This is a genomic window from Thiovibrio frasassiensis (assembly GCF_029607905.1).
GTDB classification, from domain to species: domain Bacteria; phylum Desulfobacterota; class Desulfobulbia; order Desulfobulbales; family Desulfurivibrionaceae; genus Thiovibrio; species Thiovibrio frasassiensis.
Genome location: NZ_JAPHEH010000001.1, coordinates 2738560 through 2795484, shown reverse-complemented (window position 1 = coordinate 2795484; position 56925 = coordinate 2738560). Strand labels below are relative to the sequence as shown.

Below are 56925 nucleotides of genomic sequence, written 5' to 3'. Positions count from 1 at the left end.
GTATAGGTATAGGCCAGCGTCACCTCGAGTGCCGTCGACGGGCTGAAGCGGGCAAAGGATTCCACGCCCCGGGTAGTGCTTTCTCCCGTGGCTTGGCTATATTTCCAGGTGGTTGTGTCAAATTGGATCAGATTATCAAACCTTGCCTGAAAATAGGTGATGCCGACAGTCAGCCTTTCGCCAGGCAGTTCCTGCTCAACGCCCGCATCCCACCCCGTGCTTTTCTCCGCCTCCAGAGTTGAATCGCCATACCCCGGGGCATACAGCTCAAAAAGAGAGGGGGCGCGAAAACCGGTGCCATACGCACCCTTGAGCGTGGTGCCGGTTGCCGCAAACAGATAGGAGGGCGCAACCCGATAGGTCTCCGCGCTGCCAAAGCGGTCATGGTCGTCTATCCTTGCCCCCACCACGACATTCGCGCGCTCACCCAGGGAAATCTGGTCTTGCAGCCAGGAACTGGTCACAGTGGCCGTTTGCTTGTCGATAACGATAAAACCGCCGGAGGAATCCATCTCTTCGGCAAAATAGGAAAGGCCGAGCGTAACGGTGTTCGCCGTAACCGGCGTCACTGTGCCTTGCCACCCGACCTCGGAGCTGTCACCGTTATAGAGCGAGCGGCCAGAATCGTTGATGATGATCCGTTCTTTGCCGGTGTGCTGATAGTACAGGTTTGCGTCGAGCTCTCCATCCATGAACCGGTTATGGACATTGAACTTCGAGAGCAATTCCTTGCTGTCGATATACTTCTCCTGAGGGCTGCCGATCTTATTGTCCTGCAGATAACCGCTGACCGTGCTGTCGAGATCCACCCGCGAATTCATGGAGCGGGCGAGGGCGGAAATATCACAATCCGGCGTCAGCAGATAGCCTGCCTTGCCGGAAAAGGTGGTATTGCGCCAACCGTCTTTCTCCGAGGTGGTGCCATGTGCATGGGGAATACGGTCATTCTTGTCGTCGGCCGTGGAAAAACCCTGGGCTTCGGTGCGGGAGAGGGACAAGGCATAGTTGAATCGCTCCACCGCGCCGCTGCTTCCGGCGTAGCTTTTCCAGGTGCCATGGGAACCGGCTTCGCCTCCGAGATAATAGCCGGGCCGTCCTTTCCCTTTCTTGGTGATGATATTGATCACCCCGGCAGTGGCGTTGCTGCCGAACAGCACACTCATGGGGCCGCGGACAATCTCGATGCGTTCGATATTGTCCGTGGTGAGGTTTGCCAGGTTTGCCCCGCGATTCGCCTCGGAGGGATCGTTGAACATGATGCCGTCCACCAGCACCAGGGTGTTTTTCGCATCCGCGCCCCGGATGAAAACCGAGGTGTTGGTTCCCAGTCCGCCGTTGGCCACAACATTGAGGCCGGGTGCGCTTTTTAGAACCTCCTCAACCGTCAGTTGCTGTTTGGCTTCAATCTCCTGCGCGGTTATCACGGTTACCGAACTGCCGCCAACCTGGGCAACCGTCGCCGGGGTACGGGTCGCGGTTATTACCAACTCCTCCAAGCGGGTCGCCGTCTCCTCGGCTCTTGCCGCCATGGTCGCGCCCAGTACCAGCGCGGCTGTTATCACGTAGATCTTCTGCATGCTTTTCTCCTCGGTTCGGTTGTGTTCCCGGCCACGAGGATATCTCTCTGCCCGCGCAGGCAAAAAAAATCCCCGGACCAATACAATATTGATCCGGGGATCCCTGATTTTTCCCAAGATAGATACATGTCGCCCCATGTCCACGGAGGCAGTCTGTTATGTTTTTTTCAGGCAGGTCTTCTGACTCCCGGTTCATCCTCCTCCCGCGTCTTCCCATCCCGTTGAGGACAGTGACATGTTGCGGAATTCGTCCCCGGTTACAGCGGCGGGCCCGTCCCTGATTCGCACAGGGTTCCCTATTAAGCTCGGTTAAGAGCACCTGAAACAGGGGGGAATTTAATAGGGCGCAGCCGGAAGAGCAAGAGAAAAAATAGCACGGAAACTTCTTCCCTGAGTCGTTTGTGTTTTTTCTTGATATTTTTCTATTGTGAAAACAGTGAGTTAATTGGCGATCACGGTGTTACGTTTTTTATATTTGTAATATTTAGCTTGCAATCGGATTTCCTGCTCGTTACGGTGTTACCGAATTTTAATTGGTGTTACCGAAAAAGTGGGACAGGGCGACCCCGTTTGCACGTTGTGTCCTTGGCACAATCCCTGTTGGCAATTGGAGCAATCATGCGGTTTCTGCGCGAGATAATGACATCCGTCTCGGTTCTCTGCCCGCTTTCTCGGTGGTGGTCCGGTTATTTTCGCCGACCGGTTTACTTGGGGAACGAAACGGCATCCGCAAACAGGAGAAGTACCCGGCTGCTCTTCTTTTCTGTCTCCTCGCTGCTGCACGCCGCGGCCATTTTCTCGCTGGCCGCGACCCCCAGCCCGAAAAGGGCGAGCGCCATCGAGGTTACCCTATTCGGCCCGCCGTCTTCCGTCGAGTACGGAGAGGTCGCACTGCCGGGAGGGCAGGAGAAAAAGCCGCAAACTTCGGAACGAAAGGCTTCACCCCGGGCGCGCAAGGAGAGGGGGGAGGCCAAAGCGGCCGAAGCGGAATCGGCGGCACAGAGCACGGCGCACTCCCTTGCGCAAGCCTTGTCCCGGGAAATCCCGACGGTTGCGGCAATGGAGGGAGGCGGCGAGGGGCAATCCACAGAGGCAAGGAGTAACGGGCAGGTGGCTGCAGGAAACCCTCCTGGGGGGGGTGGGGCGGCAAAGCACGGCACTGACGATCATACCCTGTCACAGTATCTACGCCTCGTTCGGGAGAGGATCGGTCGATATAAAAAATACCCCTTCATCGCCAGAAAACGAGGGCTGGAAGGGAAGGTCGGGGTGCGCTTTCTCCTCACCGGTGCGGGAGAAGCGCAGCTCCTTACCATCAGCAGGAGTTCGGGGCAGGAGATCCTCGACCGGGCTGCGCTCAAGGCCGTGGAGGATGGCGCGCCCTTTCCGCAGCCGCCGGCGGATCTGCTTGCCGAGCCGATCACCATCGAACTGAATATTGTCTTTAATTTGTCGTAATTTTGGCTGGCATTGCAATCAGCAGAAGAGGAGGAAGGGAATGGGGAAAGAGGCAAGAGGAAGCATGCGCTTTGCCGTCCGCTGCGGGGCGATGCTGGGGGGTGTCGCCCTGGCGCTGCCCTGCGGGCAGGCCGTGGCAGGGGAGGAAGGGGGGGATTCGGCCACGCATATTCTGGATCAGATCGTGGTCACCGGCACCAAGACCCCGCACACCCTGCAGGACACGCCGGTGGAAACCCTGGTGCTCGGCCGGGAGGAGATCGACAGAACCAACGCCCAGAACATCGAGGGGATACTGAAAAGCATCCCAGGGGTCTCCGTCTCCGCCCATGACGATACCTTCGGCACCTATACCTGGAATGCCAAGATGCGGGGGCTCTCCATCAACGACGGCTATGCCCTGATCCTGGTGGACGGCCAGAGGGTGATGGGCTCGGGGCAGAGCGGCGGCATGGGGGAGTACGGCATCGGCCTCAATCAGATCCCGGTGGAAATGGTCGAGCGCATCGAGGTGGTGAAGGGGCCCGGCTCCGCCCTCTACGGCAGCGACGCCATGGCCGGGGTGATCAACATCATCACCCGGCGCACCCCCAAGGAGCCTGTGGTCGGGGCGGGAGCGGCCTATGGCTGGTACACCGTCAGGGAGCGGCTCAAAAACGGGGTGGTGGAGGAGCCGGCGGATAAAAATCGCCATCAGTCCCAGGCCTATGCATATTTCGGGGACCGCCCGCTGGAAAAGCTCGGCTATCTGCTGCAGTACAATCGGGAATCCGCCCAGGACAACGGCGCGTCCCGGATCGATTCGGAGCGCGATTCGGTGCTGCTCAAGGTGGATGTCGATCCCACCAAGCAGCTGCGCCTGTTCGCCAAGGGGGAGGCGAGCGATTATGACAAGGAGGCAGACCGCAAGGAGCAGAGTTACCGGTTGTCGGCCGGGGCGGATTGGCAGCCCGGTGCGGCCCACTTTCTCTCGCTCAAGGGCTACACCTACAACTGGGATTTCGACCACGGCTATCTCGATAACACTTACGGCCATAAATTCGGCGACATAGCCTATCGGCAGATGGAGGGGCAATATACCTGGACCGCCAACCAAACCCATGCCCTCACCTCCGGGGCGGAATTCCAGCGGCAGTCCATCGATTTTAGAATCGACAATGCGGACAACAGCACCATCAGGGTGGATCGGGAGATCGACATCGCCAGCTTTTACCTGCAGGATGAATTGACCTTGCCGGGCGGGAAAATGACCCTGGTGCCGGGAGTGCGCTACGACGACCATTCCGTTTTCGGGGAAGAGGTCAATCCCAAACTCAGCGCCATGTACCGCTTCTCCGCGGCCACCACCCTGCGCGCTTCGGTGGGCAGGGCCTTCAAGTCTCCCACCATCCGCCAGCTTTACTATGACGCCCCGTACGGGCATGGCTCCTATTACGTGCAAGCCAATCCGGATCTCAAGCCGGAAACCGCCCTCGGCTATTCGGCAGGAATCGAGCACTGGCTGCCGGAAAAAAATGCAATGCTCAGCGTCGGCTATTTTCGTAACGAGGTCAAGGAACTGGTGACCCGGGAAGATACCGGTACCCTGTACAACGGTCTGCCCCTCCAGATTTACCGGAACGTCGAGGAGGCCACCACCCAGGGGGTCGAGCTTATGGGCAGGATCTGGGCGATGGGGGGCGGTTCCCTGGCGTTCGCCTATACATACACCGACTCGGAAAACCGGGAAAACGGCAAGGCTCTGCCCTATACCCCGGTGCATCAGGTGAGCCTGACCCCGGCCTACGACTTGGCGGATTACGGGGTGGGAATGAGCGCCACCATCTCCCAGAGCTCGCGCCAGTACACCGACACCGCCAACACCGCGCAGATCGACACCCATACCGTGGTCGATGCCAAGATTTACAAGCAACTCCGTAAAAACGCCAAACTCTCCCTGGAGGCGGACAATGTGTTCGACTCCGACAAGGGGGATGAGGGGAATTTCCGTACCGGCCGAACCCTTATGCTCAAGTTCGATCTCACCCTGTAACCCGCATACCTGAAGGAGAAAAGCATGCATTCTCGTACCAATACCCCGTTCATCTCCCGTTGTTTCCTTGTTGCTTTCCTGGCCATGCTTCTGCTCTGCGCAGGCGAGGCCCGGGCGCATTATCCGTGGGTCGAAATGGCAGATTCCGCGCCTGGAGCCAAAAACGCACCGCGCATCCGTTTCGGTTGGGGCCATACCTTTCCCTCCGAAAATTTTCTGGGCGGCGATGATCTGGAGGAGTCCTTCCTCCTCTCGGCAACCGGTGCGAAAATCGCCCTGCAGCCGAGCACGGCGACGGAATTTGTCGCCCCAGGGGGGCTTGCGGGCGGCACCTATCTGGTTGCTGCGCAACGGAAGGCGAGTTTCTACACCAAGACCGTGGACGGCGGGAAAAGGCAGTGTAAAAATGGGCTCGACAACGTGGTCAAATGCTCCTGGTCCACCATGTCCATGAAAGGCGTTGTCTCGCTGGGGGCAGGGAAGGGCGCGGTTGACCAGGCGGTCGGCCATCCCCTGGAGATCATCCCCCTGGCCAACCCGGCCCGGCTCAAGGTCGGGGACATGCTTCCCGTTCGGGTCCTGTTCAGGGGCAAACCGTACAGTGGAGAAATAGCTGCGCTCTACCACACCCTTGCCGAGAAAAAGGAAACCCCGGCCGACCCATTTACCACCGATGCAAACGGGTGGGGCAGCCTTAGGATCGCATCGCCCGGGGTTTGGCTCCTTAAGGCCCAGCATGCGCTGCCCTTTGTCCGGCCCGAGGAGTGCGATGTGGAGTCCTACGTGGCAACCCTGAGCTTTACGATCCGATAACGCTAGAGAAGATTTCGCGGCGGCGGGTCGGGCCATCCTCCCTGCCGCCGCGAAATCATTGCCCCGGAGGGAAAAGCATGCGCTTCGCCTGTGCCCTTTTTGTCCTGTTCTTCTTCTCTGCCCCCGCGCCTCCGGCCCACGCCCATGCCGTCCATTACCGGGTGGAAAACCGCGGCATCAGCGCCCGGCTCTTCTATGGGGTGGACGATCCGGTCAGCTACGCCGCCTACGAGATCTTCGGGCCGGGAGACGCCATCCCGCACCAGAAGGGGAGGACCGACCGCAATGGCATCGTCTCCTTTCTCCCGGACCGGCCGGGTGCGTGGCGGATATCGGTGGTCGGCGAGGCGGAGCACGGCGCCCATGGCGCCGCCGTCACCGTCCGGGTCGCGGAAAGCCTCTATATGGCCTCCTTCGACAAACCTCTGGTGGCGCAATACACCAAGGGTTTTGTCGGTATGAGTATCCTGCTCTTTGCCTTCAGCCTTTGGGTGTTGCTCGGCAAGCGAAAGGAGAAGAGGGGGGGCGCATAGCATCGCAGCCAGCAGTTGTTTCCCGATCATTGGTAAAAAAACAAGGTGCCCGTAAAAAGAGCAGATCGAGGCCGCGGATTTGCTCCATCGAAAAACATGATCCAATGGCCGTTCCCTCGTCGAAACATTCGATTTGACTTTGCCCGCCCCGCCCGCTAATTTCTGCAATCCAGCCAATCGTGCCATCACCTGAGGAGAATTTTTGTGACCCGTATCGTGCAGCATACATGAGCAATACCCCGGCGTAAGCCGGCCGGCCCGGTTCGGGCTGGACGATATTGCGGCTCCTCCTGCCGGCTGCACGGTCCAAGGCGTCAACACGGGTAGTTCCCTCCGTGTTCGCTGGCGTTGTCCGTGGCCGGTTGCAGAGGGCCGCGGCATTTCCGGAATGTTTTTTCCGGCAACGTACAGTGAAGGAGGAACTATGCACGCATCCGAAGCCCATCCGTCTGGTCTGCAGACGGTCGGTTCGGTCATGGTGGTGGGCGGCGGGGTGGCCGGGGTACAGGCCGCCCTCGATCTCACCGAACTCGGCCTCAAGGTCTATCTTGTCGAGAAAAGCGGCGCCATCGGCGGGGTCATGGCCCGGCTGGACAAGACCTTTCCCACCAACGACTGCTCGCTCTGCATCCTGGCCCCCAAACTGGTGGAGGCGGGGCGGGACCCCAACATCGTCATCCTGACCCTGTCGGAACTCATCGCCCTTGAGGGAGAGTCCGGCCGTTTCACGGCCAAGATCCGCAAGCAGCCCCGCTATATCGACGAGGAGATCTGCACCGGCTGCGGCCAATGCACCCTCTATTGCCTCAAGCAGATCGGCGACGAATACAACGAGAATCTGGCCAGCACCAACGCGGCCCACATCGATTACGCCCAGGCCGTACCCACCAGCTACCACATCGACCCCAAATCCTGCCTCAAGCTCAATTACGAGACCTGCGGCCTCTGCGCCTCTGTCTGTCAGGCCGGGGCCATCCGTTTCGACCAACGGGAAGAGGTTCTGGAGATCCCGGTGGGCGCGGTGATTTTGGCCCCGGGCTTCGGGCGGGTGAGCGAGGAGGTGCTCGGCCGCTACGGCTGGGGGAGGTTTGCCGATGTGCTCACTGCCTTCGAGCACGAGCGGCTGATGTGCGCCTCCGGCCCCACCGGCGGCGAGATCGTCCGGCCCTCGGACGAAAAGCATCCCCGTAAGATCGCTTTCTTGCAGTGCATCGGCTCCCGCGATGAGATGTGCGGCAACAACTACTGCTCCTCGGTCTGCTGCATGTACGCGATCAAGCAGGCAACCCTGGCCCGCGAACACGATCCGCACTGCGAGATCACCCTCTTCTACATGGACGTCCGCACCCACGGCAAGGGGTTCGATGCGGCCAGGGAGCGGGCCATTGCCGAAGGCAACTTCCGGGTGATCTATGCGCGGCCGCCCAAGGTGGAGGATGTCTTCGACGGCGGCTTGCTGCTCAACTGGTCCACCGAGGACGGCAAGCATCATGGCGAAAAATTCGATCTGGTCGTCCTCTCCCAGGGGCTGGAGGCGCCGGACGATGCCGAGCAGCTCGGGCGGGCGGCCGGCATCGACCTGAACCGCTATCACTTCGCGCAAACCGGCACCTACACGCCTCTGGCCACCAGCCGTCCCGGTGTCCAGGTGATCGGCGCCTTCCAGGGACCCAAGGATATCCCCGATTCGGTGACCCAGGCGGGCGGGGCCGCAGCGCTGTGTTCCGGGCAATTGGCTTTGGCACGCGGCAGCGAGATGACCAGGGCCGAGTTTCCGCCGGAGCGCGATATCGCAGGCGAGGAACCCCGCATCGGGGTCTTTGTCTGCCATTGCGGGATCAATATCGCCGGGGTCGTGGATGTCCGGGCGGTGCGCGATTACGCCAGGGAGCTGCCCGGGGTGGTCTATGCCACCGACAACCTCTATTCCTGTTCCCAGGATACCCAGCAGCATCTGGTGGAGATCATCAAAAAACATAACCTCAACCGGATCGTGGTCTCCGCCTGCACCCCCCGGACCCACGAGCCGCTTTTTCAGGCGACCCTGCGGGATGCGGGTTTGAACCGGGCCCTGTTCGAGATGGCCAATATCCGGGATCAATGCTCCTGGGTGCACATGCACGAACCGCAACAGGCCACGGACAAGGCCAAGGATCTGGTCCGCATGGCCGTCGCCAAGGCGGCCCACCTTACCGCCCTGCCGGAACAGCGGCTGCCGGTCACCCCGGCGGCCCTGGTGATCGGGGGCGGTTTGGCCGGGCTGACTGCGGCGCTCGCCATCGGCGAGCAGGGTTTCGCCACCACCCTGGTCGAGGAGGCTGCGACCTTGGGCGGTCGGGCGCTGCTGCTCAGCGCGGATCGCTTTGGCGATGATCCCCGGAAAGCCATGCAAACCTTGCTCAACAGGGTGCAGGCGCATCCGCGCATCACCGTGCGCACCAAGAGCAGGGTGGCCAGCATCTCCGGCTATGTGGGCAACTTCACCACCACCATCGCCGGGGAGACCGGCAGCGAGGTGTTGCATCACGGGGTGGCGGTGATCGCCACCGGCGGCAGAGCGTATGCACCCCAGCAATACCTGCACGGGGTTTCCGAGCGGGTGATGACCCAGCTGGCCTTGGAAAAAAAGCTCGCTTCGGGCCGACCGCTTGCCGCCAAGACCAAGCAGGTGGCGATGATCCAGTGCGTGGGCTCCCGGGGCGAGGATCTTGCCTATTGCAGCCGGGTCTGCTGCGGCCAGGCCCTGAAGAACAGCCTGCGCCTCAAGGCGCTTGATCCGGCTTTGAGTATCACCATTTTCTACCGGGACATGCGGGCCTACGGTTTTCTCGAAGACGAGTATCGCAAGGCCCGGGAGCTTGGCGTGCTCTTCACCCGCTACAACCCGGACAACCCGCCCCGGGTCCGGGCCGGGCGCGGCAAGAGCAGCCCGCTCATCGTAGAGGTCTTCGACCCGATTCTCGGGCAGGAGGTGGCCCGGGAGGTGGATCTCGTCGTTCTCTCGGTGGGCATCGTGCCGGAGGACCCGTCCGAGCTGGCCCGGATGCTCAAGGTGCCGGTGACCGCGGACAAGTTTTATCTGGAGGCGCACGTCAAACTGCGCCCCGTGGATCTGGCGGTGGACGGGGTCTATGTCTGCGGCCTGGCCCATGGCCCCAAGACCATGGACGAGACCATCGCCCAGGCCCAGGCCGCTGCGGGCCGGGCCTGTCAGCCCCTGGCCAAGGGGGCCATCTCCCCGGAGCCCATTGTCTCCCAGGTCGATCCGGATCTCTGCATCGGCTGCGGAGCCTGCGAAACATTTTGCCCCTACAAGGCGATCAAGATCGACAAGGAGGTCAAGCCCCGCAAGGCGCAGATCCTGACCGCCTCCTGCAAGGGGTGCGGGGTGTGCGCGGCCCGCTGCCCCACCATGGCCATCGACATGGGGCGCTTCACCCTGGAGGGGATCCGGGCCCAGATTCACGCCTTTGCAAAGGAGCATGACCATGAGTGATGTTTACCAACCGAAGATTTTAGGTTTTCTCTGCAACTGGTGCTGCTACACCGCCGCCGATTCGGCCGGGGTCGGGCGCTATCAGTATCCTCCCAACCTGCGGGTCATCCGGATCATGTGTTCCGGCAGGCTCGATCCCTCCTTTCCCCTGGAAGGATTGGCCGGCGGCGCCGACGCCATCTTCGTCGGCGGCTGCCATCCCGGCGAGTGCCATTATCAGGACGGCAACTACCACGCCCTGGTCTCCGGGGCTCTGGTGCATGAGGCGTTGGCCCGGCTGGGAGTGAGCCGGGAGCGCTTGCTCATCGAATGGGCTTCGGCGGCCGAGGGGCCGAACTTCGTCAAGATCATCACCCGCTTCACCGAACAGGCGGCGAAACTCGGGCCTCTCGGCAGCAGCGAGGGGCTTGATCCCCTCATCCTGCGGGGCAAGCTCACTCTGGCGGCGGAAGCGGCCAGGGATCGTAAGCTGAGGACCGGCCTGCTCAACGCCTCCCGCGAGATGATGAAAACGGGCGATTTCGGGCGCGAGGCCATTGCCGGGCTGGTGGCGGAAAAATGCGATAAGGCTCTCAACGAGCTGTTTGTCTGAAACCTCTATTGTCAGTCAACCCACACAAGGAGCAAGACCATGCTTGAAGTAACCCAATCGGCGATCACCAATCTCAAGGAACATCTGGCAAAAAACAATCTCGACTCGGCCATCCGGGTGGTCATGCAGAGCGGCTGCGCCGGGGTAAGCCTGGGTCTTGGCCTGGATGAAAAAAAGGACTCCGACCGGGTGTTTGAGGAAGGCGGCATCACCTTTCTCGTGGATGGCGGGATGTTTGCCGCCACCGGCGCCATCAAGGTCGATTTCGTCAAAGCCTCCTCGGGTTGCGGCTGCGGCGGCGGGGGCGGTTTCGCGGTGAGTTCGGAGAAGAAACTGGACGGTGGCGGCTGCGGCGGGGGCTCCTGCTCCAGCGGTTCCTGCGCTTGCTGAAAACTGGTCTTCGAAGCCCCCGGCCCATGGCTGGCGGGCTTCGGTTTGCTGTGCTGAACCCCCCCGAGGATTGGCGGACGCGAGGCTGCGGCTGCCGGAGATGAGCATGGAGATTGTCTGTCTGGAGATCCATCAAACCCGCAAGTTTGCCAAACGGCTGGTGGCCATGGCCAAGGCCGGCAAGAACGAGCGGATCGTGGCGGCCCGGGCCGAACGGATCATCGCCGATCTGCAGCGCGATCCCCTGCACGAGGAGGCGGAATGCAAGCGCACCCGGCACGGGGAGCTGCGCCTCAACGACTGCCGCAAGTACGATCTTTCCTGCGGCTTTAGGCTCATCGGCTTAAAAAGGGAGCGGCGGCTGATCTTCACCTATATCGGCAGCCACGACGACTGTCAGCGCTGGATAGAAAACAACCGCGACTATCAGGATGAGATCGACTCCGAGCCCGTCCCCCTGCGAGCGGCGGAAACCCCAGGGCCAGAGGCGGCCTTGAGCACTTCGGAAGTGGAGCGGGATGAATACGAAGAAGAGCTGCTGGCCAGGCTGGATGAGCGGCTGCTGCGCGAGATCTTTGCCGGGCTCTGCAAAAACGATTCCGCCCGGCAGGAGTGAGGGGTAAGGGTGTTACGGGGGGTGAATCCCCCGCGATAAAGGGTCGTCTTTTTGGTGCAAACCGTATAGAATAGCGCTCCATCAACCAAGCAAGGAGCGCGCGATGCACGAAATCATCAACTGGCTTGTGGCCACGGTCGGGGCCATGGGCTATCCGGGAATCTTTATCCTGATGGCCATGGAGAGTTCGGTGATTCCCATCCCCAGCGAGCTGGTCATGCCGCCGGCCGGCTATCTCGTGCAGGCGGGGAAGATGGAGATGTGGGCCGTTATTCTCTGCGGCACCTTCGGCAGCCTCTTTGGCGCCTACCTCAATTATTTCGCCTCCCAGTATCTGGGCAGGCCGCTGCTGATCAAGTACGGCAAGTATGTCTGGATCACCGAGGAGAAGTTTGCCAAGGTGGAGACCTTTTTCCTGCGGCACGGGGAAATCTCGACCTTCATCGGCCGCCTCCTGCCGGTGGTGCGCCACCTCATTTCTCTGCCCGCCGGACTCTCCGGCATGAACCACCTGAAGTTTTCCCTCTACACCCTGTTGGGCGCCGGGATCTGGGTGACGGTGCTTTCCTGGCTCGGCTATTTCATCGGCAGCAACCAGGATCTGATTTTCGCCTACTCCCACCAGATCCTCTACGGGGTGCTCGGGCTTTCCGCCCTGATTATCATCGTTTACATCAAGCTACAGCCCAAAAAAGAAGACGAACGTGGGTAAAAAAAAGAGGGCAGTCCACTGGGATGCCCTCTTTCTTTATTCTTTCAGTTGTAAAAATCCCATTGGCCCGCCGCCGAGCACCGGAAAAACTGCCGAAAAGGGATTTGCACTGTCTGAGCGAAGCGAGTTTGCAAAGCCCCGGCAGTTTTGAGGAGCACAGGGTATCCCGCCTTTGGCGGGACAAGAGACACAGGGTGCCCTTTCTTTGGTTCGTTTCTTTGGGCACGCAAAGAAATGAACAGAAGAACGAGACTCAGCAGCACCACTTATGCTTTCTGTACTCCAGCTTTCGTCAGGTCCACCTGTCAGCTCTTAACGCCCGGTAACAAACATCTCCTTATAAGGCCAGTCCGCAATTCCCCCCTCTAATATCTGAAGCCGCTTCTCATCCACCCCCTTGCTCTGCAGGTAGTCGTAGCTGTTTTTCGCCCCGCTCTTGCCCCTGGGGCAGAGCACCGTCACCGGCGCCTTGCTGGCGTTGATGGTGGGCAGGGTCTTGTCCAGACGCGCTTTTTCCTCGTCGCTTTTCGCGGGGAAGGCGTTGGTTTCGATGGAGCCCGGCAGATGGTGTTTCTCGAACTGGTCCGCAGGCTGGATATCCACCAGGATCACCTCCTGCTTTTCGTCCAGCATCTTCTTGAGGTTTGCCGGGGTGATGTAGTTGGTCGCCAGGGCGGGTGCGGCAGCCACCAGGGTAAAGGCCAGGGATAATGCGATTCTTTTGAACATGGTATTCCTCCGTTTGGGTGAAAGTTGAGGATAACTATGTACCAGCAGGGAGGAGGGGAAGGCCAATAGGTAATAACGAAATAAGTGGTTGGGATTTATCGGGAAAAAGAATGAGGTAGAGAGGGGCGATTTTCGGCGGAGGGTGTCGTGATGAATTGAGATATTTATTGCCGCCCCGTACTTAGCCCCGTATTTTTTCGGTGTTGTGTTTGTTGCTAGGGGTTGATAGGGTGATTTGTTTTACTGCATCGGCAGGTCACGGTGGGAAATTTCTGAAACTATGGATTGGCTCCGAGATTAAACCTGAAGGTGAAAGAAACTGGGAAGTGCCCTCGTTTCTTTCTAGTTTTTTCAGAAAAGCACACAGGAGAGGGGGATGATGGCGACTATACCAAAAAGGGCTGAGGACCGAATTAAGGCGGGCATCAAAGCTTTTGCAAAGGTCATCGAGGGAGCCAAGGCGCGAGACGTAAACGAGTCAGACACCGTGACTATCGTGGTGGATATGCTTTCCACTATCTGCGGATATGACAAGTACACCGAGATCACCAGCGAGTATGTGATCCGTGGCACATATTGCGACTTGGCTATCAAGACAGGGGATGACAAGCCTACTTTTTTGATAGAGGTTAAGGCTATCAATATTCCGCTTAAGGAAGCGCATCTGCGCCAGGCCATCGGCTACGCGGCCAGCGAGGGTATAGAGTGGGTCATGCTTACCAATGGCGACCACTGGCAGGCCCATCGGGTGATCTTCGGAAAGCCGATAAAAACCGAAGTAGCTTTTGATTTCAGTTTTTCAGATACGACCAAACTGCCAATGCTCACCGACTTCTTTTTTCTGATCAGCAAGGAGGGAGTGAGCAAATCAGCCATAGCCACATTCCATGAGGAATGCCAGTTGACCAGCAAGCACATGGTTGCGGCAACGCTCATGACCGAGCCAGTAGTGGCTGCCATCCGCCGTCAACTGATGGGTATCGGCAAGGGCGTGAAGATAACCGAAGAGCAGATTTTGGCATCTTTGCAGAACTTGGTGCTCAAACGCGACGTTTTGGAGGGTGAGGAAGCAGGTAAAGCCAAACGGCGGTTGGCGACGGCGAATCGGCAGAAGAAAAAGCTTGGCAGCGAAGTGGCGGCTCCGGTGAAACAAGCGGCTGAAGCAGCAATGTGAGTGTCGAACCTAATGCAAAATAGGGGATGGAGCCTGATATTTTGTACTCCGGAAAATCGGGCTCCGTCCCCTTTTTTTGCTTTTGAAATCCTGTTGAGAAAATTATGGATATAAAGGACGCTGCGGGTCTTTCAGAACCCCTCAGAAAATTGATCGAGGTGTGCGCCGAAGGAATTGGCGCAATAGCTCGTCCTTGGCTGATCCGGCGCGATGCAAAAGCCTTGGTAGATGCCCAAGCGACACTTGAAAAAGCCAATCTGTTGGTGGCCTCCGCCGACCTTGCCACAACCGGATCTCAAATCGCGGTAAGAGTTGAGTATAGAGAAGCAAAGCGACACCGAAATTTGTGTGCAGTTGTCTCTGAAGCAAAAAAAACAATGCCAAATGAAGTATCAGAGCAATCTGTTGATTCAGACTGGATCGCTCGATTTTTTAGTTATGCAGAAGACGTATCGAATGAAGAAATGCAGCGTTTATGGGGGCGGCTGCTGAGCGGGGAGGTGTCGCGCCCAGGTTCATTTTCAATGAGAGCACTAGAACTGACAAGAAGTTTGTCTAGCGAGGAAGCGTCGATATTTCACGTGTTGTGTAACTATTCGCTAGGGGGGGATTGTGTGTTTAGCATGGACGAGCCTCTTGTGAATTTCAAGAGAAAATCGACTGAATTTGCCATTGGTTCAAAAGAAGATGAATGGGAGGATTTTTACGTTGGTGCGGGAATAACCAGACCCCAGTTCACGTTGCTGGAGGAAATCGGGTTATTGAGCTCTGCGTGGGGAACCGTCCGAACTTGGAAGAGCGGACCCGACCCGGCTGCCACTGTACTTGTATGGAGGAGAGGGGATCAATGTCTTGGAATACGAAACGAATCGCCAACGGAAGATGGCTGGTCATTTACAGTCCCTACAATAGAGCTTACGCACATTGCTCGCCAGCTCAATAGTGTATTTGATCGGAGTCCGTTTCATGATTCGCATCTACGTCAGCTGGTCAAGTCCTTCGAGCGCCACGGCCTTAAATGCCAATTAGGAACGTTTAGGCTCAATCCGGATGCCGGCGAGAAACAGTGGTTGATGACAGATATAGACGCAAACGCAAAATAAGTGCTAACTCGAAATTCGAGAGGGAGGCTCGCAACCGCACGCCCATCAAACTCAATGTTCAATAAAATTAGCATAGATAGGATTTCACATGTTAAGAAATGGATTAACCTATGCCTGACTTATTGGAAAATTTAACCAAATGGTTTTCTGAACGTCCTCAATGGCTTCAGGTCGCTGCAACTTTACTCCTTGGAAAAAATGAACTTACAGCCAAGGATGTATCTGACCTCGCAATACTTTGCCAACAGGAAGCAGCCGGGAAGATACCTAAAAAGAGTTGTTCTTTTTCTGCCTCCGCGTTTTCCAAGGGTGCATCGGGAACACTGCGACTATGTTCTATCAGTGATGTAGAAGGGGTAAACGCCCTTGCGCCCAAAAAACCACTAGAATTTGGTAAAGGAAATATAACCGTAGTCTACGGCTACAACGGATCTGGAAAGTCTGGTTATGTCAGGCTCCTCAAGCACGTTTGCGGCGCACGTGCTCTTGGAGAACTCCATCCCAATATTTATAAGTCTGTTTCCACCGAACAAAAAGCCAGTATTACATTTGAACTAAATGGCACCAAAAAGTGTCATCACTGGTCAGGGAAAGGCATCTGTGATGACCTCAGTAGCGTTGATATTTTTGACACCTCCTTTGGGCGGGTCTTTGTAAGCAGTGAAGATGAAGCAAGTTACGAACCACCGGTATTATCTTTTTTTAGTTCGCTTATTGAAGTGTGCGAGAGGGTTGCAAGTGCCCTGGAGGCCGAGTCAAATCAACATCAGTCCAAAAAACCAAATATCCCCGCCGATAAAAAGATCACCGCTGAAGGTATTTGGTATGAGAGCATAAGCGCCAAAACCAAGCAACAAGACGTCGATAAATACTGCATTTTTGAAAGCAAGGACGAAACCGAGATACAGACTCTTCAGCAGCGACTCGCTGAGCAAGACCCAACAGAAAAGGCAAAACACTTAAAAAAACAGAAACAGCATATAGATATTCTTGTCCAGGATGCTCAAAAATATCTGGATCAACTATCTGATGAAAATTGTCGTCGAATCATTGGGGCCAAAAAGAAGTCGATCATTAAAAAGAAAGCAGCAGATACTGCTGCGGAAAAAGTATTTTCCGGTAGTCAATTAGAAGGTATTGGCTCCGATGTTTGGAAAGAACTTTGGGAGGCAGCGAGGAAATACTCCACGTCGACGGCCTATAAAGAACTCGAATATCCCTTCGTGTCTGATGGCTCACGTTGTGTCCTTTGTCACCAAACCCTCTCCCTGGAATCAAAGGATCGACTAACCTCTTTCGAAAATTTTATAAAAGGTGAGATGCAACAAGCCGCAATAGACGCGGCAAAGGAATATGAGACCGCTACCAAAACCGTAGGGGATATACCCAATCCTGAGTCTTTGAAAACAAGAATAGATGCAGCAGGCATTCAGCAAGATGAAATCTCTAGCCAGGTAACAAAATTCTTTTCTCAATTACAAAGCAGAAAAGATCAACTGCCTGGAATTGATTCCGAGGAGGCTATTCCTACCGCTCCACAAAAACCAAAATGGATTGAAGAAATAAATACCCATTCGAAAAATCTGGGAGATCTTGCCGCGAAATACGAAGAAGATGCAAAAAATGACAATCGTGATCAAATCAAAAAGAAACGGGACAGTCTATTGGCTAAAAAGTGGTTGTCCGAACATCGTGCATCCATTGAGGAAGAAATCAGCCGACTAAAGGTCCTGAGCCAGATCCAGGTGGCGAAGAAGTCTACCAACACAAAATCTCTGTCGCAGAAGAAGGGCGAGCTGGCGGAAGCATTGATCACTGACGCCTTTGTAAAAAGATTCAACACCGAACTAAAAAACCTCGGAGCGTCACACGTCAAGGTCGAGCTTGTAAAGACAAAGGTTTCAAAAGGCCGCGTTCTTCATAAACTTCAGCTTCGAGGTGCCGCTCAGAATGCGCTCGCGGATGTTCTTAGTGAAGGGGAAAGTCGTATAGTTTCAATTGGGGCGTTCTTAGCTGACGTGACTGGCAAGAGCAGCCAAGCCCCATTCATTTTTGATGATCCAATATCCTCGTTGGATCAAAGTTATGAAGAGGCTGTGGTTAAAAGATTGATAGAACTGTCCCATAATAAGCAGATCATCATTTTTACTCACCGCCTCTCCTTGCTTGGAACTATAAAACATTTTGCCGAGAAGAAATCCATAAAGCCCGATGTCGTAAGCATTCGTTCTGCTGACTGGGGAACCGGGGAACCAGCGCCAATTCCTTTGTCGCAGAGTGACATTAAATCTGCCTTGAACGCTCTTATGAGCCAGCGGTATCAGGGGGCAAAGAAAGCAAACGACAATGGAGAGTTTGAACATGTTGAAATTTTGCTAAAGTCCATGTGCAGCGATTTTAGAATAATATTGGAAAGATCTATTGAGAATGATTTGTTGTGTGGGGTTGTGCAAAGATTTCAGCGACCTGTCCATACCCTCAAACTAAAGGATCTGCCAAAGCTTGGAGAAACAGATTGTAATTTTATAGATTCACTGATGACTAAATATTCAGGATTTGAACATTCCCAACCAGCAGAAGCGCCTGTAGAACTGCCGAATCCAGACGAGTTATTGGCCGACATGACTGCACTGAAAGATTGGCGGGAAGAATACTCTAAGAGAACCGTTTAAGACGAACCCGTGCAAAATAGGACGGTAAAAATAAAGAAATTAGAGGAAACTAGGGACACTCCCCAATTTTTCCTTGCCGCAGATCTTCAAGCCTAAAATCTAAGGGCCGACCACTCTTCTCCAGCAGCTCCGGATATATCCGGGGACATAATACTTATTCCTCCCAAGCGTAAGCCGTAATTAGTATTATGTCCCCGGAATAACCTTCGAAACCCAACGGTTTTGGTCGGCAAACAGATCATGATGGTGTTTTGGTCAATATTCGTAAATGTTGGGTTTCGTTCCTCTACCCAACCTACCAAAGCTTCCCCTATTTTTTCATTGCCGCAGGTCCTCAAGCTGAAAAGGTAAGGGGGTAGCGGTCTTGTCCAGAAGCTCACGGCAGTATGAGCAGGCGCGGCAGTTTTTGTCGCAACTACTTAGTCTGGTCAAAAAATCCGCAGGCAATTCCTCATTGACCACAGAAGAAACTAGGAAACTAGGGACACTCCCCAATTTTTCCTTGCCGCAGATCATCAATCCTAAAGGCTAACGGCCTACCTCTCTTCTCCAGCAGCTCCCGGCAGTACAAACAGACCTGGCAGTTCTTGTCGCAACCCGTAAGCCTGCTCCAAAAATCCCCAGGCAACTCCTCATTGGCCACATAGAGCCGCTTGGCCAGCCACTCCATGGTATCCATCAGATCCAGCAGATTTCCCGCATAGCTCCGCTCCGCATACCCCCGCACCACCCGTTGCAGAAAACCGGGCCCCAGGGTTCTGCCGCAGAGCTTGATCACCTCCACCATCCCCTCATAACGATGCAGATCCTCGGGCCGGATAAAGGGCGACTTGAACAGCTCCGCCGGCTGGGCGGTGAGTTCCCGGATGCAGCCGAGTTCCCGGTTGAGGCTGTGGGTTTGGTTGTGCATCGTCACGGTATTGGCAAAGGCGATCTGGGCGTCGTGGCTCAGCTTGAAGGGGCAGCGGTCCAGGCATCCCTCGTTGGCCAGCAGGGTCAGCTTGACCTGCGGGTAGTGTTGGCGGCAGGCTTGGGAGATTGACTTGAGCGCGGCGGGGTCCCGGTTGAGGCTGCGGTCGAGATTGAGTTTGGTGGGCGGCTTGAAGCCGGTGTTGCCGATGGCGTTGAGGGTGGCCTGAATCTTTGCAAAGGAATCCAGCATGCAGTTGACCCCCGGCACCGCTTCGAGCTGGGCGCAGACCTGGGGGCTGGCATCGGAAAGGGCTTGCAGCAGGTAGAAATCGACAATGGTGATGCCGTGGAGGGTGCCGGCGGTAAGCAGGGTGTCCAGCCCGGTGATGATCCGGTGCAGGCCCTCCTTGTCGCTGTAGAGGGAGGGGTGGTGGAAGCGGCTGTTCAGGAGCGCGTATTTTTTTGGGGCTGGCAGTTGGGCCAGGGCCTCGGCCAGTTCGGCAATGGTCGGTTGGAGTCCGGTGCGGTGGCGGCCGTCGGGGATGTCGTCTAAATATAGGCTGAAATGGACGGAGTGGAGCGAAGCCTGGAACTCACCAAGGAATTGCACATAGCGCGGGTCGGGCAGAAAGGGAACATCGAGCAGGAGCATCTGGGTTCCTCGGCTGGGCACGGTTTGGGCAAGGAGGAATTACTGCATTTATTGTACACCATTGTTCCGCCAGAGGGTAGGGGCGGGTGGTTACCAGTTTTTGTGCGTGCCCTACAATACCCTGGATTTTTTGCCCCCATTCCGGTTAAGCTGTAGCAGAGGCTGGGTGTTCGGGCCTCTATCTTTTTGCGCATCGGAGGGGTAATGCAGGCTGATAAATGGGAAGAGGCGTATCTGGCGCAGAGTCAGGATGCCGCGGTGGGGCGGATGTTCCGCGGGATTATCCATAACCTCGGCGGGATCATCCAGGTTTTTTCCCTGCACACGGATCTTTCCGCCATGATGCTCGATAAGGCCATGGCGGTGCTGGCGCAGATGCGCCAGGCCGGGGCAAGCCCGGAGCTGGACAGCCTGCACGATCTCCTCACCCGCAGGGCGGATGCCCTGAGCCAGATGCAGGAGAAGGTGGTGCAGAGCCAGCAGATCCTGCAGCGGACCCAGATCCTCCCTGATTTCCTGCCGCTGCCCGGCGGTGTTGCCTATACGGTGAATTCGGTTATCGCAACCGAGGTGGAGTTTATGTCTGCCGATTCGGTTTTTAAGCATAAGGTGCGCAAGACTTTGAACCTGGCTGAACCGCTCCCTGCATTAGCGCGGTTTCAGCTGGAGTTGCACCAGATCATCCATATTCTCCTCAGTAATGCTCTGGAAGCGGTGCAGGGGCAGGAGGATGCGGAGATCGTGGTTGAGTCATTTCTCGAAGGCGAGGGAGTCGGGATTCGGGTTACGGACAACGGTCCGGGGCTGGGCAGCGAGGCGGCGGCGCATTGCTACGAGCCGTTTTTTTCCACCAAGGAAGGCCATCTCGGTCTTGGCTTGTATCTGGCGAAAAAGCTCATCAGCCGCTGCGGCGGCGAACTTTCCCACAAGTCCAGTCCCGGGAGCACCGGTTTTTCTCTCCTTGTCCCGGTGGAGGCCATGCAGGTATGAAGCAGGTCAAAGGAAAAGAACCCCAAGCCAAGGCGGCGAGCCCAAGCAAAGGCGGCACCCTGTTTGTGGTGGCCACCCCCATCGGCAACCTGGAGGATATTACCCTCCGCGCCCTGCGCATCCTCAAAGAGGTGGATCTGATCGCCGCCGAGGACACCCGGCACACCAGAAAGCTCCTCACCCATTTCGATATCCATACCCCGCTGCTCAGCTACTACAAGGAAAACGAGGCGAGCCGCTCCCAGGAGATTGTGGCCCGTTTGCTTTCCGGGGCGCAGGTGGCCCTGGTTTCCGATGCCGGCACCCCAGGGATCTCCGATCCGGGTGGGATCCTGGTGAAGAGCGCCCACGAGCAGGGGGTGAGTGTGGTGCCGATTCCCGGGGTTTCGGCCCTGGCGACCATCCTCAGCGTGGCCGGTCTGACCGAGCCGTCGCATCTCTTTCTCGCCTTTCTGCCCTCCAAGGGGAGTGAGCGGCGCAAACTCCTGCGGGGGCTCAAAAATGAAGTGCACCCCATAGTTTTTTACGAGTCGCCCCGGCGGATCACCGCCTCGCTGGGTGATTGCCTGGGGGAGCTGGGCGAACGGCGGGCGCTGATCGGCCGGGAGCTCACCAAGATACATGAAGAGATTGTCTCGGCACCCCTGAGCGATCTTTTGGCCGACTTCAAGGGACGGGAGTCCATCAAGGGGGAATTCGTGGTGCTCATCGAAGGGCTGCGCGCCACCGGGACGCAACGGCCGGACAACCTGGACGATCTGCTGCGCTGGTATCGGGCGCAGGACGGGGTGAGCCTGAAAGACGCGGTGGCCAATATTGCCAAGGATCTGGATCTCTCCCGCTCCGAGGTCTATCAAAAGGCGTTGGCGGTGTGGAAGGAGCAGGGCTGATGTGGCAAAAATTGTTTTTTCTCGCCGTGGCCGGAGCCTGCGGCACCCTGGCCCGCTACGGGCTTTCCGGCCTGGTGCAGCGGGTGGCGGGCACAGGTTTCCCCTGGGGCACGGTTTCGGTAAACGCTCTGGGCTGCCTGCTCTTCGGCCTGGTCTGGACCCTGACCAGCGAGCGGTTCCCCGGCACCGGCGAGCTGCGGATCGTGCTGCTCACCGGCTTCCTGGGCGCTTTCACCACCTTTTCCACCTATATGGCCGAGACCGGCAACCTACTGGCGGACGGCGAGCAGATGTACGCCATAGGCAATATCCTGCTGCAGAACGGAGTGGGGGTGGTGTTGTTTTTTGTGGGGATGGCTTTGGGCAGGCTTATATAGAAATCTGCCTGCCAAGCAAGCTCAGCCAGGTCTTTTGTTCTTATGGCCATTAAAATCCCATTGGCACGCAGCCTAGCACCGGAGAGGCTGCCGAAAAGGGATTTGCACTGTTTGAGCGAAGCGAGTTTGCAAAGCCCCGGCAGCATCGAGGAGCACAGGGCATCCCGCCGCAGGCGGGACAAGAGACACGGGTGCCTTTTCTTTGGTTCGTTTCTTTGGGCAAGCAAAGAAATGAACAGAGGATGAAAACGTATTACTCTGGTTTTTGAGGCTGTTTGTTAACTAGCAAGAAGGAGACATGGTCATGGAACTCCCCTCGGAAGCGGAACTGCTCCGCATCTTCATCGGCGAAACCACCAAGCTCGGTCAGCGGCCGCTCTATGAAATCATTGTCGAGGAGGCGCGCAAGCGCGGCCTGGCCGGGGCCACGGTCACCCGGGGGATCATGGGCTTCGGCAAGAACAGCCGTATCCACACCGCCAAGATCCTGCGCCTCTCCGAGGATCTGCCCCTGATTGTCGAGATCGTTGACAAACCGGAGCGCATCGCCGCCTTTCTCCCGGAGCTCGACAAGATGCTCGATAAGGGCATGGTTACCCTGGAAAAGATCCGGGTGATCGCCTACCGGAACAAGGAAACCGCGTAAGTTCTTTGGCTTAGCCGCAACGGAGGGAGGCAATGGCTCGTCAGGTTGATCATGGTGCCCTCAGGGATTTCGTGGCCAAGCGGCGCAAGGAGAGTGGCGGCTATGGCGCGACGCCGAGGCTGCCCGCCACCATCCAGGACACCTTTCAGGCGGTCGCCCTGACCATGGTGCTGGGGGATGCGGTGCCCACCCCCCAAGCGGAACCTGCCCTGGCCGACTATCTTGCCCGGATGCTGGCGGTGCCCTGGCTGGGAATCGACACCACCTTCCGTCTTCTCACCACCTGCCATATCTGCGGCGTTGCCATCGATGGAGCGCGGGTCCGCGCCCATCTTGCCGCCTGCCTGAGCTCTGACACCTCGCTGGCCACCCGCTATTATGTGCGCCGCATCGCCAGGGAGATCCTGGCAGAGGAGCTGGACCTTCCCGGCTTGCAACGGTCGTTGTTCTTGCCTGCGCCCTGCGCGGTGCAGGATGTGGCCCGGTTTCTCTTTTTAAAAAAGATGGATGGTCAGTCGATTGGGGGGGCGGGTGAGCTCTCCGGCTGGCTTAAGCGCACGCAGAACGGTGACGGCGGCTTCGGCTTTTTCCCGGGCACTACTTCTTTTCTTGAGAATTGCCATGCCGGGCTTGCGGCTTTGAGCCTTTTGGGCGCAAGACCCGATGATCCGGCCAACCTCAGGGCCTTTATCGTCAGCTGTCAGACCGGAAGAGGCGGCTTTGGCCGGAGCCCGCGGGCGGCCCCTTTTCTTGACGCCTCCTGGCATGGGATCGCCGGTCTGCGGTTGCTGGCGGAGCTGGAAGCAGGTTCCGTTGGAGGGGTGGGGGATATTGCAGGCCGGCAAAACAGCCTGACCCTTTCCGTTTAAAAGAGGAATCCCCAGATATACTTTCCTGCCGTACTGAGCAGGCAGACGACCAGTATCCATTTGATGAATTTTGCCGGCACGAACCGTTGCAGCCGTGCCCCGCAGTACATGCCCGCAAATCCTCCCACCCCGAAAAGCAGTCCCAGCAGCCAGTCCGGAGCGATGACCATGCCCGGGTAGTGGGGGGCAAGGAGCTGGTAAAAGAGGACCCCAGCCACCGAGGTGACAAAGGTGCCCATCAGCGAGGCGCCGGCCACGGTATAGATGGGCAGTCCGAAGAAGCTGACCAAAAACGGGGCAATGATCGCGCCGCCCCCGATGCCGTACACCCCTCCCACCATGCCGACCACCAGGCTCAAGGCCATGAGGCCCACTCCGTTGACGGTGAAGGTTTCCCCGTAAAACTCGAAGACGATCCGGGTGGGGGTCCATTGGCGGACCGTGACCCGGTTTGCCGGCAAGTCTGTCGCGCTTCCTGTTGTTTGGGCGCTGTTTTTGCGTTCCTGGTGGAACCGCTCCTCCACCGTGGGCGCATCCGGGTTTCTTTTTTTCCCCAGCAGGTCCTGCAGCAGCCGGCCGCCCATGTAGAGGAGGACCGCGCCGGCAAAGAGCTTGAAGTTTTTCGGGTCGGGCAGGTATTTGATCCGGAGGATGGCCCCGACCAGCACCCCGGGCAGGGTGCCGATGATCACCACCCAGGTCAGGGGCCAGAGCATCCGCCCCTCTTTGAGGTAGCGGTAGACGCCGCTGGGAATGGCGACGATGTTGAACAACTGGTTGGTCGAGCTCACCGCCGGGCTGGTGAAGCCCAAAACGCTGACCTGGAAGGGCAGGAGCAGGAAGGCGCCGCTCACCCCGCCCATGGAGGTGAACAGGGAGATCCCGAAGGCGACCAGCGGCGGCACTAGCGGGTTGACCTCGATATTGGCAATGGGGAAATACATCAGCATTGCTCCTCGGAGCCACGTTCCTTCAGGGCTGCGTCCACCACCTGGCGGACCTCGGCCAGGCATCAGCGCCCGGCTGGGTTTGTCTCCGCGCAGCGGCACTGGCCGTCTTTCTTTTCCGAGGCAATGCGTTCCAGAATCAGTGACCGGCCGTGTTTCAGGATATCCTGGCGCAGGTCCTCTTCGGTGTAACCAAAACAGTAACAGATCAGGCGTGTCATGTTAGCCCTCGCGCGAGATGATGCAAGCTTTGGCGGCAGGCGCCTGTCCTCGGGGTGAGGATGTTTTTTCCCTATACCTCTCGGCGGAGCATTTGTCCAGCCACGAGCGGATCGATATCTCTAAAAAAGGAGCATGGCCAACATGGCGCCTGCAAAAACCACCCAGAGCAGATCGATTTTCATGAGCAGGGCTCCGAAGGCCGCAGCGGCGAGAAGCCGGTGAGGCCAGTCCCAGTGGACGTGCAGGGCAAGGCGGATGGTAACGGTGCAGAGCAGGCCGACAAAGGAGCAGAGAACGCCGTCAACGGCATGGTTGAACCAGCGGGAGGTGCGCATCCGGGCAAAGTAGGGCGCGGTGCCGATCAGCAGCAACAGGGAGGGGAGGAACATGGCCACCGTGGCGATCAGCGCGCCGAAAAGGCCATGGCGCAGGTAACCGACAAAGGTTGCCGTGATCACGATGGGGCCGGGGGTGAGTTGGCCCAGGGCGATGCCGTCCAGAAAGGTCGGGGCATTCAGCCAGGCGCGGGTCACGACGATTTCATGGAACAGGAGGGGCACCGAGGCAAAGCCGCCGCCAAAAGCCATGAGGTCGACCCTGGCCATGAGCAGGGCCAGTTGCGCGAGATCGTGGCGAAAGAAAGCAAGCAGGGCAAAACCTGCGGTAGTGGCTGCCAGCAGGAAAAGAAGCGCACGGGCGGTGGAGGGTAGGGGTGTCCGGGGTTCTGTCTGCGGCGCGGTTGGCTGCCCGGAGTTCAAGGTCATGCCCAAAAGAGCGGCAAGGAACAGGATCAAAGCCGGATGGGCAGCAAGCCAAAACAGCCCTGCGGCAGCGAGGGCGATGCTCCAGGTTTTCCAGCCGGAAAGAGCGGTTTTGCCAAAGGAGATGGCGGCATTGGCCACGATGGCGACAATGATGGCCTGTAGGCCGCTGAAAGCGGCAATTACGGCGGGAAGCGAATGGGTGCGGCTGTAGAAGGCCGAAAGCGCTGTCATGAGGAAAAAAGCAGGCAATCCGAAGCCGAGGTAGCCGGTGATGGCCCCCCGCACGCCCCGGACCCGCAGGCCGACGTAGGCCGCGACCTGCATGGCGGTGGCGCCGGGAATCGTCTGGCAAAGGGCCACGCCTTCCTGGAAGGTTTGTTTATGCAGCCAGTGTTCCCGCTCGACAGCCAGCTCACGGATATAGGCGATCATGGCCGGGCCGCCGAAGGCGGTTGCTCCCAGGCGTAAAAAGACGGCGAACAACCGGGGCAATGTCGGTGGCGGAGAGACAGGTTTTTGATGAAGATCGTTCATGAATGCCGGGATTCTTTATTGCTGATGCGCATCAATTCGCTTATCTCCCACGTTCGGCAAGCCAGATCATGTGCCGACTGCCGCCTTTGCTTCCCCGTGCGCGGGCGGTGATTTCCTCCACCGTAAATCCGGTCTGGCGCAGCAATCGGGAAAAGGCGGGTTCGGGGCTGGCGGACCAGACAGCCAAAACACCTGAGGGTTTCAGGGCACCATGGGCGGCGGTCAATCCGGCCCGGGTGTAGAGCCAGTCGTTGCCGGGGCGGGTCAACCCATCGGGACCGTTGTCCACATCGAGGAGGATGGCGTCGTAGGCCTGTTGTTCCGTTTGTAAAATCCGGGCGACATCAATCTCCCGCACCGAGACGCGGATATCCTTCAGGGGATGTCCGGCCAGACCGGCAAGCGGCCCCCGGTTCCAAGCAATCACTGCCGGAACCAGCTCGGCCACCACCACCCGGGCCTGGCTGCTCAGGTGTTTGAGCGCCGCCGCCACGGTATAGCCCATGCCCAGGCCGCCGATCAGGACGAAGGGCGCGGGGCGGGTGTGCAACCGGGCGCAGGCCAGCTCGGCCAGGGCCTCCTCCGAGCCGTGGGCCCGGCTGTTCATCAGCTCGTTGCCATCCACCCGGATGGCAAACTCCGTGCCCCGCCGGTAGAGGTGCAGCGTTTCGCTGCCTCCCGGAACCGGGGCGCTCTCCAGCAACTCCCAAGGGATCATGGTGGCCTCAAGCTCAAGGTGATTACCGTTGCAGGTGATTGTCCGCCTGCGCCATCGCGAGATACTACAAGAAACAGGCTCGGGCGGGAAGAGTCGTTTGTCTGGTCTTTTGCGGGAAATTATCTGCCCGGGCCGATTTTTGCTTCCTTGAATTTGATACATTTGCGGCTGTAGTCATCGAACTCGGCGCAGGTCCGCAGGACAAAGGCCTCCTGCTGGGGATAAAAGGTGCATTTGCTCTGGTAGTCGCAGGTGTTATTGAACCCATCCCAATGCTGGCATTCTTCCGTGCATTCCAGATCGTTATAGCTGTAGGTGGTTTTTTCAAAGAGGCATTTTTTGCTGAAATCGTCCCAGTACTGACACTCCCGCACCGCCAGGGGTTGACTGAGAGAAGCGGCCCCGCGTCCTTCGCAGATCACGGTAAGGTCCCGGTCGCGGAACACCTCCCCTTTTTTGAGATGCACCTCCCTGGCCAGAAGGGTGGTGGGGAAAGCGACAAGGAAGGCAAGCAAGAGGAGGAGCGGGCGCAGAGGCATAGTCGGATCCTTTGGTCTGAGGCGGCACAAGCGAGGAGCAGAGGGAACAAACCCCCCGGGGTTCCCGTGTGGGGTGATCTTCACCCGTTAGCTAGCCTGAAAAAACATGGTCTGTCAAGGCGGAGATCACGATCCCTCTTTGGTGGGCCGTTTTTTTAACGGCCGAAATAGGCAATCAGCGAGGCCTTGGCCAGGGGGGCGGTCAGCAGGAGAAAGAGGATCGCCAAAGCCACCGGGGAACGGGGGGGCGGTTTCCTCAAATCTTCCTGGGTGGTTTTAGCTTTTTTCGCCAGTGCGCTTATTCCACCACCAGCCGAGCACTGTAAGCAGAAGAGTGCCGAGGCCGCCAAGCAGCCACTTCCAGTATTTGTCGAAGAAAGAATCAATGAGCCACCAGAGCGTCACCTTCACCTCGATGCTCCGATCAAGGGGTTCCGGGATGGTATAGGGGTCGGCAGCGATGCCTTCAGGGGGAATGGCGAGCAGTTGGAGGTGCAGGATATGGGTGCCGGGCCAGGTCGGGGTGATCTCCCAGCTCCAGGTGGTGCGGCCGGCCAGATGGATGATTTGCTGCTCCGGCGAGATGGGGGTGATGGTGAATTTTTCCCCTTTCAGGGTCGCTTTCATGACCGGGCTGACCTGGATGGTGCCGGAGGCGATCCGGTTGGCATCGGCTGGCAACAAGGTGTTCAACTGTTGCGCCAGCTCTTGCGCCAGCGCCTGGTGGCTTGCGGTGGTGTCCACCCAGAGATAGACGGGATACGGTTTGGCAACCTTGATGGGCGAGGGGGTGTTGAAGGTATAGGCGGCATCCTTGAAACTGGCCAGGTAGTCCTTGCAGCGCTCGCTCCAACCGGATTCGGCGCCGCCATTCTTCGCGGCCGGCGGGGTCTCAGGAGGAACCGGTTGCTCCGCGGTGGTGGCGTCGCCTCCAACGGTCATCCCGGCCGTGGAGGTTGCGCTCTTCGGGGCAGAGGCGGGGGGAGGCATCACCGTTTCGGCCGGCACCTTCATGGCGTATTCTTCGTGGGGCTTAAACCTCGGCGGCGGGGGAGTGGTTTCGCTCTCGGCGGGTACGGGTGGCGGTTGCGGTGTGTCATTGCCAGCGGCCGGGACGGTGATTTTTTCGGTCTTTGCCTCTTCCGGGGCCTGGCTTGAGGTGCAGGCGGCAAGCAGCCCGAGTAGCATCACCAGTAAGAGAACGAAAGGTGTCATCTTCATGATCTTCTCTCCTCGTATGGAGTTAGAAAAATATTTTCCCCGGTAACAGCTGGCAACGCGTTATTTTGTCGCCTTTTCTGTTGTGGCGCCGAGAGAGGCGATGCCCATCTGGAAGCTGGAGCTGAAGTCCGAACGGAGAGATTCGCGTTTGGAACGCAGTGTTTCCGGAAATTTGAAAAGGATATGACCGTGATTGCCATAACGATTCTCCCCTCGTTTGGCTTGTGAAGTGCTCTGCTTTGTTAGGTACTTAAAATTCAGGGGTTTGTCAATCGGCAGCAGGAGGAAAGAGGCGCCATTTTCTTCGCCAGGGTAGCAGGAATGCTTCGACAGCTCCCAAGAAACATGTAAACTGTATCTATTCTGTTGCGCCCCGGTTTTTCGCCTCAAGACAAAAGAGAAAAGTGACGAATCGTGCTGATTGATAAGGCTTTCATCCTCGCTGCTATTGTTTTTGCCGGTATGCTCTGTCAGTGGCTCGCCTGGCGGGTAAAGCTGCCCGCCATTCTTTTTCTGCTCTTTGCCGGGATCATTGCCGGGCCGTTTACCGGCTGGCTCAACTCCGACGCCCTGTTCGGCGACCTGCTTTTTCCCTTTATCTCCCTTTCCGTGGCGGTGATCCTTTTCGAGGGCAGCCTCACCCTGCGCTTCCACCAGCTTGCCGGGCTGGGGCAGGTGGTCCGCCGGATGATCACCTTCGGGGTCTTGGTCACCTGGCTGATCACCGCTGCCGCCACCCGGTTGGTCTTTGATTTTCCCTGGCCATTGGCCCTGCTTTTTGGCGCGATCACCTCGGTGACCGGCCCCACCGTGATCGTGCCCATGCTGCGCACGGTGAGGCCCAGCGCGGCAGTGGCCAATATTCTCCGCTGGGAAGGGATTGTCATCGATCCCATCGGCGCGACCCTGGCTGTTTTGGTCTATGAGTTCATCCTCGCCGGCAGCAGCGGCAACGCCCTGGGCCATACCCTGCTCGCCTTTGCCAAACTCATCGGCATCGGCCTTTGTCTCGGCTCTCTGAGCGGCTATCTCTACGGCAATATCTTAAGGCGTCATTGGCTGCCGGAGTTTCTCCACAACGTGGCCACCCTGGGGCTGGTCATCTTCGTCTTTGCCTTGTCCAACACCGTTCAGGAGGAATCCGGTCTGCTCACCGTGACGGTCATGGGGATCTGGCTGGCCAACATGCGGGATGTCTCCCTGGAGGAGATCCTGGATTTCAAGGAGAGCTTGAGCGTTCTCCTCATCACCGTCTTGTTTATCGTCCTGGCTGCGCGTCTTGATTTTCAGCGGTTTTTTCATCTCGGCTGGCAGGTGGCGTTCATCTTCCTCTCCATCCAGTTCCTTTCCCGCCCCTTGAGTGTGATGGTCTCGGCCCTCGGCTCGAAGCTGAGCTGGCCGGAGCGGCATCTTTTGGCCTGGATTGCGCCGCGCGGGATCGTGGCCGCCGCCATCTCGGCCCTTTTTGCCATCAAACTAGAAGCGGCGGGGTACCACGGGGCTGAGTTGCTGGTGCCCCTGACCTTTTCGGTGATCATCGGCACCGTAGTGCTGCAGAGCGGTACCGCCCGATTCATCGCCAAGCGGCTTGGGGTGGCGGAGCCGGACCCCCGGGGATTTTTGCTCATCGGCGCGAATCTGGTGGCGAGAGCCATTGGCAAGGGTTTGCAGCAGGCGGGTTTTCGGGTCTTGCTTGTTGACAGCGACTGGGAGAAGATCAGCGGTGCTAGGCTGGAGGGGTTGGAAACCTATTACGGGGAGCCGGTTTCCGAGCACGCGGATCGTAATCTCGATCTGGTCGGGATCGGCACCCTCCTGGCCCTTTCCCCGCGCGGTTCGCTCAATGCCCTTTCCTGCATGCATTACCGGATGGAGTTGGGTGCCAAGGCTGTTTATGCGATCCAGGCGGCGTCGGATCTGGAGATGAGCAAGGAGCGCCAGACGGCCTCCCGGCGGCATTGGCGGGTTCTTTTCGGCCCGGAGGTTACCTTTTCCAGCCTGGCCAAGGCGCTGAATCATGACGGCTGGAAGATACACTCCACCACCCTCAGTCAGACCTTTGATTTTGCGGCCTATCAGCAGCAATACGGGCAGGGCGCGATTCCGCTTTTTGCGGTGAGTCCCAAGGGGAAGATCGAGGTGTTTACCGTGGAGCAGGTGTTGCATCCGCAGCCGGGCTGGACCATTATCGCCTTGGTGGCGGATGCGGAGGGGAGCAATTCGGTCGGCAATGCTTGAGACGAATTCCGGGGACACATACGAAAGAGGTGCCCCCGGATCCGTGCCAGGATATCATTTTGACGCTTGACAGACCTTGCTGAGATCGCTCCGGTTCAGCGGCAGTGGTATGCCGGGAGCTGAACCGGAGCTTGTCTTGTTTGTGCGGTTACCCGAGATCGAAGCGGTCCAGGTTCATCACCTTGTTCCAGGCCGCAACGAAGTCATGCACGAACTTCTTTGCCGCATCATTCTGGGCATAGACTTCGGCCAGGGCGCGCAGCTGCGAGTTGGCGCCGAAGATCAGGTCCACGCGGCTGCCGGTCCACTTGAGTTTGCCGCTCACCCGATCACGCCCCTCGAAGACGTTTTCCTCTCCCGGGGTTGCCTTCCAGGTCGTGGACATGTCGAGCAGATTCACGAAGAAGTCATTGCTGAGCGTTTCCGGGCTCTTGGTGAAGACGCCGTGTTTTGATTGTCCGAAATTGGCATTCAAAACGCGCATCCCGCCGACGAGAACCGTCATCTCGGGAGCGGTCAGGGTCAGCAGTTGCGCCCGATCAACCAGCAGTTCTTCTGCCGAGACGGCGTATTTGCTTTTGAGATAGTTGCGGAATCCGTCCGCTTTCGGCTCAAGGACACCGAAAGACTCCACGTCGGTTTGCTTTTGCGACGCATCCGTGCGTCCCGGCGTGAAGGGAACGACAACCTTGTGGCCGGCTTTTTTGGCAGCCTGTTCGACCCCGGCGCATCCGCCCAGGACAATCAGGTCGGCAAGCGTTACCTTCTTCTTGCCTGACTGCGCGCTGTTAAACGCCTTTTGGATTTTCTCAAGGGTTTGCAGCACCTTCTTCAATTGGGCCGGCTGGTTGACCTCCCAATCCTTCTGCGGGGCAAGGCGAATGCGCGCCCCGTTGGCACCGCCGCGCTTGTCGGACCCGCGGAAGGTGGAGGCCGACGCCCAGGCGCAAGAGACCAGTTGGGAGATCGACAACCCCGAAGCAAGAATCTTACCCTTGAGGTCCGCGATGTCCTTGGCGGTGATCGGCTTATGCTCGGCAGCGGGTACCGGATCCTGCCAGATCAGTTCCTCCGCCGGGACCTCCGGGCCGAGATAGCGCGAGCGCGGGCCCATGTCGCGGTGGGTCAGCTTGAACCACGCCCGGGCAAAGGCGTCCGCGAACTCCTGAGGGTTGGCCAGGTAGCGCTGCGCGATGGGCGCGTAGATCGGGTCGAACTTCAGCGAGAGATCCGCCGTGGTCATCATCGGCCGGTGCTTCTTGGACGGATCATGCGCGTCGGCCACCATGTCCTCTGCGGCCACGTCCTTGGCCAGCCACTGATGCGCGCCGGCCGGGCTCTTGACCAGTTCATACTCGTACTTGAGCAGCACCTTCAGATAACCCATGTCCCAGGTGGTCGGGTTCGGCTTCCAGGCTCCCTCGATGCCGCTGCTGATCGTATCGCCGCCCTTGCCGCTGCCGAAGCTGCTCTGCCAGCCGAGCCCCTGTTGTTCAAGGGGAGCGCCTTCGGGTTCGGGACCCACCTTAGAGGCAGGGCCGGCGCCGTGGCATTTGCCGAAGGTATGGCCGCCGGCGACCAGGGCGACCGTTTCTTCGTCGTTCATCGCCATGCGGGCGAAGGTTTCGCGCACGTCACGGCCCGAGGCGACCGGATCCGGCGTACCGTTCGGCCCTTCCGGGTTCACGTAGATGAGGCCCATCTGCACGGCGGCAAGTGGGTTTTCGAGGTCCCGATCCCCGGAGTAGCGCTTGTCGCCGAGCCAGGTGTCCTCGCTGCCCCAGTAGATGTCCTCTTCCGGCTCCCAGATGTCCTCGCGACCACCGCCGAAGCCGAAGGTCTTGAATCCCATGGACTCCAGGGCGCAGTTGCCGGTGAGGATCATCAGATCTGCCCAGGAGATCTTGTTGCCGTATTTCTGCTTGATCGGCCACAACAGGCGACGCGCCTTGTCGAGGTTCACATTGTCCGGCCAGCTGTTGAGCGGCGCCAGGCGCTGGTTGCCGGACCCGGCCCCGCCGCGGCCATCGCCCATGCGGTAGGTGCCCGCGCTGTGCCAGGCCATGCGGATGAAGAGCCCCCCGTAATGTCCCCAATCGGCCGGCCACCATTCCTGGGAGTCGGTCATCAGCCTGTAGAGGTCCTTTTTTATGGCCTTCAGGTTGAGCTTCTTGAATTCCTTTGCGTAGGTAAACTCCTCGCCCAGCGGATTGGACTTGGCGGAATGCTGGTGCAGTATATGAAGGTTCAATTGGTTCGGCCACCAATCCCGGTTCGAGGTGCCACCGCCGGCTACTTGTTTGCTGGTTTTGCCCGTTACCGGGCACTTGCTTGGTTCGGTCATAAGATTTCCCCCTTGTATTGTTTGCGCTTACTCACGGTGTTTTTAGTGTATCACTTCCAGTGGGCCAGCTTTTCAATCAGGTGATAGGCTTGGCGCGACAACCCTCTCCGAGGCTCAGCCGACAGGGAATTCTGATATCGGTCATGGGATTGGTGTCGCTGGTGGTTATGATCGTTGTTCGGTTTGCCATGGTGCTCCTCCCTGATGTTGATTTTTAATATCGTATCATAGCTGATTTTTGCAGTGAAGCTGAACCGGACGAAAGCCGGCTTATTTTTCAGATACCTTTTTAATAACATAAACTATCTCAGAATTATTCCTATTTGAAAACCAAAAAAAATGTTTCACTTCGCTCGGCCGCCATTTGCGCACTTTCCGCAAATCCCATGCAGGGTGATATTCTTCTTATCAATCCGGCCCCAGCCGGAGATTTCCTTGGGCAGTTGCACCGCATCAAAGGAATTCCAGTTGAAATCGGTGATGGCCCCGCATTGCCGGCAGATGGCATGGTGGTGGAGATCCATGTCGGCCTCGAAACGGGCCTGGCTTTCCACGGTTTCCACCTTGGTGATGAGGTGGTGTTTTTCAAAGGTAGCCAGGGTCCGGTACACGGTATCAAGGGAGAGGGTGGGCATCCTTTTTTGTAGCCTTTTGTAAAGCGTTTCTGCCGAAGGATGGTCGCAGGCCACGGCAAGCTCGCGAAAGATTTCCAGCCGCTGATGGGTCAGCTTGAGGCCGACCTTGCGACAGGCCTGCTCAAAGGCGCGCAGTTTTTGTTCGAGGTTTGTTTGCGGAAGTTTTTTCGCCATGGGTGCGCCGGGTCCAGGTAGTAATTATTCTTGTTTAGTTTATATTCGTATCGCGACTCTCTGTCAAGGAGATTGTCCGGTGGAAATCTCCGTCATGTCGGGCTTCTGGGCGAAACAAATAGTATGTGTGATATTAGGGCAATACCTTCTTGTGGCTGGGGGGTCGTTTATTTCGCTTTGCGGATCTCCGCGCGGAAGACTAAATTATAAATTAGAGACAAACTGTTTTCAGTAAGGTGAATTGATCCTGCCATCATCGTGCGCGCAACACAGGGAGGCGGAACAATGAAACAGATAATTACCTCGGAAAAAACCAAGATCAAGCTCTGGCTCGACGATATCGATGCCGGCGCCTTTGCCCAGGCGAAAAATCTCGCCAATCTTCCCTTTGTCTTCAAACATGTTGCCGTGATGCCGGATGCCCATCAGGGGTATGGCATGCCCATCGGCGGGGTCATGGCCTCGGAAGAGGTGGTGATCCCCAATGCGGTCGGGGTCGATATCGGTTGCGGCATGTGTGCGGTGCGGACCTCGCTTGCCACCTTGTCCACGGAACAATTGAAGGGGGTCTTGACCGAGATCAGAAGAACCATTCCTTTAGGCTTCAAGCATCATAAAAGGGGGCAGGACCGCAGCCTCATGCCCAAGAGCGCGATCCCCCTCGATGAGTTGACGGTTATTGCCCGGGAATATCAAAGCGCCCTGACCCAACTCGGCACCCTGGGCGGGGGGAACCATTTCATCGAAATCCAGAAGGGCAATGACGGCCATGTCTGGCTGATGGTGCATTCCGGCAGCCGCAATCTCGGCTTTAAGGTGGCCAATTACTACAACCGCTTGGCCATGGAGCTGAACAGGCAATGGGGCTCCAAGATCCCGCCGAACTGGCAGCTGGCTTTTTTGCCCATCAGCAGTGCGGCCGGGCAGATCTATCTGCATGAAATGCGTTTTTGCGTGGAATTCGCCTATGCCAATCGGAAGATGATGATGGAGCGGGTCAAGGAGGCGGTGCTCTCCGTGGTGCAGCCGGTGTTCTTTGAGCCGATGATCAATATTGCCCATAACTATGCGGCCATGGAAGTCCATTTCGGCAAAAATGTCATGGTCCATCGCAAAGGGGCGACCCGGGCCCAGGTTGGCGAGATCGGTATTGTCCCCGGCTCCCAGGGCACGCCCAGCTATATTGTGCGGGGCAAGGGCAACAAGGAAAGTTTTGAGTCCTGCGCCCATGGGGCCGGGCGGAAGATGGGCCGCAAGCAGGCCCAGCGGCAGCTGGATCTGGAGCGGGAGAAGAAGCGTCTGGACGATCAGGGGATTATCCATGCCATCCGTTCCGTCAGCGATCTGGAAGAAGCGGCTGGCGCCTATAAGGACATCGATGCGGTGATCGAAAATCAGTTGGATCTGGTGGAGGTCTTGGTGGAGTTGCGTCCCCTGGCGGTGATCAAAGGGTGAGCGGCCGAGGCTCTACGAAAAGAGGCCAGCCGCTTTTTTTTGCCACTGGCTACGGGGTGTCGCGAAATGATTGTAATGCTGCAAGGACACATTCGAGATCCTTTGTGGTGTGGCTGGCGTTGAGCTGGAAGCGGATTTCTTCGTCCCCCTTGGGAACCACCGGGTAGCAAAGGCCGGTGGCAAGGATGTCGTGGGCAAAGAGGTGGTTCACCAACTGTGTGGTTTTTGCGGTGTCGCGGAGCATGAGGGGGACGATGGGGTGGTCGCCGTTGATGCTCGCATAGTCGAGAGCGGTAAGTCCATCGGTAAAGAATTTCCGTAAGCCCCGCAATTTTTCCAGCAGGAATCCCCCTTCGCTCCCGGTGAGAATATCCAGCGCCTTGCCGGCGGCCGCAGCCTCCGCCGGGGTGATGGGGTTTGAGTAGATATAGAAGGGTGCGGTTTCCCGCAGGTAATCGCGAAAAAGAGCATCCCCCACCATATAACCGCCGTTGACGCCGAAAGCCTTGCCCAGGGTACCGATCAGAATATCCACCCGGCCGCGGGTATATTCCTCGCAACCGCGGCCGCTGGGGCCAAAGACCCCGACCCCGTGCGAGTCGTCGGCCACGGTGATGATCCCCTCGGGAAAGCTGTCTTCCAGCTCGGCGCACAAGCTGCTCAACTCGGCCAGCGGCGCGTGGTCGCCCCGCATGCTGAAGACGCCGTCGGTGACCACGACCACCCTCCTGACCTTGCCCCGGAATTCCGCAAGTTTGACGGTGAGATCCGCCATATCCAGATGGCGGTATATCGCCTTGGCCGCTGGCTTTGCCAAGCGGATAGCGTTGATGATGCAGTTGTGGTTCAAGGCGTCGCTCACCACCAGGGTTTCTTCCGTGATCAGCTGGGGCAGCACCCCCATCACCGTGGCATAGGCGGAGCTCATGAGCATCCCTGCCTCGCGGTCGTGGAACCGGGCCAGTTTTTCTTCCAGTTCCGTATGGGAAAGGCAGGTGCCGCTGATAAAGCGCACCGCCCCCGGGCCTGCGCCGAAACGGCGCGCCGCCTCCTCTGCCGCTCCAATCACCTCCGGATGGAGGGAGAGGCCGAGATAGGAGTTGGAGTTCAGCCGGAGAAACTCCCGGTCACCGTAGCCGACCAGAAGGCAGCGGGGGCCAAAGTCTGCCCGGGCCGGTCTGATGGCGGTGAGCGCCCGTTCGTGGCCCTTGCGGGTCGCTTGTTTGTCCAGGGCGGCGAGCGTGTCGGCAAACTGCGGCCTGATCTTTTCAAGGCTCATTGGCCTCCTCCTTGTTGGTGGAATGGTCGGCTTTCCCGGCTTTCCTTAGCGGAGAGGGCACCAAGCATTTCCCTGGTCATTTCGCGCAGGCCATATCGGGGCCGCCAGTCCCAGTCCGCGCGGGCGGCGCTGTCGTCCAGGCTGTTGGGCCAGGAATCGGCAATGGCCTGGCGAACGGGGTCCGGTTGATAGGAGATGGTAAAGCCCGGGATATGCAGTCCAATTTCCGCCCCCAGCGTTTCCGGGGCAAAGCTCATGGCTGTGAGGTTGTAGGCGTTGCGATGGTGCAGCCTTGCCGGTTCGGCTTCCATGATCTCCATGGCCGCCCGGATGGCGTCGGGCATGTACATCATATCCAACCGGGTGCCCTGTTGCAGGAAGCAGGTGTATTGTTTTTGGCTCAGGGCGGCGGCAAAGATCTCCACCGCATAATCGGTGGTGCCGCCGCCGGGCTGGGTCTTGTGGGAGATGAGGCCGGGAAAGCGGATGCCCCGGGTGTCCAAGCCATAGCGGTGGTGATAATAGTCGCAGAGGAGCTCGCCGCTTACCTTGGTCACTCCGTACATGGTGTTGGGCCGCTGGATGGTCACCTGCGGGGTATGGTCGCGGGGGGTTGAGGGGCCGAAGGCGCCGATGGAGCTGGGGTGAAAGACTCCGCAATGGGCGAGGCGGGCCACCTCCAGCACATTGAGCAGGCCGCCCATGTTGATCTCCCAGGCGAGCTGGGGATCTGCCTCGGCCGTGGCGGAGAGCAGGGCGGCCAGGTGGTAGATGGTGTCGATCCGTTCCCGCTCGACCAGCTCGGCAAGTGCGTTGCGCTCGCGGATGTCCAAGGCGGCATAGGGGCCATTCTCGCGCAATTCCGACGCCGGGTTTTTTTTGTGCCCCACCGCGATAACATTGGCTGCGCCGTAGCGGGCGCGCAGGGCCGGGACGAGTTCCGAACCGATCTGGCCGGTTGCGCCGGTGACAAGAATGCGGTGCATGGTGTTTTTATCCTTTGCTTTCATCGCAGTTAAAATCCCATTGGCACGCAGCCGAGCACCGGAGAGGCTGCCGAAAAAGGAGTTTGCACTGTTTGAGGTCCCCGAATGGGCATAAACTCCGCGAGTTTGCAAACCTCCCGGCAGTATCGAGGAGTCCCCGCAGGGCATAAACTCCGGGCATCCCGCCAGCGGCGGGACAGCAGTGTGACTTGATCACGCGGCGAGGGACACAGGAGACAGCGTATTTCTCTGGCTCCCGAAGCTGCTTGGTAATCAGATTTGTTTACGGAGTCTTCAGGCTTACTTCCCGTGTGTCACGAACATATTTTTTACAAGTCTGTCCTACTTGGCGCCCCTTTTCTTCTGCATAATCTTTTCCAGCTCCCCGCCATCCACAATCTCCTGGCGGATCAGGATATTGGCCAGGGTCTCTATCTGTTGCCAGTTTGCCTCAATCATTTCCCCTGCCTTGCGCGTGGCCTTGTCGATCCAGAGGCGGACCTGGCGTTCCACCACCTCCCGGAAGAGCTGTTTGTTCACGTTGCGGCTTAAGGTGTCGGTGTGGACAAAGCCCAGCTCCTCGTCCATGCCCAGGTTGGCGATGGCGGTGTAGGCCTGGTGTGTCGCTTCTTCCAGATCGCTGGCTGCGCCGGTGTCCATGCCCTTGGCGCCGAATTTTTTCATGCTTGCCATTCTTCCCGCCATGAGCACGCAGATGTTGTTGAACACCTCCTCTTTCGAGAGGTTGCTGGGGAAATCCTCGAAGCTGTAGGAGATGAAGCCCAGAACCCGCAAGCGCGGGGCAATGGTCACCTGCTCGATTTTGGTATTGGGGAGCAGCAGGTAGGAGAGGACCGCATGTCCGGCTTCGTGGAAAGCGGTCATGCGCAGGTCTTCCTCCAGGTTGCGGATATGGGTTTTTTCGAGCTTGGAGCCGTACTTGATGATGTTGATCTGCTCGATGAGGATCTCCTCGCTGATGCATTTCAAGCCGTGGCGGATGGCGTGGAGGGAGGCCTCCTTGCCGATGCGCTGCAATTCGTAGCCGTTCATCCCCGAGATGTAGCGCACCACCTTGTCCACGTCGATCTTGCCGTTATTGGGCTTTTTCAGAATCTGCTCGACGAAGAAGCGTCGAGCCTCCCGGTCCAGTTCCGGCGCCTCGACAAAGGTGTCGATGCGGTCCGGTTCGATGAGCAGCGGCGGCACCTCCTCCCGGCTCACCGCCGTGACCACGGTGAACACCGACTCCTCCGGCTCGTCGGAAAGGGCGTCAATTTCAAGGGCGATCTGGTCGGCAGGCACCCCGGTCAGCATCCCCTCCATCAAGCCCTTGACGTCGATGCCGTCGAGAAAAACGATGCTGGGCGCATATTCCCGCGCCTTGAGATAGACCAAGCGGATGTATTCGGAATCAAAGAGCTCGGTGCGGGAGACATAGATGTAGGGCCGGCCGGCCTCCCGGGCAAAGGCTTTGCCCAGCAAGGTTTTTCCTACGCCAGGAGGACCATAGAGCAGCATGCCCTTGGGCATACTGATGGAAAATTTCTTTACCAGTTCGGGTTTTTTCAGGGTGTTGATGATCTGCTTCAGGGTCGTTTTGGTCTGGCGATTGCCGGCGATGTTCTCAAAACCGATCTCGGAAAACTCAATGGCCGGCCGCTCGCTGCGCAACAGCCCCTTGCCCATGGGCAGCGAACGGGGTTCCGCCTTGGCCAGGCTGAAGATGAGGGTTTCCCCCCGCAGGTATTCCTTCCAGGTCAGCTCCACGGTCTGATTATTTTTGTAGATGAGGGGCAGGAGCTGGTCGCCTGCCTCCGTGAGCTTGTGAAGCGAGGCTTCTGCCTTCTTGGTGAGTTTGAAGATGATTTTGCTCGGGGAGCTCGGCAATTGCCGCAGAGTGCGAGTGATCTTGAAGAGCACCTCGTCGGGCAGCTTCTGTTTTACCTTTTTTGCCGTGATCGCCGGGCCCAGGGAGAGGACCAGGAGGGTGACCAGCCCCTTGAGCTCGGGGAATTCAAGGGTAATTCCTTTTTGCCGGAAATATTCGCCCACCTGCGCCAGGGAATCCGTGCCGATGCGGACCATGGCGTTCATGCCCAGCCGGTTGAAAAGGATGATGTAGTTTTGGGCCAGGGTGGTGAGAAGCTTGGGCGCGATCGCCTCTTGGATCACATCGCCCGCCACCTTCTTTTCCTTGGCCATGGCCTCCATGATCAGGCTTTGGGCCCGGGTTTTGTTGCGCCGGAAGGTGGAGAGGAATTCCTTGCCCTGGTAAAGGGTGCTGCCCAGGGTGGAGGTGAAGATCACGATCACCTCCCGGCAGTTGATGCCGTTGTCCGGCTCCTCTTTGGTAATCAGCTCGAGCAGCGCCATCTGCAACTGGTTGCTTGCCATTTCAATGGACTCAAAGAGGATGATGGCCCGGGGGGTGGCGCGGAGAAAGCGGATCAGTTCGCCTTCCTGGATTTCCTCGCCGATCACCTGGGGGGCGAGGAGCTGGTCCGCGCTTTCCGGGTCGCTGTACCGTTCCAGATCAAAACGTTTGAAGCCGTCATACTCCTTGAGCATGCGGCAGAGAACCCGGGCCAGATAGATCTTGCCCACACCCGGCGGGCCGAGAAAGGTGAAGATCGCCTTGGGCGGCGCCTCCTTGGGTGGGCGGAAGGCCAGGTGAATGAAGGCGTCCACCACCTCGTCGATGGCGTCGTCCTGGTCGAGGACGATCTTTTTCAGCTCCTTGCGGAGGGTTTCAAACTGCTTGAGTTGGTTTTTGGGCGGCTGGGAAGGTAGCAAGAGTTTTCTCCCTCAAGGGTTTGCAGGCAGTTTTTTCGTGCCGCCTCCCTACAGGGCAGGTTCGGCGGGAAAAAAACGAATGCTCTCTTTACTCTAGGGAAAAATGAGGGGGTGCGTCAACTGGTTCTGTAGGGTTTTGTTGTCGGGCGGAAAAAGAAGGGGGATAGGGGGATGTTTTTTTATTTGCCAGGCACCAGATCGATGATGGTCACCTCCGGCGGCGCCAGGAAGCGAATGGGCGGGCCCCAGGTACCGGTGCCTCGGCTCAGATAGAGAAGGCCGCTGTTCAACTGAGTGACCCGGCCGCCCCGTTGCGGATAAAAAAACCAGGTGAGGAGGTTGAAGGGGAATATCTGCCCCTTATGGGTGTGACCGGAAAGCTGAAGATCAAACAGCCCCAGGCTTTCCGGCGCGATATCCGGCCGATGTTTCAGCAGGACGGTAAAGTTTTCCTTGGGCATGGCAGCAAGAAGCTCGTGCTCCGACGCAGCATGCTCCTTGCCGATTGATTTGACTGCAGGGTCATCCACTCCGACAAAATTGATGGTGCCGATGACCATCCCCTGATGGCGCAGCATGGTAAAGCCTGCTGCTTTCGTAAAAGCCAGGGCATCCTGCAGCCCGGCGTAGAATTCGTGGTTGCCGGTAATGGCGAATTTGCCCAGGCGCGGTTTGACCGCCCCCAGCAGAGACGTTTCCGTGGTGAGGTGGTTGAGCTGTCCGTCGACCAGATCGCCGGTGGCGACCAGGATATCGGGCCGTGCCTCTTCCATGCGGGCGATAATCCTTTTGAGCCGAGCCTCCCGGATAATGAGCCCCAGATGCACATCCGAGATCTGAGCAATTCGAATCCTGCCGGTGCTGGCGCTAATTTTTGGGCTGACGATCTCGAGGTGTTCAAGCCGGATATCCCCGGCTTCAAAGAGCCCATAGCTGTAAAGGGCAAATACCAATATGGCCTGGAGCGCAAGAACCTGGCGCGGCGAAATCGGTGTCTGGCAAAGTTTTCTTTTTAGCATCTTTTCCCCAGCCTGAATGGCAAGGGTGATCAGATCAAGGGCGGCGGCAAGGCTGATGAAGAGGAAAAGCAATCCCATCCAGCTGAAGCTGGCATAGGCCCAAAAGCGGGCGCCTGTCTCAATCCCAGCCCTTTCGGCCAGCCGGACCATAATCGGAGCCGCGATCATGGTCGCCATGAACAGGGAGATGCAGAGAGTGGCTATTCTGCCAAGGGGAAAGGCTTTTTTGATCTTGCGGAAGGCATAGTAGTGGACGAGGGGATAGATCGAGAGATACACAAGCAGGAAGCGGATCATTGGTTTGCTCCCGGGTTGATGTACGCAAGGTGGGGCCAGGATAGGTGCATTGTAACCGGAGAGAAAAAAGGGGCAAGAGGGAATAGCTTCAAAAGTCGATCAACTGAAACAGGGTGAGCGTGGCCTTGCCCTTGGTGCCTGGGGCATTGAGCAGATGCCAGGCCGTGTATTGCTCGGCATAGAGGGTGGCTGAGGTCATGCCGTCGAGGGGCACCACTACCTGCAGGCCGCGCAGAGCAGCGCCGGTGGCGGTGTGCAATACAGCGCCTTCCGCGGCAGTGCCGACGATGACCACGGTTTTGATCGCTTGGTCGCGGAGAATCTTTTCCAGTTCCGTATTGTGGAATTTGTCCACGCCGGATTGGACGATGGGCGTATCGCCCAGCGGCAGCACCCCGGGCAGGATGGTCTGCGGGGTTCCCTTGGTGGTAAGGCTGTAGACCACTTTCATGCCCTTGCTCCTTGCCTGATCAAGAAAACCCTTGATCCGCGCCACCGAATCCGGGCAGCGGGGCCGACGCTCACTGTTGCAGGTCCATTCTTCGATGTCGAGAATCAGCAAGGCGCTGCTTTCCGGGGCGAGGTGTACCGGCTGGATTGGTACCGGCGGCGGGGGGGTGATCTCGGTCCAGACATCCAGGAGATTTTTTTCACCTGCCATGGAGGGGGCGGGGCAAAAGAGGAAGGAGAGGATGAGCGCGAGAAGAACTCGTGCGGTCAGTGGAAATCTTTGCAGGACGGGGATATTGACTCGCATGCTGGCGTGCATCTTTTTCTTCTAGGGGGACAACGATCTATATCAGTAGAAGACGAATGACCCTTCCCTTAAGGGCAACCGCCCTTCTTGCCTCTGTGGGAGAAGAAAGCTTAAGCCACCCCCCTTTTGTTTTCGTACATGAGACGATCCGCCCGGGTAAGAAGTTTTTCCATGGAGCAGGGGTTTTCCTTGTTGTAGCGGGTTATGCCGTAGCTGAGGGCGAAGGGGTAGTTCCGGTCGGGCTGCTGCTTTCTGGCAGTGATAGCCGCGGCCATGCGGGCCTTCAGGGTGGCATTACTTTCTTTTCCCGCTTCGTCCAAGAGAAGCACGACAAATTCATCACCGCCCAGGCGTCCTATGATATCGGATTTGCGAAAGGTTTCTTTCAGCAGATCGGCGGTCTCCTTGATAAATGTATCTCCTGCCCTGTGCCCGAGGGTGTCGTTTATTGCTTTCAGGTGGTCGCAATCGGCATAGAGGACATATATTTCCCCCGGAGTTCGATCGGCGATCTGGATCTGTTTTTCGGCCAGCATCAGGAAGCCGCGCCGGTTATACAGGCCGGTCATCTCATCGGTGACCGATATCTGCTGGAGCATCTCTTCTGCTTTTTTCCGCTCGGTGATGTCTATCTGGTATTCGATCATCTTGGTGATGGCGCCGTTTTGATCCGCGATAGGGTAGCCATGCACTTCAACATGCTCTGCCTTGCCCTTTGCATCGGTATGAATATGCTCGACAATCACCGGTTCTCTTTTTGTTCTGACAAGATTGAGCGGGCACTCGTGCTCTTCGGAATTGCAGGGGGTATCACTGTTGTGGGTGGCAGTGAAACATTTTTTCCCTGTTGTGATGCCCGCATGCGCGGCGATGGTATTTGACAGCTCAACCTCATAGGAATCGACATCGATCACATAAAACGGATAGGGGAGTGATTCGATCACGCTTTGCAGGAACCGGTTCTGCTCCTGGATTTTTTCTTCCGATTCCTTGCGATGGCTAATATCCGTGGCAATCTCCAACCGAACGATTCTGCCGTCAATCCAGCGGATCGCGCGGTCGTAGATGTGGTACCAGTGGCCATTCACCGTATTTTGAAATTCCCAGCTGTATCCCTCGAGAGGGATTCCGTTCGTGTCGACCAACTTGTCGTTGGAGCAAAAGGGACACGGCCCGTCTTGTCCGGTCTGGATCGATTGCCAGCAGATCTGTCCGGTAATATCGCCAAAGATTTTCTTCATGTAATCGTTGATAAAGAGAACCTCATAGGTCTGCATGTCGGCCACGTAGACAATGGCATCAATGCCGTCTAAAACGGAAAGCAGGCGGTTGTGGCTGGATTCCATCTTTTCATTCGTTTGCGTCAATTGGCGGATGTTTTGCTGGAATGGTTTGTAGACAAACAGGTAGAGGAAGGGGGCAAGAATGAGGAGCAGAAAAAAGGTGTCCAGCAGACCGGAACTGAAAGGGGAAAAGGAAAATTTGTCCAGAAAAGTCATGATGGCCAATTCTGTTAGGCCAATAACAAGGGTCAGGAGAAGAAATAGCCTGGAAGGCGAGATTTGTTTCATGTCTTTAATCTGCGGGAGAATTCATGGTAACAGTTGTTTGCTTCAGTCTTTTGCCTTGGAGCTGCACGGGAGCGAAGATCGCCTTCGGTTTATTCAAGTATATTCATCCGTGAAACAAAAATAAAGAAATGTCTCTTGTTTTTAAATTAAAGACGCTTGCTCTTTTTTTGGAATCGGGACTGGACTTGGGGGGAATGTCCTGGAGGGTGCATGGAAAAAGAAAAGAAAGACGTCTGCCTTCTTCGCCAATTGTTTTTTGCCGATCACTGAAACACTCCCCGCAAGAGTCTGGGCTTTATGCTTGTCAAGAAGCGATAAATGGGCTAATTATTACTGTTTTTTCAGTGATATTTTTTTGTGGAGCACCACGGAAACGGTGCAGACCCCAACCAAGGTGGCAGGCCGGTGAAAGAAGTTCAGGACCATTACTTCAAAAAGGCCAAGAAAGAAGGCTATCCCGCCCGTTCGGTGTACAAGCTGGATGAGGCTCAGAAGAAACACGGGTTGCTGAAAAAAGGCGACTCGGTGCTGGATTTGGGCTGTCAGCCCGGCAGTTGGTCCATGTATGCGGCCCAGACCGTCGGCCCGCAGGGGTTGGTGGTTGGGGTTGACCTCAACTTCGGGCAGATCAACACCAAGGGCAACAGCGGGAAGTTTACCTTTCTCCACGGCGACATCACTTCCCCCGAGGTGCTGGACCGGGTGCGCGTTATCTGTCCGGAGTTTGCCGTGATCATCAGCGACATGGCCCCGCGGACCACCGGCAACAAATGGTCGGATCAGCAGCACTCGCTGGATCTTTCCCGGAAGGTGCTGGAAATAGCCCAGGAGATGCTGCGGCCTGGCGGCAATTTTTATTGCAAGGTGTTTGAGGGCGAGGATTTCAAGGAATTTGTCGATGAGGTGCGCCCCTATTTCAACCTGACCAAGATAGTGAAGCCGAAAAGCTCCCGCCCGGAAAGCCGTGAGGTTTTTGTGCTGGGGATGGGATTTAAGAAAATGCAGAATGAAGAATGAAAATGCAGAGTGAGCAGTTTATGGAGTCTGGAAGGGACATCCATGGTGTTCTCTGCTGACCAGGGTGACGTCCCACTTTTCATTTTTCATTTTTAATTTTTAATTTTCAGGAGAAAAATTATGTCCGGACATTCAAAATGGGCCAACACCAAGCATCGTAAAGGCGCCCAGGATGCCAAGCGCGGTAAGATGTTCACCAAGCTTGCCAAGGAAATTGCCGTGGCTGCCCGCATGGGCGGCGGTGACCCAGAGGCCAATCCCCGGCTGCGCGCCGGCATTGTCTCGGCCAGAGCCGTGAACATGCCCAAGGACAATATCGATCGGGCCATCAAGAAGGGGGTCGGCGGGTTGGAAGGGGCGAACTACGAGGAGATCACTTACGAAGGCTACGGGCCGGGCGGGGTGGCGGTGCTGGTTGATTGTCTCACCGACAACCGGAACCGGACCGTGGGCGAGGTGCGCTTCTTCTTCGGTAAGTCCGGTGGGAACTTGGGTGAGACGGGGTGTGTGTCCTACATGTTTGACAAAAAAGGCTCCATTTTGGTGGAAAAGGGAGCGATTGACGAGGAAAAGCTTCTGGAGCTGGCTCTTGAGGCCGGAGCCGAGGATATGGTCGATGACGGCGAGATCTTCCAGGTGGTGACCGCGATTGAGGATTTTAACGCGGTGCGGGAGGCGCTGGAGAAAGCCGGAGTTGCTTTTGTCGAGGCCTCCCTCACCATGATTCCCAAGAACACCGTGGAGGTTGCCGAGGAAAAGACCGCCGTCTCGTTGATGAAGCTCCTCGACAACCTGGAGGATTTTGATGACGTGCAGAAGGTGCATGCCAACTTTGATATCCCCGATGAGTTGATGGAAAAAATTTCTTAAAATATGAGCCAGGGCAAAGTCAAGGCCGGGGCGGAAACCGTCCGGATCCTCGGGATTGATCCCGGCTCCCGCGCCACCGGCTACGGGGTGATCGACCAGCAGGGGAACGGACTGACCTTTGTCACCTGCGGGGTGATCCGGACCTCGGAAAAAAAGCCTTTTCCCGAGCGGCTTGAAGAGATCTACAACGGCATCGGCGAGGTCATCGGTGCCTATAAGCCTCAGCTGGTCGGGGTGGAGGATATCTTTACCGCCATCAATCCCCGCTCGGCTTTAAAGCTTGGCCATGCCCGGGGGGTGCTCATCCTGGCCGCCAGGCAGCATGGCTTGCTGCTGGAGGAATACAGCCCCACGGTGGTGAAGCAGGCGGTGGCCGGGTATGGTCAGGCGCCGAAGGAGCAGGTGCAGCAGATGGTCCGCGTGCTCCTCAAGCTTGTCGCCTCGCCCAGCCATGATGCCGCTGACGCCCTGGCCGTGGCCATTTGCCGTGCCAGTCATAGTCGTAATTTGCTGCGCTAAGGCAATCCTTCATCCGGGTCGTTACGCGCCAAAGGGCTTTTTGCTTCTCTTCTTGCTAAAATTCTTCCATAATAGACACCATAATGATTGTTGAAATCGCAAAAAAAACTGCGATTACAACGGTTATTTTTTGGGAACTGTTTTATCCTGTGTAACGGACCTGTGACTTCTTTCTTTTTTACGAGCGCATCATGATTGCCTGCCTGCGAGGAATGCTTTTTCAGAAATTACCCGAATCCCTCATTATCGATGTGGGCGGGGTGGGGTACGAGGTTTTTTTCCCCCAGAGCGGGCAGGTGCGGTTGCCTGGGGTGGGGGAGGAGGTTTTTCTCCATATCCAAACCGTGGTCCGCGAGGACGCCTTCAATCTCTATGGCTTTCTCGAGCCCACGGAAAAGGAGATGTTCCAGTTGCTGAACACCGTTTCCGGCATTGGGCCGAAGCTGGCCATGCATATTCTTGCCGGGATTTCACCGGCGGAGATGGCTCGGGCAATCCTGCACGACGATCTGGCCCGTCTTACCCGGTTGCCGGGCGTGGGCAAGAAAACGGCGGAGCGGCTCTGTTTGGAGCTGAAAGACAAGGTGCAGTTCGTGCCCGAGGCGTTGTCCGCTTCTTCTCCCGCTCTTACGCTGCCAGGAGAAGACCAGCGGGTACACGATGCGATTTCCGCTCTGCTCAATCTCGGTTATCCTGCGGCCCGGGCCAGGGAGGCTCTCGCTGCGGTTCGGCAGCAGGCAGGAGCAGAAGGATTTGCTGCCATGCCGATTGAAGAACTGCTCCGTCAGAGCTTGAGGGCCCTGGTGTGAATCACGAAGAACGATTGGTGTCTCCGGTGGCCGAGCAGATCGAGCCGGTGGATCACGCGCTGCGGCCCAAGTCGCTTGACCAGTACATCGGCCAGGAGCAGCTGAAGGGCAATCTCGCTATTGCCCTCAAGGCGGCGCAAGCCAGGGGCGAGGCCCTGGACCATGTCCTGCTGCACGGCTTTCCCGGCTTGGGAAAAACCACCCTTGCCTACGTCATTGCCAACGAGATGGGCGCCAACATCCGGGTAACCTCCGGGCCGGTGATCGAGCGGGCCGGGGATCTGGCCGCCATCCTCACCAGTCTCCAGGAAGGCGATGTGCTCTTCATCGATGAGATCCACCGCCTCAACCATGTGGTCGAGGAGATTCTTTATCCGGCCATGGAGGATTACCAGCTGGACCTGGTCATCGGCCAAGGGCCCGGGGCGCGCAGCGTCAAGATGGATCTGCCGCGCTTCACCCTGGTGGGGGCGACGACCCGGACCGGGCTGTTGACCCCGCCCTTGCGGGACCGTTTCGGCATGGTGCTGCGTCTTGATTTTTATACGCCGGCGGAACTGGTGACCATTGTCAAACGGTCGGCCACCCTTCTGGGCGTGCCCATGGACGAGGGCGGGGCCCTGGAAATCGGCCGCCGTTCCCGGGGGACCCCAAGGATAGCCAACCGGCTCCTCAAGCGGTTGCGGGATTTCGCCGAGGTGAAGGCCCAGGGGAGCATCACCGCCCAGGTGGCCAATGAGGCCTTGAATATGCTGGGCGTGGACCAGGAGGGGCTCGACGAGATGGACCGGCGGATTCTCCTGACCATTATCGACAAGTTCCAGGGCGGCCCCATCGGCCTGGAAACCCTGGCGACCATGGCTTGCGAAGAAAAGACCACCCTGGAGGATGTCTATGAGCCTTTTCTTATCCAGATGGGGCTCTTGATGCGGACTCCCCGGGGCAGAATGGCCACCCCGGCGGCGTATGCGCATTTTGACCGACCTTTTACCGGCAGACAGGATGTGGATCCGTGCAACGGCGAGGCTGCCCCTCTCCCTTTTTAGGGGGCGAGTTGGGAAATAAGGACAGGAATATTATGATCGGAAAAAAACGGACAGTCCGCGACATTATCGACCAGAAAGGGACCGGCGATAAAATTGTCATGCTGACCGCCTACGATGCCAGCTTTGGCCGTCTCCTGGATCGGAGCGGGGTCGAGATCGTCCTGGTCGGCGATTCCCTGGGCATGGTGCTTCTTGGCTACGAATCCACGGTGCCGGTGACCATGGAGGAGATGCTGCACCATTGCCGGGCGGTCAAACATGGGGTGGAGCGGGCGCTTTTGGTCGGGGATATGCCCTTTCTTTCCTATCAGGTTGATAAGCGTGAGGCCATTGCCAACGCGGGCCGTTTTCTGAAGGAGGCTGGGTGTGACGCGGTGAAGGTCGAGGGCGGCCTCGAGATCTGCGAGACCGTGGCGGCCATGGTTCGGGCCGGGATTCCGGTGATGGGCCATATCGGTCTGACCCCGCAGACCGCCGGAGCACTCGGCGGGTATAAGGTGCAGGGCAAGGATGGAGAATCGGCCAGGCGGCTGTTGGCTGAGGCCAAGGGGCTGGCCGAGGCCGGGGTATTCGCCCTTGTCCTGGAATGCATTCCCGATAAGCTGGCCGGCGCCATCACCGCAAGCATCGCTATCCCCACCATCGGCATCGGGGCCGGAGTGCAGTGTGACGGTCAGGTGTTGGTGAGTCATGATCTCTTGGGGATGTTTGAAAAATTCGTGCCCAGTTTTGTGAAGCGGTACGCGGATCTGGCCCCCCAGATTGCCGGAGGGATCAATGCCTTTCGCGATGAGGTCAAGAGCGGCGTCTATCCGGACGCCGAGCACAGCTTTGTCATGCAGGGCGAGGTGGCTGATCTGCTCAAGCAGGACAAGGGGTGATTTCGGTTTTGTCGGGGGCAACAGACAGCGGGTTTTCAAGTTGTTTTAAGGGATATCATTTGACACGGGGCGGGGTGCAGATATGACGGATTCTTTAAATCGCAGACAGTCGGTTCGGGTGACGGACAGGGTGATGCTGGCAATTCATCCGGTTTCCGCGGAAAAGATGCAGGGTGTTGCCAAGGATTTTCAGCAGGGGATCTCTCCGTACAATCAGGAAGGGCTGGCCGATATCCAGATGTTCATCGGCGCCCAGAGCGCTCTGGCCAAGCTCCGGGAGCGGGATGCTGATCTGGCTGATTTTTTGCAGCATCTCGATAACAAGATGAACATTATGCTCAAGCAGGCCAAGGGGGGAGAAAGTCCCCTGGATGCCCTGATCATGCGCAAGGCCAATATCAGCGCCAACGGCATTGCCTTTTACACCGATTCTCCGGCCAGGCTGGATGAGATTGTCGAGATCCACGTGGTCCTGCTCCCTGCCTATACCTATGTCTATTCCTTTGGTAAGGTCATTGCCTGCGATCCGGTTACCGCGGAGGACGAGTCGGACTGCAAGTTCCGGGTCGCCCTGGAATTTGTCTTCCTTCTCGAGGAAGACCGGGAAAAAATCATCCAACATACCTTCAGGCAACAGAGCCTGGCGCTGCGTAATCGCCGGATTAACCCCTGAGTCCTGTAGGAATTATGCGAGAGATTGACAGCAACGAAATTTGCCAGGGCGTCCGCGATCTGGCCATTGGTGCAGCCCATGATTTGGAGCCGGATATCCTGGAGGCCCTGCTCGCTGCGCGGGACCGGGAAACCGGGGAACTGGCCGGGAATATTCTGAACGTTCTCCTTGCCAATGCCAATATCGCCAGCCGGGATAGGATTCCGGTGTGTCAGGATACCGGGACCGGCATCCTTTTTCTTGAGATCGGCCAGGAAGTCCATATCCGAGGCGATCTGCATGCCGCATTGCAAGAGGGGGTGCGGCTCGGCTATGAGGAAGGCTATCTGCGCAAATCGGTCTGCGATCCCTTGACCCGCCTAAATACCGGGACCAATACCCCGGCTGTCGTCCATCTCGACCTTGTTCCGGGCGACCGCCTCACCATCCGTTTTTTGCCCAAGGGGTGCGGCAGTGAGAACATGAGCAGTCTGGTCATGCTGCCTCCTGCTGCCGGGACGGAAGGGGTGGTTCGCCATGTGATCGAGCGGGTTTTGGCCGCAGGCTCCAATCCCTGTCCGCCGATGATTGTCGGGGTCGGGTTGGGTGGTTCTTTTGAAAAGGCGGCCCTGTTGGCCAAGAAGGCCCTACTGCGTCCGGTCGGCGAGCAAAGCGAACGGGCGGATGTGGCCGTGCTTGAAGAGAGGATCCTGCGGGAGATCAATGGTCAGGGGCAGGGGGTGCATGGCTTTGGCGGGATAAACACGGCCCTGGCCGTGCATATGGAAACCTTTCCCTGTCATATCGCCAGCCTGCCGGTGGCAATCAATATCCAGTGCCATGCCCATCGGCATAAGGAACTCGTAATTTAGCCGCTGAACGTCGAATGATTGAGGACCGTACGGATTATGTCGTTATTGGCAAGCGAACCTGCTTTTTTTGACAACCAGCTCGAGGTATCCTTGCCTTTTACTCCGGAGGCGCTGGCCTCGCTCAAGGCCGGTCAGCTGGTCAGCCTGAGCGGAACCCTGTACACCGGCCGGGATCAGACCCACCGGAGGCTGTGCGCCTTGCTGGATGAGGGGAAGGAGCTGCCGGTGGATCTTGCTGGCCAGCTGCTTTACTATGTCGGGCCGAGTCCTGCCCGGCCGGGTCGGGTAATCGGCGCGGCCGGCCCCACCACCAGCTATCGGATGGACAGCTACACTCCGCGTCTGCTGGCCCTCGGGCTTGCCGCAACCATGGGCAAGGGAGCCCGTTCCGCCGAGGTACGTCAAGCCATGCTTGCCCATGGCGCTGTCTATCTCGCCGCCATTGGCGGGGCTGGAGCGTTTTTGTCCAAGTGTATTAAGAAAGCCGAACTGGTCGCTTTTGCTGATGCCGGGCCGGAGGCCCTGTTCCGATTCGAGGTGGAAAAATTTCCGGCCGTGGTGATCAATGATCTGGAGGGGCGTGACTATTACGCGCTGGTTGCCGCAGGAAATAAAAAAGGAGAGGGCTGAAGCCTCTCCTTTTTTATTGGCTCAATGATCAGCCCGCATGGCTGGGCTAGATCCTTGGTTGTCTGTCTTGCTGCTGGTTACTTCTTGCCGAAAACGTTTAACCCCTTGAGCAAGTTGAGCGCGGTGTTCAACTGCTGATCCTTGCTCATGTCTTCAATTTCCGCCTTTTCTTTGCTCTCCGGGGTCTTTACTTGAGGTTTCGGCTTTTTCTCGCTTTTGGGCTGCTCTTCTTCATTTTGCGGCACATCTTTCTTGAGGCCATTGCCAATATGATGTTTCAGGTCTTTTTCCCGCAAGTATTTCGGTTTTTTGTCCTGTTCATCCGATTTCTCGTCCGCTTCAGGTGCGGCGGATACGGCTGAAGCGATAACGATGTCCGGGGTAATGCCCGTTGCCTGGATCGAACGGCCACTGGGGGTGTAATATCTGGCGGTGGTCAATCTGAGGCCTGCCCCGTTGTCCATGGGAATGATGGTCTGCACCGAGCCCTTGCCAAAGGTCTGGGCGCCGATGATCACCGCCTTCTTGTGATCCTGCAGGGCGCCGGCCACGATTTCGGAAGCGCTGGCACTGCCTTCATTCACCAGGACCACCAGCGGAAATTTGTACTTGGTGCTGTTATCCCGGGCGTAGAAAACAGAGTTCTGTTCCTTAATCCGTCCCTTCGTGGAGACAATCACGCCATCATCGATGAAGATGTCGGCAATCTTCACGGACTGGTCGAGAAGCCCGCCCGGGTTATTGCGAAGATCCACGATGAGCCCCTTGATCTTGCCTGTCTTTTCCAGATCGGCGAGCGCTTTTTTGAAATCAGGGGTGGTCTGTGCCTGGAAGTTGATGATGCGGATGTACGGATATCCCGGCTCCAGCAGCTTTGATTTGACACTGTGGATGGGGATGATATCGCGGATCAGGGTGATCTCTTTGAGGTCGGGCCAGCCCTTGCGATGGATGGAGATGGTCACCTCCGATCCTTTGGGACCGCGGAGCCTTTTTACCGCTTCCATGAGGCTCAGGTCCTGGGTCTGCTCGTCGCCGATCTTGACGATTTTGTCGCCGGCCTTGAGCCCCTTGGCAAAGGCCGGGGTGCCTTCAATGGGAGAAACAACGGTGAGGATATTGTCCTTCATCGTTATTTCGATGCCGATGCCGGTGAAGCTCCCCTGGGTTTCTACCTGCAATTCCTTGAAGTCGTCCGGCTTCATATAGGAAGAGTGGGGATCCAGGGAATTGAGCATGCCCTTGATTGCCCCTTCAATGGCCTTCTGGCTGTCCACCTCCTCAACATAATTTTCCTGCACCAGGTTGAGCACCTTGGAAAAGGATTCAAGGCTTTCGTAGGTATCCTGGGTTGTGGCGGTGACTGTGGAGTAATTCCAAGCCAGCAACGAGCCGGAGGCGAGACAGAGGGAAACCACGATATTTTTTATAACCGACCGTTTTGTCGAGCTTTTCATGAATGGTCCTTAACCGAAAAAATTCCAAAGCTGGATTTGTTTGTTAACTGTAATAGAATCACGATCTTATATTTTAGCACTTTTTCTGCAGAGTAACAATGATTTATCTCCGTTGATACGGTGAATATCAGCGTCTCGGTTTTGGGGTTGCCTTGATGGTGAGCTTGGCATTGTTGACCCACTGCAGGGGGTTTTCCGGCTTGGTCCCATGACGGATCTCGAAGTGAAGACCCTCTCCCAGCAACCCTTCCTGGTCGCTCATGACGCCAACCACTTCGCCCCTGGCGACGGTGTCGCCTTCTTCCTTGAAAAATCTCGCCGCCCGGGAAACAAGGCTGAGATATTGCTCGCCATGATCGATGATCAGCAGGTTGCCATAGCCGCGCAAAAATTTGGCGTAGATTACCTTGCCGTCGGAGATGGCCGTGATTTCAGTGCCCGGAGCAGTTTTGATGTCAATGCCGTTGGCAAAGGTGGTTATGCCGAATTTCTGCTGCACGCTCTTGCCGAACAGGGTTGTCACCGTTCCTGGGACAGGCGGGGCGAGGCGGCCTTTTAGGGCAGCGAAGCTGCTATTGCCCGGCCGTGATTTGTGGATGCTTGTCAGGGTTGGGTTCTTGCTCTGCACTGCCTTCTGCCGAGCCTTGGCCGCTTCTGTTTTGAGCTGCTCAATGGTGTTGGTCAGCCTGTCTGCCGCCCCTTCAAGTTCATTGAGCGCCAGCTGGTAGAGCTTTTTCTCGGTTTTTACTTTTTGCAGCAGCCGTATGCGTTCATCGCGGGTGGAGGCCAGCTGTTGTTCTTGGCCCTTGACCTTGGTGATGGTTTCAAGCAGGGCCTCTTTTTCCTGGTGGAGACTGGTGCGCGTTTTCTCCAGCGTCTCGACCTTTACCCGGTATTCGCGCATTACCTCCTGGTCTCGTTTGAGCAGCGCGTCGAAATACTCGCGAAAGGCAAGGAGGTCAGGCAGCTCTTTGGCGGAAAAGAGGACATTCAACATGCCAATGTCTCCCATCCGATAAAAGGAATTGAGCCGTTTTTTGATATGGATTTTTGCCTGCTCCTTGGCCGTTTTCGCCTGGGCGGCCTCTGCCTGTTTGGCAATGATGAGCTCTTCGTGTTTGTCCAGATCCTTCTTCAGGTGATTGAGCTTATCGCCTTCGTTCTGGATGTGTCCATTCAGGCGATCCAGTTCGGTGAGCAGGGAGCTTTCCTGTTTTTTGGTGGTCTGCACCCGTGATTTCTGATCTTCGATGCCTTTTTTCAGGCGCTGCACCCTTTTTTGCTCCTCGGCAATCTTGGCGTCCACCGTGTTCGGTTCCGCGGCATGAGCGAGCCCGTGACCCAGGCAAATGGCCAGGGTCAGAAGCAACAGGAAGAGGGGCAGGTATGGGCGGCGAAAAATAGAAGTCATGTGTCAGATGCGGATAAATCTTCGGATTGAAAAAAGGCTGCCGGCCGTGCAGAGAACAATGCCGGCAAGCAGGATGGCGCCCGTAAGCTCCGGGGGGAAGAAGGCAAAATCAAAGAGTTTTAGAAAACCCGGGCCGCTGAAACGGATGGCAATCCATTGATAGAGAAGGTACAGCGCTCCAAGCCCGAGGCTTGAACCCAAAAAACCCTGCAGCATCCCTTCCAGCAGGAGGGGCAGGCGAATATAGGCGCTGGTGGCGCCGAGAAGCCTGAGGATCTCAAGCTCGCCCTGTCGGGAGAGCACGGTGAGGCGGAGGGTGTAGGAAATGATGAAGGTCATGGTGAGGATAAGCAACCCTCCGCTTAAGAGGACGATGACCCGGAGAAGATTGGTGAAATAGCCAAAGCGCCGGAGCCAGTCGCTGCCGGATTGTACCTTCGCTGCATGGGGCAGGGTCAGGAGGAAGTCGGAAAACTGGCTGATATTGGTGAGGTCGTTGAGGTTTTTGAGAGGATACACTTCGATGGAGGGCGGAAGAAAGTCGGGCCCCAGGTCGTTGAGCACATCTTTTTCCTTGTCCAGTTGGGTGCTGAGGCGAGAAAAGGCCTCGGCGCGGGAGACAAAAACAATTTTTTCCACCGGACCGAAGGTGCGGATCTTTTTTTCGATTTCCGGCCGCAGCTCTTTGTTGATCTCCTGGTCCAGGTAGACAATGAGGCGGACGTCGTCGCCCAGCCGTGCGCTGGCCCTGAGCATGTTGGTGTAGACCAGAAAGAAAAAGGCAAAGATGAGTACCGAAAGGGTCACGGTCAGCAGGGTCATGACCTGTGTTCCCCAGGTGAGCTTAAGATTTTTTCCTGTTTGGCGTAAGATGTAGGCCAAAAAATGCATCGTCTGGTACTCCTTGATAAGGACTGCGGTTTTGCTTGTTACGCTCAGAAGTTATCGTCGGCTTCGATATCAAAAAGTTCGATCTGGCGCGGCGGCCGGTTGGGATGGGCGGACAGATGCCCGTCGGCCAGAGACATGACCCGGTGCTCCGTATCGGCGTAGATCGACTCATCGTGGGTGGCGACAACGATGGTCGAGCCGTTTTTTTCGTTGAGGTGCTGGAAGAGATTGATCACCAGCTCTGTCGCTGCCGGGTCCAGGTTGCCGGTGGGCTCATCGGCCAGCAGCAGGCTCGGTCCATTGGCTGCGGCCCGCGCCAGGGCAACCCGCTGCTGTTCTCCTCGGGAAAGCTCGCCCGCAAGCTTGTTCCGTTTGTCGGAAAGGTTGAGCAGGGCCAGCAGTTCGTCGACCCGTGCGCGAATGGCCTTGGTGCTTGCGTAGGTGACTTCCATGGCCATGGCAATGTTCTGGAGAACGGTTTGTTTCTCAAGGAGCCTGAAATCCTGGTAGGCGATGCCGATTTTTTGACGCATCCGCTGGATGCCGGCGGAACTGATGCGGGAAAGGTCGCGGCCTGCCACCTCAATGAGGCCGCTGGAGGGAGTTTCAAGGCGGCAGATCAGTTTGATCAGGGTTGTTTTCCCCGCCCCGCTCTTGCCGGTGAGAAAAAGAATTTCTCCCTTGTAAATCCGCAGGGAAGCGTCTTCCAGGGCAACAACGTCAGGCGGATAGATTTTGCTGACATTCACCAGCTCAACCAGGGGCTTGTCTGTGCTTGCGTCTTTCGGCATGGGAAAACCTTTTTTTCTCGGACGAAGGGAGACCCTCCGAATGGTGCCTAGGCCATAATAATACATAACAATTTAATAATTATTGATAAAATATAGCATGTGAAAAAAAATTGACACTTTTTTTCTGAATAATGTATACAAAAGAACATAAGCTCTGAAATTTATTAAAAGAAAATGATAAATTCATGAAGGTGGTATGACGCACAATCCCCTGCTCCTCCTGCTTCTTGATTCTTCCGGCCGTTCTGCCGAGCTGGTCAAAGCTCTTCAGAAAAAAGAGCTCCCCCTGGTTCTTGTCCGTTCCGAGGCGGAAGCTCGGCGCTGGCTTGAAGCAAACCAGTGTCAGGCGATTCTCCTGGCGGTCTCTTCGCTGCAACCCCATGCTTCTTTTCTTGACGAACTTCAGGATGCCGCCTCTTCGGCGGCGGTTCTTGTGGCGGCAAGCGAGCCCTCGGTTACTGACGCGGTTGTCGCCTTGCAGGCAGGGGCTATCGATTATCTTGAAGCGCCGGTGAGTAATAGCCGCCTCGATGCAGCTCTGGACAAGGCGGGAGTGCGTCGCCATATCTCTTCGACTGATGAGCCCCAGACAAAGACTACGAAGGGATGTGCCGCCATCATTGGCAACAGCAGCGCCATGCGGCATGTTTTCTCCCTGATCAAAAAAGTATGCGATGCCGAAACCACCGTTTTGGTTCGGGGTGAGTCCGGCACCGGCAAAGAGCTTATCGCCCAAGCCCTTCATTATGAAGGGGTGCGCGGCACCGGTCCTTTTGTCCCCGTCAATTGCGGGGCTATCCCTGGGGAGCTGTTGGAAAGCGAGCTGTTTGGCCATGAAAAAGGGGCTTTTACCCATGCCATCCGCACCCGGCTTGGTCGTTTTGAATTGGCCAACGGGGGCACGGTTTTTCTTGACGAGATTTCCGAAATGAGCCCCATGCTTCAGGTGAAACTGTTGCGGGTACTCCAGGAAAAAGAGTTTGAGCGGATCGGCGGCACCAAAACCATCAGCTCGGATTTTCGGGTGGTTGCCGCGACCAACCGCGACCTGGAACAGGAGGTCGAGGCCGGACGTTTTCGGGAAGATCTGTACTATCGCCTCAATGTTATTCCCATCGAGGCACCTCCTCTGCGTGAGCGGCTTCAAGATATCCCTCTGTTGGTCGAGCATTTCGTCGCGAGATTCAATCGCCTCCGGAAGAAAAAAATCAAGGGGGTGGGCGATGAGGTTATGGCTCGCTTCGGCCGCTATGGTTGGCCCGGCAATGTTCGGGAGCTTGAAAACATGCTGGAGCGCATGGTGATACTCGCGGGCAGTGATACCCTGTGTGCGGCTGATCTGCCGGAGCG

General features: G+C 57.4%; 50 protein-coding genes and 1 riboswitch (2 of these 51 cut by a window edge). Of the genes, 29 read left to right on the top strand and 21 right to left on the bottom strand.

Annotation, left to right across the window (positions count from 1 at the left end; genetic code table 11):
* Positions 1-1577, bottom strand: the 5' portion of a protein-coding gene (locus OLX77_RS13025; RefSeq protein ID WP_307634045.1) for a TonB-dependent receptor plug domain-containing protein. It extends 340 nt beyond the left edge of the window; only the first 1577 of its 1917 coding nucleotides appear in the window; its start codon is at positions 1575-1577; the stop codon falls past the left edge of the window.
* Positions 1578-1730: 153 nt separating this feature from the next.
* Positions 1731-1915, bottom strand: a riboswitch (cobalamin riboswitch).
* Positions 1916-2195: 280 nt separating this feature from the next.
* On the opposite strand from OLX77_RS13025, the gene OLX77_RS13020 reads away from it, so the two are divergent.
* The 9 genes from OLX77_RS13020 to OLX77_RS12980 all read left to right on the top strand — a co-directional run bounded on the left by OLX77_RS13020 (position 2196) and on the right by OLX77_RS12980 (position 12219).
* Entirely contained in the window at positions 2196-3035 is an 840-nt protein-coding gene (locus OLX77_RS13020) for an energy transducer TonB (protein WP_307634044.1), read from the top strand.
* A 40-nt stretch (positions 3036-3075) separates the two neighbouring features.
* Positions 3076-5067 (top strand): TonB-dependent receptor plug domain-containing protein, encoded by a 1992-nt coding sequence (locus OLX77_RS13015; protein ID WP_307634043.1) that lies wholly within the window; start codon positions 3076-3078, stop codon positions 5065-5067.
* 24 nt (positions 5068-5091) lie between these two features.
* The gene (locus OLX77_RS13010; RefSeq protein ID WP_307634042.1) at positions 5092-5880 is read left to right on the top strand and encodes a DUF4198 domain-containing protein; all 789 of its coding nucleotides are present in this window, start codon (positions 5092-5094) and stop codon (positions 5878-5880) included.
* A 77-nt stretch (positions 5881-5957) separates the two neighbouring features.
* On the top strand, positions 5958-6413 hold the full coding sequence (locus OLX77_RS13005; RefSeq protein ID WP_307634041.1) for a hypothetical protein: 456 nt from the start codon (positions 5958-5960) through the stop codon (positions 6411-6413).
* Between the two features lie 424 nt (positions 6414-6837).
* On the top strand, positions 6838-9909 hold the full coding sequence (locus OLX77_RS13000; protein WP_307634040.1) for an FAD-dependent oxidoreductase: 3072 nt from the start codon (positions 6838-6840) through the stop codon (positions 9907-9909).
* The gene (locus tag OLX77_RS12995) at positions 9902-10501 is read left to right on the top strand and encodes a hydrogenase iron-sulfur subunit (protein ID WP_371877477.1); all 600 of its coding nucleotides are present in this window, start codon (positions 9902-9904) and stop codon (positions 10499-10501) included. Before OLX77_RS13000 ends, OLX77_RS12995 begins: the two co-directional genes overlap by 8 nt.
* A gap of 39 nt (positions 10502-10540) precedes the next feature.
* A complete protein-coding gene (locus OLX77_RS12990; RefSeq protein WP_307634039.1) occupies positions 10541-10891 on the top strand; it encodes an IscA/HesB family protein in 351 nt (116 codons plus the stop codon).
* 106 nt (positions 10892-10997) lie between these two features.
* Positions 10998-11507 carry a hypothetical protein gene (locus OLX77_RS12985; RefSeq protein WP_307634038.1) on the top strand — a complete coding sequence of 170 codons (510 nt, stop codon included), beginning with the start codon at positions 10998-11000 and terminating at the stop codon, positions 11505-11507.
* Between the two features lie 103 nt (positions 11508-11610).
* A complete protein-coding gene (locus tag OLX77_RS12980) occupies positions 11611-12219 on the top strand; it encodes a DedA family protein (RefSeq protein WP_307634037.1) in 609 nt (202 codons plus the stop codon).
* 312 nt (positions 12220-12531) lie between these two features.
* Here the strand turns inward: OLX77_RS12980 and OLX77_RS12975 are convergent, their stop codons facing one another.
* The gene (locus OLX77_RS12975) at positions 12532-12948 is read right to left on the bottom strand and encodes a rhodanese-like domain-containing protein (RefSeq protein WP_307634036.1); all 417 of its coding nucleotides are present in this window, start codon (positions 12946-12948) and stop codon (positions 12532-12534) included.
* A gap of 376 nt (positions 12949-13324) precedes the next feature.
* On the opposite strand from OLX77_RS12975, the gene OLX77_RS12970 reads away from it, so the two are divergent.
* The 3 genes from OLX77_RS12970 to OLX77_RS12960 all read left to right on the top strand — a co-directional run bounded on the left by OLX77_RS12970 (position 13325) and on the right by OLX77_RS12960 (position 17897).
* A complete protein-coding gene (locus OLX77_RS12970) occupies positions 13325-14122 on the top strand; it encodes a type I restriction enzyme HsdR N-terminal domain-containing protein (protein WP_307634035.1) in 798 nt (265 codons plus the stop codon).
* A 104-nt stretch (positions 14123-14226) separates the two neighbouring features.
* Positions 14227-15225 (top strand): DUF2806 domain-containing protein, encoded by a 999-nt coding sequence (locus OLX77_RS12965; RefSeq protein WP_307634034.1) that lies wholly within the window; start codon positions 14227-14229, stop codon positions 15223-15225.
* A 110-nt stretch (positions 15226-15335) separates the two neighbouring features.
* A complete protein-coding gene (locus tag OLX77_RS12960; protein WP_307634033.1) occupies positions 15336-17897 on the top strand; it encodes an AAA family ATPase in 2562 nt (853 codons plus the stop codon).
* A 478-nt stretch (positions 17898-18375) separates the two neighbouring features.
* Here the strand turns inward: OLX77_RS12960 and OLX77_RS12955 are convergent, their stop codons facing one another.
* Positions 18376-19461, bottom strand: a complete 1086-nt coding sequence (locus OLX77_RS12955) for a hypothetical protein (RefSeq protein WP_307634032.1) — start codon at positions 19459-19461, stop codon at positions 18376-18378.
* Positions 19462-19665: 204 nt separating this feature from the next.
* On the opposite strand from OLX77_RS12955, the gene OLX77_RS12950 reads away from it, so the two are divergent.
* From OLX77_RS12950 to OLX77_RS12930, 5 genes are all read left to right on the top strand, one after another.
* Positions 19666-20451: a sensor histidine kinase gene (locus OLX77_RS12950; RefSeq protein WP_307634031.1), complete on the top strand. Its 786-nt coding sequence runs from the start codon at positions 19666-19668 to the stop codon at positions 20449-20451.
* Positions 20448-21341 carry a 16S rRNA (cytidine(1402)-2'-O)-methyltransferase gene (gene rsmI / locus OLX77_RS12945; protein ID WP_307634030.1) on the top strand — a complete coding sequence of 298 codons (894 nt, stop codon included), beginning with the start codon at positions 20448-20450 and terminating at the stop codon, positions 21339-21341. The genes OLX77_RS12950 and rsmI overlap by 4 nt, the downstream gene beginning before the upstream one ends.
* Positions 21341-21718 carry a fluoride efflux transporter FluC gene (locus OLX77_RS12940; RefSeq protein ID WP_307634029.1) on the top strand — a complete coding sequence of 126 codons (378 nt, stop codon included), beginning with the start codon at positions 21341-21343 and terminating at the stop codon, positions 21716-21718. The genes rsmI and OLX77_RS12940 overlap by 1 nt, the downstream gene beginning before the upstream one ends.
* Before the next feature lie 304 nt (positions 21719-22022).
* Complete coding sequence (locus OLX77_RS12935) at positions 22023-22364, top strand: DUF190 domain-containing protein (protein ID WP_307634028.1); 342 nt, start codon at positions 22023-22025, stop codon at positions 22362-22364.
* Between the two features lie 32 nt (positions 22365-22396).
* The gene (locus OLX77_RS12930) at positions 22397-23233 is read left to right on the top strand and encodes a prenyltransferase/squalene oxidase repeat-containing protein (RefSeq protein WP_307634027.1); all 837 of its coding nucleotides are present in this window, start codon (positions 22397-22399) and stop codon (positions 23231-23233) included.
* Here the strand turns inward: OLX77_RS12930 and OLX77_RS12925 are convergent.
* From OLX77_RS12925 to OLX77_RS12900, 6 genes are all read right to left on the bottom strand, one after another.
* Positions 23230-24177 (bottom strand): sulfite exporter TauE/SafE family protein, encoded by a 948-nt coding sequence (locus OLX77_RS12925; RefSeq protein ID WP_371877515.1) that lies wholly within the window; start codon positions 24175-24177, stop codon positions 23230-23232. The genes OLX77_RS12930 and OLX77_RS12925 overlap by 4 nt on opposite strands.
* Before the next feature lie 68 nt (positions 24178-24245).
* Entirely contained in the window at positions 24246-24401 is a 156-nt protein-coding gene (locus tag OLX77_RS12920; RefSeq protein ID WP_307634025.1) for a bacterioferritin-associated ferredoxin, read from the bottom strand.
* A gap of 120 nt (positions 24402-24521) precedes the next feature.
* Positions 24522-25700 (bottom strand): chromate efflux transporter, encoded by a 1179-nt coding sequence (gene chrA, locus OLX77_RS12915; protein ID WP_307634024.1) that lies wholly within the window; start codon positions 25698-25700, stop codon positions 24522-24524.
* A gap of 40 nt (positions 25701-25740) precedes the next feature.
* The gene (locus tag OLX77_RS12910) at positions 25741-26418 is read right to left on the bottom strand and encodes a spermidine synthase (protein ID WP_307634023.1); all 678 of its coding nucleotides are present in this window, start codon (positions 26416-26418) and stop codon (positions 25741-25743) included.
* A gap of 119 nt (positions 26419-26537) precedes the next feature.
* Positions 26538-26957, bottom strand: coding sequence for a hypothetical protein (locus tag OLX77_RS12905; protein ID WP_307634022.1), 420 nt, complete (start codon positions 26955-26957; stop codon positions 26538-26540).
* Positions 26958-27233: 276 nt separating this feature from the next.
* Positions 27234-28178 carry a hypothetical protein gene (locus tag OLX77_RS12900; RefSeq protein ID WP_307634021.1) on the bottom strand — a complete coding sequence of 315 codons (945 nt, stop codon included), beginning with the start codon at positions 28176-28178 and terminating at the stop codon, positions 27234-27236.
* A gap of 462 nt (positions 28179-28640) precedes the next feature.
* Here OLX77_RS12900 and OLX77_RS12895 point away from each other — a divergent pair, with 462 nt between their 5' ends.
* Positions 28641-30416, top strand: coding sequence for a cation:proton antiporter (locus OLX77_RS12895; RefSeq protein ID WP_371877514.1), 1776 nt, complete (start codon positions 28641-28643; stop codon positions 30414-30416).
* 148 nt (positions 30417-30564) lie between these two features.
* Here the strand turns inward: OLX77_RS12895 and katG are convergent, their stop codons facing one another.
* Positions 30565-32760 carry a catalase/peroxidase HPI gene (katG, locus tag OLX77_RS12890; RefSeq protein WP_307634019.1) on the bottom strand — a complete coding sequence of 732 codons (2196 nt, stop codon included), beginning with the start codon at positions 32758-32760 and terminating at the stop codon, positions 30565-30567.
* A gap of 344 nt (positions 32761-33104) precedes the next feature.
* A complete protein-coding gene (locus tag OLX77_RS12885) occupies positions 33105-33569 on the bottom strand; it encodes a Fur family transcriptional regulator (RefSeq protein ID WP_307634018.1) in 465 nt (154 codons plus the stop codon).
* 285 nt (positions 33570-33854) lie between these two features.
* Here OLX77_RS12885 and OLX77_RS12880 point away from each other — a divergent pair, with 285 nt between their 5' ends.
* Entirely contained in the window at positions 33855-35024 is a 1170-nt protein-coding gene (locus OLX77_RS12880; protein ID WP_307634017.1) for an RtcB family protein, read from the top strand.
* A 49-nt stretch (positions 35025-35073) separates the two neighbouring features.
* On the opposite strand, the gene OLX77_RS12875 is transcribed toward OLX77_RS12880, so the two are convergent.
* The 6 genes from OLX77_RS12875 to OLX77_RS12850 all read right to left on the bottom strand — a co-directional run bounded on the left by OLX77_RS12875 (position 35074) and on the right by OLX77_RS12850 (position 43729).
* On the bottom strand, positions 35074-36303 hold the full coding sequence (locus OLX77_RS12875; RefSeq protein ID WP_307634016.1) for an aminotransferase class I/II-fold pyridoxal phosphate-dependent enzyme: 1230 nt from the start codon (positions 36301-36303) through the stop codon (positions 35074-35076).
* On the bottom strand, positions 36300-37289 hold the full coding sequence (locus tag OLX77_RS12870; RefSeq protein ID WP_371877513.1) for an L-threonine 3-dehydrogenase: 990 nt from the start codon (positions 37287-37289) through the stop codon (positions 36300-36302). Before OLX77_RS12870 ends, OLX77_RS12875 begins: the two co-directional genes overlap by 4 nt.
* Before the next feature lie 342 nt (positions 37290-37631).
* Complete coding sequence (locus tag OLX77_RS12865) at positions 37632-40085, bottom strand: AAA family ATPase (RefSeq protein WP_307634014.1); 2454 nt, start codon at positions 40083-40085, stop codon at positions 37632-37634.
* A gap of 179 nt (positions 40086-40264) precedes the next feature.
* The gene (locus tag OLX77_RS12860) at positions 40265-41401 is read right to left on the bottom strand and encodes a metallophosphoesterase (RefSeq protein ID WP_307634013.1); all 1137 of its coding nucleotides are present in this window, start codon (positions 41399-41401) and stop codon (positions 40265-40267) included.
* A gap of 88 nt (positions 41402-41489) precedes the next feature.
* Positions 41490-42170 carry an isochorismatase family protein gene (locus OLX77_RS12855; protein ID WP_307634012.1) on the bottom strand — a complete coding sequence of 227 codons (681 nt, stop codon included), beginning with the start codon at positions 42168-42170 and terminating at the stop codon, positions 41490-41492.
* 98 nt (positions 42171-42268) lie between these two features.
* The gene (locus OLX77_RS12850; RefSeq protein ID WP_307634011.1) at positions 42269-43729 is read right to left on the bottom strand and encodes a sensor domain-containing diguanylate cyclase; all 1461 of its coding nucleotides are present in this window, start codon (positions 43727-43729) and stop codon (positions 42269-42271) included.
* 405 nt (positions 43730-44134) lie between these two features.
* Between OLX77_RS12850 and OLX77_RS12845 the strand changes: the two genes are divergently transcribed.
* From OLX77_RS12845 to OLX77_RS12805, 9 genes are all read left to right on the top strand, one after another.
* Positions 44135-44746, top strand: a complete 612-nt coding sequence (locus OLX77_RS12845) for an RlmE family RNA methyltransferase (RefSeq protein ID WP_307634010.1) — start codon at positions 44135-44137, stop codon at positions 44744-44746.
* Between the two features lie 120 nt (positions 44747-44866).
* Positions 44867-45616 (top strand): YebC/PmpR family DNA-binding transcriptional regulator, encoded by a 750-nt coding sequence (locus OLX77_RS12840; protein ID WP_307634009.1) that lies wholly within the window; start codon positions 44867-44869, stop codon positions 45614-45616.
* A gap of 3 nt (positions 45617-45619) precedes the next feature.
* Positions 45620-46135 (top strand): crossover junction endodeoxyribonuclease RuvC, encoded by a 516-nt coding sequence (gene ruvC / locus OLX77_RS12835; RefSeq protein ID WP_307634008.1) that lies wholly within the window; start codon positions 45620-45622, stop codon positions 46133-46135.
* A 191-nt stretch (positions 46136-46326) separates the two neighbouring features.
* A complete protein-coding gene (gene ruvA / locus OLX77_RS12830) occupies positions 46327-46944 on the top strand; it encodes a Holliday junction branch migration protein RuvA (RefSeq protein ID WP_307634007.1) in 618 nt (205 codons plus the stop codon).
* On the top strand, positions 46941-47990 hold the full coding sequence (gene ruvB / locus OLX77_RS12825; protein ID WP_307634006.1) for a Holliday junction branch migration DNA helicase RuvB: 1050 nt from the start codon (positions 46941-46943) through the stop codon (positions 47988-47990). The genes ruvA and ruvB overlap by 4 nt, the downstream gene beginning before the upstream one ends.
* Positions 47991-48022: 32 nt before the next feature.
* Positions 48023-48871 (top strand): 3-methyl-2-oxobutanoate hydroxymethyltransferase, encoded by an 849-nt coding sequence (gene panB / locus OLX77_RS12820; RefSeq protein ID WP_307634005.1) that lies wholly within the window; start codon positions 48023-48025, stop codon positions 48869-48871.
* Positions 48872-48953: 82 nt separating this feature from the next.
* Positions 48954-49544 (top strand): PilZ domain-containing protein, encoded by a 591-nt coding sequence (locus tag OLX77_RS12815; RefSeq protein ID WP_307634004.1) that lies wholly within the window; start codon positions 48954-48956, stop codon positions 49542-49544.
* 14 nt (positions 49545-49558) lie between these two features.
* Entirely contained in the window at positions 49559-50395 is an 837-nt protein-coding gene (locus OLX77_RS12810; RefSeq protein WP_307634003.1) for a fumarate hydratase, read from the top strand.
* 36 nt (positions 50396-50431) lie between these two features.
* Positions 50432-51025 carry a FumA C-terminus/TtdB family hydratase beta subunit gene (locus tag OLX77_RS12805; RefSeq protein WP_307634002.1) on the top strand — a complete coding sequence of 198 codons (594 nt, stop codon included), beginning with the start codon at positions 50432-50434 and terminating at the stop codon, positions 51023-51025.
* 77 nt (positions 51026-51102) lie between these two features.
* Here OLX77_RS12805 and OLX77_RS12800 read toward each other — a convergent pair whose 3' ends face one another.
* The 4 genes from OLX77_RS12800 to OLX77_RS12785 all read right to left on the bottom strand — a co-directional run bounded on the left by OLX77_RS12800 (position 51103) and on the right by OLX77_RS12785 (position 55575).
* A complete protein-coding gene (locus OLX77_RS12800; RefSeq protein WP_307634001.1) occupies positions 51103-52482 on the bottom strand; it encodes a S41 family peptidase in 1380 nt (459 codons plus the stop codon).
* A gap of 127 nt (positions 52483-52609) precedes the next feature.
* Positions 52610-53893 carry a murein hydrolase activator EnvC family protein gene (locus tag OLX77_RS12795; protein ID WP_307634000.1) on the bottom strand — a complete coding sequence of 428 codons (1284 nt, stop codon included), beginning with the start codon at positions 53891-53893 and terminating at the stop codon, positions 52610-52612.
* Positions 53894-53896: 3 nt separating this feature from the next.
* A complete protein-coding gene (locus OLX77_RS12790; protein WP_307633999.1) occupies positions 53897-54784 on the bottom strand; it encodes a cell division protein FtsX in 888 nt (295 codons plus the stop codon).
* A 44-nt stretch (positions 54785-54828) separates the two neighbouring features.
* Positions 54829-55575 carry a cell division ATP-binding protein FtsE gene (locus tag OLX77_RS12785; RefSeq protein ID WP_307633998.1) on the bottom strand — a complete coding sequence of 249 codons (747 nt, stop codon included), beginning with the start codon at positions 55573-55575 and terminating at the stop codon, positions 54829-54831.
* Between the two features lie 196 nt (positions 55576-55771).
* On the opposite strand from OLX77_RS12785, the gene OLX77_RS12780 reads away from it, so the two are divergent.
* On the top strand, positions 55772-56925 hold the 5' portion of the coding sequence (locus OLX77_RS12780; RefSeq protein WP_307633997.1) for a sigma-54 interaction domain-containing protein. 229 nt of this gene lie beyond the right edge of the window; only the first 1154 of its 1383 coding nucleotides appear in the window; it begins with the start codon at positions 55772-55774; its stop codon lies beyond the right edge, outside the window.

Coding starts and splice junctions, on each gene's coding strand:
- OLX77_RS13020 (WP_307634044.1), top strand. CDS start 2,196: ATGCGGTTTCTGCGCGAGATAATGACATCCGTCTCGGTTCTCTGCCCG.
- OLX77_RS13015 (WP_307634043.1), top strand. CDS start 3,076: ATGGGGAAAGAGGCAAGAGGAAGCATGCGCTTTGCCGTCCGCTGCGGG.
- OLX77_RS13010 (WP_307634042.1), top strand. CDS start 5,092: ATGCATTCTCGTACCAATACCCCGTTCATCTCCCGTTGTTTCCTTGTT.
- OLX77_RS13005 (WP_307634041.1), top strand. CDS start 5,958: ATGCGCTTCGCCTGTGCCCTTTTTGTCCTGTTCTTCTTCTCTGCCCCC.
- OLX77_RS13000 (WP_307634040.1), top strand. CDS start 6,838: ATGCACGCATCCGAAGCCCATCCGTCTGGTCTGCAGACGGTCGGTTCG.
- OLX77_RS12995 (WP_371877477.1), top strand. CDS start 9,902: ATGAGTGATGTTTACCAACCGAAGATTTTAGGTTTTCTCTGCAACTGG.
- OLX77_RS12990 (WP_307634039.1), top strand. CDS start 10,541: ATGCTTGAAGTAACCCAATCGGCGATCACCAATCTCAAGGAACATCTG.
- OLX77_RS12985 (WP_307634038.1), top strand. CDS start 10,998: ATGGAGATTGTCTGTCTGGAGATCCATCAAACCCGCAAGTTTGCCAAA.
- OLX77_RS12980 (WP_307634037.1), top strand. CDS start 11,611: ATGCACGAAATCATCAACTGGCTTGTGGCCACGGTCGGGGCCATGGGC.
- OLX77_RS12975 (WP_307634036.1), bottom strand. CDS start 12,948: ATGTTCAAAAGAATCGCATTATCCCTGGCCTTTACCCTGGTGGCTGCC.
- OLX77_RS12970 (WP_307634035.1), top strand. CDS start 13,325: ATGATGGCGACTATACCAAAAAGGGCTGAGGACCGAATTAAGGCGGGC.
- OLX77_RS12965 (WP_307634034.1), top strand. CDS start 14,227: ATGGATATAAAGGACGCTGCGGGTCTTTCAGAACCCCTCAGAAAATTG.
- OLX77_RS12960 (WP_307634033.1), top strand. CDS start 15,336: ATGCCTGACTTATTGGAAAATTTAACCAAATGGTTTTCTGAACGTCCT.
- OLX77_RS12955 (WP_307634032.1), bottom strand. CDS start 19,461: ATGCTCCTGCTCGATGTTCCCTTTCTGCCCGACCCGCGCTATGTGCAA.
- OLX77_RS12950 (WP_307634031.1), top strand. CDS start 19,666: ATGCAGGCTGATAAATGGGAAGAGGCGTATCTGGCGCAGAGTCAGGAT.
- rsmI (WP_307634030.1), top strand. CDS start 20,448: ATGAAGCAGGTCAAAGGAAAAGAACCCCAAGCCAAGGCGGCGAGCCCA.
- OLX77_RS12940 (WP_307634029.1), top strand. CDS start 21,341: ATGTGGCAAAAATTGTTTTTTCTCGCCGTGGCCGGAGCCTGCGGCACC.
- OLX77_RS12935 (WP_307634028.1), top strand. CDS start 22,023: ATGGAACTCCCCTCGGAAGCGGAACTGCTCCGCATCTTCATCGGCGAA.
- OLX77_RS12930 (WP_307634027.1), top strand. CDS start 22,397: ATGGCTCGTCAGGTTGATCATGGTGCCCTCAGGGATTTCGTGGCCAAG.
- OLX77_RS12925 (WP_371877515.1), bottom strand. CDS start 24,177: ATGTATTTCCCCATTGCCAATATCGAGGTCAACCCGCTAGTGCCGCCG.
- OLX77_RS12920 (WP_307634025.1), bottom strand. CDS start 24,401: ATGACACGCCTGATCTGTTACTGTTTTGGTTACACCGAAGAGGACCTG.
- chrA (WP_307634024.1), bottom strand. CDS start 25,700: ATGAACGATCTTCATCAAAAACCTGTCTCTCCGCCACCGACATTGCCC.
- OLX77_RS12910 (WP_307634023.1), bottom strand. CDS start 26,418: ATGATCCCTTGGGAGTTGCTGGAGAGCGCCCCGGTTCCGGGAGGCAGC.
- OLX77_RS12905 (WP_307634022.1), bottom strand. CDS start 26,957: ATGCCTCTGCGCCCGCTCCTCCTCTTGCTTGCCTTCCTTGTCGCTTTC.
- OLX77_RS12900 (WP_307634021.1), bottom strand. CDS start 28,178: ATGAAGATGACACCTTTCGTTCTCTTACTGGTGATGCTACTCGGGCTG.
- OLX77_RS12895 (WP_371877514.1), top strand. CDS start 28,641: ATGCTCTGTCAGTGGCTCGCCTGGCGGGTAAAGCTGCCCGCCATTCTT.
- katG (WP_307634019.1), bottom strand. CDS start 32,760: ATGACCGAACCAAGCAAGTGCCCGGTAACGGGCAAAACCAGCAAACAA.
- OLX77_RS12885 (WP_307634018.1), bottom strand. CDS start 33,569: ATGGCGAAAAAACTTCCGCAAACAAACCTCGAACAAAAACTGCGCGCC.
- OLX77_RS12880 (WP_307634017.1), top strand. CDS start 33,855: ATGAAACAGATAATTACCTCGGAAAAAACCAAGATCAAGCTCTGGCTC.
- OLX77_RS12875 (WP_307634016.1), bottom strand. CDS start 36,303: ATGAGCCTTGAAAAGATCAGGCCGCAGTTTGCCGACACGCTCGCCGCC.
- OLX77_RS12870 (WP_371877513.1), bottom strand. CDS start 37,289: ATGCACCGCATTCTTGTCACCGGCGCAACCGGCCAGATCGGTTCGGAA.
- OLX77_RS12860 (WP_307634013.1), bottom strand. CDS start 41,401: ATGATCCGCTTCCTGCTTGTGTATCTCTCGATCTATCCCCTCGTCCAC.
- OLX77_RS12855 (WP_307634012.1), bottom strand. CDS start 42,170: ATGCACGCCAGCATGCGAGTCAATATCCCCGTCCTGCAAAGATTTCCA.
- OLX77_RS12850 (WP_307634011.1), bottom strand. CDS start 43,729: ATGAAACAAATCTCGCCTTCCAGGCTATTTCTTCTCCTGACCCTTGTT.
- OLX77_RS12840 (WP_307634009.1), top strand. CDS start 44,867: ATGTCCGGACATTCAAAATGGGCCAACACCAAGCATCGTAAAGGCGCC.
- ruvC (WP_307634008.1), top strand. CDS start 45,620: ATGAGCCAGGGCAAAGTCAAGGCCGGGGCGGAAACCGTCCGGATCCTC.
- ruvA (WP_307634007.1), top strand. CDS start 46,327: ATGATTGCCTGCCTGCGAGGAATGCTTTTTCAGAAATTACCCGAATCC.
- panB (WP_307634005.1), top strand. CDS start 48,023: ATGATCGGAAAAAAACGGACAGTCCGCGACATTATCGACCAGAAAGGG.
- OLX77_RS12815 (WP_307634004.1), top strand. CDS start 48,954: ATGACGGATTCTTTAAATCGCAGACAGTCGGTTCGGGTGACGGACAGG.
- OLX77_RS12810 (WP_307634003.1), top strand. CDS start 49,559: ATGCGAGAGATTGACAGCAACGAAATTTGCCAGGGCGTCCGCGATCTG.
- OLX77_RS12805 (WP_307634002.1), top strand. CDS start 50,432: ATGTCGTTATTGGCAAGCGAACCTGCTTTTTTTGACAACCAGCTCGAG.
- OLX77_RS12800 (WP_307634001.1), bottom strand. CDS start 52,482: ATGAAAAGCTCGACAAAACGGTCGGTTATAAAAAATATCGTGGTTTCC.
- OLX77_RS12795 (WP_307634000.1), bottom strand. CDS start 53,893: ATGACTTCTATTTTTCGCCGCCCATACCTGCCCCTCTTCCTGTTGCTT.
- OLX77_RS12790 (WP_307633999.1), bottom strand. CDS start 54,784: ATGCATTTTTTGGCCTACATCTTACGCCAAACAGGAAAAAATCTTAAG.
- OLX77_RS12785 (WP_307633998.1), bottom strand. CDS start 55,575: ATGCCGAAAGACGCAAGCACAGACAAGCCCCTGGTTGAGCTGGTGAAT.